The sequence below is a fragment of the Streptomyces sp. NPDC001750 genome, assembly GCF_042892615.1.
In the GTDB taxonomy this organism is placed as follows: Bacteria; Actinomycetota; Actinomycetes; order Streptomycetales; family Streptomycetaceae; genus Streptomyces.
Genome location: NZ_JBIAUE010000009.1, coordinates 73,909 through 131,579, shown reverse-complemented (window position 1 = coordinate 131,579; position 57,671 = coordinate 73,909). Strand labels below are relative to the sequence as shown.

Here is a 57,671-nt window from a genome sequence, read left to right as displayed (position 1 = left end):
CGTCGTCCCGCACCTGACCGGCCACCACCGGCTCGCCGATCTCTGCGCGGGCTTCGGACCGGCCCAGCGGGCGATGGCGGCGGAGCTCGTCAAGACGTTGTACGAGCGGGAGTTCGCCCGTGACGTGCCCGAGCCCGGCACCGGGGCCGAGGCGGTGCCGGACGAGGTCGCGGAGCGGTTCGCCGCGCAGATCGCCTACGTCGACCACTACGCCGACGGCGCCCCCGAACGCTTCGCCCGCTTCCGGGCCACCCGGGTCGCGGTCCTCGGCGACGACGAGATCGCCCGCTGGTGCGCGCTGAGCCTGCTGCGCAACGGGTGCGTACGGATCGGCACGACCACGGAGTTCGCCGACGTGACCGCCGAGGCGGGCCGGGCCGCCGCCCGCGCGGACCGGATCGCCGCCGGGGCGGGGGCCGGCTGGGCGGAGCTCGACGGGTACGACGTCGTGGTGGTGACCGGCGCCGGGGCCGGGCCGCGCACCCACCGGCTGCTGGCCGCAGGGGTGCCCGAGGGCCGGACCCTGGTCCCGGCCTGGCTGTTCGGCGAGCGCCTGGTGGTGGGGCCGCTCGCCACCGCGGCCTCCACCGGCTGCTGGTCCTGCGCCGTGCTGCGACTGGGGGGCAACGTGGCGGCGGGGGAGGCCGCCGAGCTGTGGAGCCAGGCGGCGGGCGCCGCCCCGGAGTCCCGGGACACGCTGTCCGGGCCGGTCGCCGCGATGGTGGGCAACCTCCTCGGCTACGAGGTCTTCCGCCTCACCACCGGAGCCCTGCCCGCCGAGACGGACCGCCAGGTCCTGATCCAGGACCTGGCGTCGCTGGACGTGATGGCCGAGCCGGTCCGCCCGCACCCGCGCTGCGGGCGCTGTGCCGCCCTGGACGACCGCGAGCCCGCCGCCGCCCTGCCCGAGGGGCTGGCGCTGCCGGTCACTCCGACCGTGGAGACCGCCCGTGACGCGGAGGCCATGGTCGACGAGCTGAACCGGTACAGCGCGGCGCTGGTGCGTCCGCACACCGGGATCCTGCGGCGCTGGGACGACGAGGCGCTGACCCAGACCCCGCTGAAGATCAGCCGGGTCGAGGTGGCGCTCGGGGCCGGGGAGCGGCGGCGGATCGCCGCCTTCGACGTGCACCACCTGGCGGGGGCGCGGATGCGGGCCCTGTACGCGGCGGCGACCGCGTACGTGGAACACGTGGTGCCGCTCGGCACGGCCGGGGGCGTGGTGGCGGACCGGGTGCTCGGCCCGGACGCGCTGACCACCGGCGGCGGCACCGGGGCGCTCCCGGACGCCTGGACCGTGGCCACCTCGCTGATCGGCAAGGAGCCGGTCCGGGTGCCCGCCGCGGCCGTACGGACCTTCGGGGCGCACAACCGGGAGCGCGTCCATCTCGCGACGAGGGCCGGTGCGGGCGCGGGCGCGGACGAGCGGGAGGCGGCCGGCACCGGTCTGATGTCCGCGCTGGCGCACGACGCGCTGCTGCGGGCGCTCCGGGGCACGACGGAGGTCCGCCCGGTCGCCGCCGACGGGGACGATCCGGAGCTGGTGTTCCTGCTGAAGTCCGCGGCCAATCTGGACCTCTCGGTGGAACTGCTGGACCTGGGCGAGGGCGGGCGCACCTCCGCGCAGGTGGTGCTGGCCCGGGAGGCCGACGGCGGGAACGGCCGGGGGCGCTGGGCGGCCGGAGCGGGGCTGTCGCGGCGTGCGGCGGCCTGCGCGGCGCTGCGGGACCTGCTCGGGCAGGCCCAACTGGCCGCCGAGGACCCGGAGTCCCCGGTCGACACGGGCGACCCGCTGGTCCGTGACCTGGCGGCCGGATCCATCGCGGTGACCGGCGGCCCGGTCGCGGTCGACGGGCCGGGGACCACGTTCGACGCGATCCTCGACCGGCTCGCGGACGCGGGGCGCGACGCCCTGTACGTGCCGACCACCCCGGCCGATCTCGCCGGGGGCGGCATCAGCACCGCCCGGGTGCTGCTCACGGTCGACGGTATCGCGGCGGCCCAGGGGGCCGCGGGCGCGACGAGCACGGCCGGTGACGGTGCGGCGGACGGCGAGGGCGGGCCCGATGTCCGTTGAGACCCCGGTCCGGCAGGACCCCCCGCCGGTCCGTTCCGCGCGCGCCCTCGCGGCGGCGCTCCGGGACGCGCTGGCCCGGCACGGGACGCCGCCCCCGCTGGACGTGGCGCCGCTCGGCGTGCGCGACGCCTTCGCGGACGGGGCGGCGGACGAGCGGCCCGCCCCGGCCGCCGAAGCCGGCGCGGGCACCGCGGCTGCTCAGGGCGCCCCCGATCCCGCCGTGCCCGTCCGGTTCTACGGCCGGCACGCGGTCGTCGGCCCCTTCGCGCCCCGGGGGAGCGGCGGGCAGCGCGGCGGCCGGACGTGCGTCCACTGCCTGGAGCGGCGCTGGCAGGCGGTCCGTTCCGTCGCGCTGCGCGAGGCGCTGGAGCTGGGCTCGGGCACCCGGGCCGCCGGGGAGTCCCCGTACGTCACCCCGTTCGCCGCGCACGCCCTCGCGGGGCTGATCGCCGCCCGGCTGGCCGGCGACGGGCCGGAAACCGGCGTCCGCCCGGCCGTGCACCTGGTGGACCTGGAGACCCTGACGGTCCGTCACTACCCGCTGGTGCCCGATCCGGAGTGCCCGCGCTGCGCGGTGCCGGAGACCGACACGGCCGAGGCGGCGGCGCTCACCCTGCGCCCCGCGCCCAAGCGCCGCCCCGGCGGCTTCCGGGTGCGGGACATCGGGGCGTACGACCTGCCGATGGAGCCGTACGCCAACCCGGTGTGCGGGTCGCTCGGCCCCTCCGTGGTCCAGGACGTCTCCTCCACCTCCACGTCCGCCACCATCGGCTGCTTCTCCATGCGCTCGGGGGAGTACCTGCGCGAGACGTTCTGGGGCGGCCACGCGGACACGTTCGCCGAGAGCATGCGGATCGGTGTGCTGGAGGGTCTGGAGCGGTACGCGGGCATGCGGTCGCGGGCCAAGCGGGCCGGGATTACGGACTCCCTGGACGCACTGCGGGCCCGCGGCGAGCACGCGCTCGACCCCAGGGTGTGCGGGCTGTACTCGGACGACTTCCACCGGGCCAACCCCCGGGTGGTCCCGTTCGCCCCGGACCGCCCCATCCCCTGGGTGCAGGGCTGGTCCCTGCGCGACCGGCGCACGGTCCTGGTGCCCGAGGTCCTCACGTACTACCACGCGCCCGGTCTGGAGAACCGGTTCGTCCAGGAGAGCTCCAACGGCTGCGCCTCCGGCGGCTGCCTTGAGGAGGCCGTCTACTTCGGGCTGATGGAGGTCGTCGAGCGCGACGCGTTCCTGCTCGCCTGGTACGGCCGGGCCGCGCTGCCGGAGATCGACGCGGCCACCAGCCGCCGCCCCGCCACCCGGCAGATGATCGACCGGCTGGAGATGTACGGCTACGAGGCCCGCTTCTTCGACACCCGGATCTCCTTCCCGATCCCCGTCGTCACGGGCGTGGCCGTGCGCCGGGACGGCGGGCCGGGCCTCATGTGCTTCGGCGCCGGGGCCGGGCTCGACCCGGAGGCGGCGCTGGCGGGCGCGCTGTGCGAGATCGCCACGGACGCGGTGAACCTGCGCCGCCGTACCGAACGCGACCTGGATCGGCTGCGCGCCATGGCCGCCGACTTCGACCGGGTGGAGGCGCTGCACGACCACCCGCTGGTCTACGGACTGCCCGAGATGGGCCACCACGCGCGCTTCCTGCTCGGCGGACCGGGCGAGCCCCGCCCCCCGAAACGGTCCTTCGACGCGCTGTACGGGGACGGTTCGGTGCTGCCGGTCTCCGACGACCTGCGCGAGGACCTGACCCGGTGCGTGGACGCCGTCACCGCCGCCGGGTTCGACGTGGTCGTCGTCGACCAGACCATGCCGGAGCAGCGCGAACTGGGGCTGACCACGGTCGGCGTCCTGGTGCCGGGGCTGCTGCCGATCGACTTCGGTCGGAGCCGTCAGCGGGCGCTCGGCATGGACCGGCTGCGCACCGCCCTGCGCGTGGCCGGGCTGCGCGAGCACGACCTGACCGACGCCGACCTCAACCCGGCCCCGCATCCCTTCCCATGACCGCCGGTCCCGCGCCCCTTCCGACGACCGCCGGTCCCGCACCCGCCCCGGCCGGGGCCGCACCCGGCCCTGTTCCGCACCCCTTCCCGTGACCGAGGAGCCCGCCATGGGGTACGCCCATGAATACGCCGCCGCGATCCTTCAGCGCGGCCGGGTCCCGATGGACCCCGCCGACTTCGTGCCCGACTGGGCGGACGGCCCGCGCAAGACCAAGTTCTACCCCGGCACCGACAGCCTGCCGCTGCCCGACTGCGACTACCCGGCCCATGCGGACCTGGACCGGGGGCTGGCCCAGGACGCCGGCAGGGACGGCGCGTTCGACCTCGCGCTGCTCTCCGGAATGCTCCGCGACTCCTACGGGCTGACCGGCCGCCGCCTCGGCGTCCAGGCCAACACCGACCTGAGCGCCCTGCCCCACTACCCGCTCGCCAACTGGTCCCGGGGCACCGCGTCCGGCGGCGGCCTCTACCCGGTCGCCGTGCACTGGGTCTCCGGGCCGAGCGGTCCCGTACCGCCAGGGGTGCACTACTACTCCACCCGGCACCACGCGATGCGGCGGCTGCTGACCGGCGACGTGACCGGCGAGGTGCGGGCGGCGCTGGGCGAGGGGGCGCCGGGGCCGGACACCGACCAGTACCTGGTCCTGACCATCAAGTACTGGCAGAACGCCTTCAAGTACAACAACTTCTCCTTCCACGCCGTGTCCATGGACCTCGGCGCGTGCGTCCAGACCTGGCGGCTGTGGGCCGGGGCGCGCGGGCTGTCCGTCGAGCCCGCGCTCTGGTTCGACGAGGAACGGCTCGGGCGGCTGCTCGGCGCGGACCCGGAGGCGGAGGGCGTCTTCGCCGTCGTCCCGCTGAGGTGGGCGGGCGCCACCGCCGCCGCACCGTGCCCCTCCCCGGTGTCCGTGCACCACCGCGACCAGGAACGCTCGCGCACCGTCCTCGCCTTCGACGCGCTCCGGCGCATGCAGAACGTCACCGCCGCCGATGCCGCGAAGCGCCCCGCCCCCGAGGCGCTCGACCCCGCCGTCGCGCACCCCGCCGACCCGGACCGGCCCGGGACGCCGCTGCCCGCCTGCCCGCCGCTCGACACGGACGTCCGCACCGCGCTGCGCGCCCGCCGCAGCAGCTTCGGCCGCTTCGAGGCCCAACAGCCCATCACCGCAGAGCAGTTGGCGTCCTGTCTGGCGGCCTCGGTGGCCGGTTCACGGATCGGCGGGGACACCGGCGCGCAACGGCTGGCGAAGCTCTACGCGTTCGTCTGCCACGTCGAGGGCGTCGAGCCCGGCGCGTACGAGTACGACCCGGACGCGCACAGCCTGCGTCTGGTGAAGGCGGGCAACCCGGGCGCCTTCCTCCAGAAGAACTACTTTCTCTCCAACTACAACCTGGAGCAGGCGGCCGCGGTCCTGGTGCCCACCGTCCGCACCGACGCCGTCCTGGACGCCGTCGGGGACCGGGGATACCGCCTGGTCAACGCCGCCGTCGGGGCGATCGCCCAGACCGCCTACACCGCCGCGTCCGCCGTCGGCATCGGCTGCGGGGTCGCGCTCGGCTTCGACAACATCTCGTACATCGAGGAACTCGGTCTCGAAGGGACCGGCGAGGCGCCGCTGCTGATCATGATGATCGGCAACGAGCGGCCCGCCCCGGCCGACTTCCGGTACGAGATCGCCTAGTGCTGCGGCCACCCATGAGGACGACGAGACGACGACCGGAACGAGAAGGGGAGAACCCGACATGACGCCGGACCACCCGGCCCCCGCCCACACGACCGCTCCCGCGGCGGTCACCCGCCCCCGCTTCATGCTGCGGGTCGCCGGGCTGCCGGTCGACAGCGTGCGGGGGCTGCGCTGCCCGGACAGCCGCCGCTGGGCCGACGAGGTCCTGCGCGCCACCGAGCTGCTGCGCGCGGACGGCGAACGGCTCGGGGACCTGCTCCACGACCTCGTCGGCGGCAGCGACGACGAGGCCCTGCGCCGGACCCTGCTCACCCTGCGCCGCGACATCTTCAACAACCGGCTGCCGCGCCCCGACGCCGCCGACCGGGCCCTGGCCCTGGTGCGCGGGCTCGACGAGGCCGCCGGCACCGCGCTCGCGGACTGGCTGACCGAACGGCGCCGCCTGGAGGAGCACCGGGCGGCGGGCGCCGGTCTGCTCGCCGCCGAGACCGTCCGCGCCCGCGAGGCGCTGCGCCGGCTGGCGGGCGAGGAGCGGCTGCGCAAGGGCCTGCTGCTCGCCTCCCCGGCCCTGGACGCCCAGCTCGACGCGTACATCCGGGCCGACTCCGCCGCGCCCCCGGACAAGAAGCAGCGCAAGATCGAGCGCTCGCTGCTCTCCTACCTCTACCGCACGGCGTGCAAGACCAGCCCGTTCTCCACGTTCACCGGGGTCGCCGCGGGCACCTTCGTCGACGGCGACCACGACAGTCACCACGACGACCACGGCGAGGGCCGGCCGGGCCACGGCCTGCGGGCCCGGGTCGACGACGCCTGGCAGGGGCGGCTGCGGCTGAACGTCGCCGCCGTCGGCAGGCTCGCCGAGACCCTGATCGCCGACCCGGTCCGCCGGGCCGACCTGCCGGTCGCCCCCGCCTCCGGGTGGGGGCGCGACGACGACCGGGTCCGCTACGTGCGCCGCTGGGTCACCCAGGGGGACGAGGACACCGCCGTCACCTTCGACGCGGTGAAGGACCGGCTGTTCTTCCTGCGCCGCAGCGGCACCCTGGAACGCCTCCTCGGCCTGTTCGAGAGCAGCGAGACCCTCCGCTACGGGGAACTGGCCGACTGGCTCGCCGAGGACCGGGACGCGGACCCGGAGGAATGCGCCCAGTACCTCCAGGCGCTCCTCGACGTCGGCATGGTGCAGGTGCCGTGCCTGCGCACCGAGGTCCACGACACCGACCCGCTGCGCGCCTTCCAGGAATCGCTGCGCGACCTCGGCCGCCCCTGGGCCGACCGGCTCGCCGACCGCCTCGAAGCTCCCGCCCAGCACATCGAGGGGTTCGCCGCCGCCGACCCGGCCGAACGCCGCTCCCTCATCGGCGAGTTGCGCACCTCGCTGCGTGCCCTGCAGGAGGAGGAGCTCGGCGCGGAGCGGGCGCGCGTCCCGCAGACCCTGCTCTACGAGGACGTGGCGGCCGGGCACCACACCGAACTCTCCGCCCCCGCCTGGGAGCGGCTGGCCGCCGAACCGCTCGGCGCGGTCGAACGCGTCCTGCCCGCCTTCGACCTGACACTGCCCCAGCGCGTCACGTTCAAGGGGTTCTTCCTCGCCCGCCACGGGCAGGGCGGACGCTGCGACGACCTGCTGAAGCTGGTCCACGACTTCCACGAGGACTTCTTCGACCAGTACATGTCGTTCACCGCGAAGCGCACCACGTTCGACGCGGACGGCAACTACGTACCCGAGGAGAACTGGCTCTCCCTGCCGCAGCTCAAGGCCCTCGATACGGCCCGGCAGACCTTCGTGGAGCGGATGCGCGCCCTGTGGGCGGCCTGGGAGGCCGACCCCGCCGCCCCGGAGATCCGGGTGGACGGCGAGCTCCTCGACGAGGTCGCCGCCGAACTGGACACGCTGCGCAGCGAGTTCGCCCCGCTCGCGCACCATGTGCAGATCGCGGACCGGCCCGGCGACCCGCTGGTCGTGCTCAACCGCTCCTACGGCGGGGTGTCCTTCCCGTTCAGCAGGTTCACCCACCTCTTCGACGGCCTCGACGAACAGCTCCTCGCCGCCACCGAGGACCTGCTGCCCGACGACGCCGTCCTCGCCGAGGTCACCGGCGGACCCGTCACCAGCAACCTCAACCTGCACAGCCGGCTCACCGCGTACGAGATCGTCTGCCCCGGCGAGCGCGGCACCCTGCCCGCCACCCACCGGATCCACCTGGACGACCTCCACCTCGTCCACGACCGTGAGGCGGACCGGCTCGTCCTGCGCTCCACCCGGCTCGGCAAGGAGGTGGTGCCCGTCTACCTCGGCTACCTCGTCCCCCTCGCCCTGCCCGAACTGCCCCGCACCCTGCTGCTGCTGTCCCCGACCTCGATGTCCCCGCTGAACGTGTGGGGCGGGGTCCCCGAGGGCGCCCCGGTCGACGGGGTCACCACCCGGCCGCGCGTCCGGCACGGCAGCGTGGTGCTCAGCCGGCGCAGCTGGAGCGCGCCCGCCGCCGTGCTGCCGCTGCGCACGACCGGGGGCGGGGCAGGAGGGGGCGGGGACGATGCCTGGTTCCTGGGCTGGCACGCGTTCCGCCGCGCCCACGGACTGCCCGACCGGGTCTTCGCGACCGTCGCCGACAGCGGGGCGCGCGGTGCGACCGGCGCCAAGCCCGCCTACGTCGACTTCGACAGCCCGCTCTCGCTGGCCGCGTTCGAGGCCCTGATCAAGACGTCCGGGGCGCGGGTCGTGTTCCGGGAGATGCTGCCCGACGAGGACGGACTGCACACCGTCTCCGGCCGGGGCCGCCACGTCGCCGAACTCGCGGTGGAGACCGCCGCCCCCGTCCGAAGGAGCAACGAGTCATGAGTTCAGCCCCACCCACGACGACGGCTGTCGCGCGCACCCGCGAGGCCGGAGCCTGGCAGGCCACGCACATCTTCTACGCCGCCAACCCCCGGCCCATGCTCACCCAGTGCGTCCGCCCGCTGATCGAGGAACTGGAGGCGGACGGCCTGATCGACGGCTACTTCTTCATCAACTACTGGCTGGAGGGACCGCACGTCCGGCTGCGGATCAAGCCCGCCACCCCGGACGCCGAGGCCGAGGTCCGGCGCCGCACGGAGGCAGCCGTCGACGCGTTCCTCACCGAACGGCCCGCCCTGTACGAGGTGGACTCCGGGTTCCTCAACGACTTCTACAACACCCTCTTCGACATCGAGTTCCCCGGCGCCGAACGCGGCCACTACACCGATGAACAGGGCCGGATGCGGCTGCGCCCCAACAACTCGCGCAGCGCCGAACCGTACGAACCGGAGTACGGCAAGTACGGCGGCCCCGCCGGGATCGAGCTGGCCGAATGGCACTTCCGCAAATCCAGCGATCTGGTCATCGACGCGTTCCGTACGAAGAACCTGCATCTGCGGACCGTGCTGCTCGGCACCTCGGCCCAGCTGATGATGGTGATGTCCGCCGCGTTCCTCCCCGACCGTCAAGAACTGGCCGATTACCTGGACAGTTACTACGAGTTCTGGCACCGGGCGTTCCCCGGCACCGGCTTCATCGGCAGCGACGAGTACGACCGCAACTACGCCGCCATGGCCCCCGGCCTGGCCGCCCGTTTCGCCCGGGTCCGCACCGCCGTGGCCGCCGTGGCGGACCGGGCCGGCGAGGGCTTCGGGACCGGCGGCCCGGGCGGGGACGGGAACGGCGGGGACGATGCCGCCCGGCTGCCCGGATTCCTCGCGGGATGGGCCGAGCACTGCGCCGAACTGCGGGACAGAGCCGTCGAACTGACGTTGAACGGCGACCTCGTGTTCCGCTCCTGGGACGGTGAGCGCGACGAACTCGTCACCGATCCGGCGGCCTCGCTGCCGCTGCTGCTCTCCCCGTACATGCATATGACCAACAACCGGCTGCATGTGACGATCCGGGACGAGGCGTACCTCTCGCACGTCCTGGGCCGGGCGCTGCGGGAGACCGGATGAGCGCCGCCCCACCGGGCGCCGTCGAGGGCCTCGCCGAGTACCGGCCCGAGCTGCGCCCCGAGGTGCTGCTGAGCGACGCCATGCTGCACGGCGCGGCGACGGTTCACCTGATCAAGGACACCGCGAGCGGCGGCTCCTTCCGGGTGGGCCCCAAGGAGCACTTCCTCATCGCCCGGATGGACGGGCGGCGCAGCCTGGCGGAGATCGGCGAGGAGTACGCGCGGGAGTACGGGCGCAGGCTGGACGCCGCGCGCTGGCAGCAGATCCTGCGGATGCTCGGTACGCGCGGGCTGCTGGCCGGGGCCCCCGCCCCGCCCGCCACCGCCCCCGGGCCCGGTGCCCGGCCCGGTGCCCGGCCCGGGGACGGGGCCGGGACGGGGGCCTTCGGCGGGGACGGCCGGCCGGCGCGCGGGGTGCTGCGCGGCAGCGTGCGGCTGGTCGCCGACGCGGACGCCACCACGGACCGGCTGCACCGGGCGGTCGGCTTTCTGCTGGCTCCCGGCCTGCTGGTCCCGCTGCTGGCGCTCGTGCTCGCGATGGAGGCCGTCGTCGCCCTCCGTGCGGGTGAACTGCTCATCCACACAAGGGAGTTGTTCACCAACCCGGTGCTGCTGACCGGGGCTGCGACACTGCTCTGGTTCAGCACCGCGCTGCACGAACTGGCCCACGGGGTCGTCGCCCGGCATTACGGCGGCACGGTGGCCGAAATCGGGCTGCGCTGGCGGCTGCCTGTGGTCATCATGTACTGCACGGTCGACAACTACCTCTATCTGGGCTCCCGTTGGCAACGCATTCAGACGGCACTGGCCGGCGCGGTGATGAACCTGCTGTTCCTGCTGCCGTTCTGCGCGCTCTGGCTGTTCGCCCCGCTGGACGCCGCCACGCACCACGCGCTCGGCGCACTGCTGCTCCTGGGCAGTGTGCAGGCGCTGGCCATGCTGGTCCCGCTGCCGCCGCTCGACGGGTACCGGATCGCGAGCCAGCTGTGCGGGGCCACCGAACTGGCCGCATCGACCGGCGCCTACCTGAGACTCGCCGCCCGCCGCGATCCCGCCGCGGGTGACTATCCGCGCCACGCCCGGACCGCGTACCGCGCGTACGCGCTGAGCGCGGTGCTCGCCCTCGCGGGCGTCCTCGCCGCCGCCGTGGCGGCCACCCACCACCTGCTCACCGTCTGACCGCCGTCCGCTCACCGCCCGCCCCCGCCCGGTATGCCCTGCCGACCGTCCCGACCAGTCCGACCCGCCGATCAGCGGCGGACAAGGAGAGAAGTCCCATGAGCCCCACCACCCCCACTCCCTCCCCGGGGAACCGGCCCGGTCCGGACGACGCCGGGTCCACCGCGGCCGTCGTCCTCGACGCCGTGCACAAGAGGTACGGCGAGCGGCACGCCGTCGACGGGGTGTCCCTCACCGTGCCGCGCGGCGAGTTCTTCGGGCTGCTCGGCCCCAACGGGGCGGGCAAGACGACCCTCGTCGAGATCATGGAGGGCCAGCGCAAGGCGGACTCCGGCACGGTCACCGTGCTGGGCGCCAGTCCCTGGCCGCGCAACCCGTCGCTGCTGCCCCGGCTCGGCGTGCAGACCCAGACCTCGGCCTTCTTCGTCCGCCTCACCGCCCGCGAGCACCTGCGCACCATGGCCGCCCTCTACCGCACCGACCACGCGGCGGCGGAGCGGGCGCTGGAATCCGTCGGCCTCACCGAGCAGGGCGACACCCGGGTGGACGACCTGTCCGGCGGTCAGCGCCAGCGCCTCGCCATCGCCTCCGCTCTGGTCCACGAACCCGAGCTGATCTTCCTGGACGAGCCGACCGCCGCCCTCGACCCGCAGGCCCGGCGCGCCCTGTGGCAGGTGCTGCGCGACCTCAAGGGCGAGGGCCGCACCATCATCTACACCACCCACCACCTCGACGAGGCCGAGGCGCTGTGCGACCGGGTCGCCATCATGGTCGAGGGCTGCGTCGTGGCCCTGGACAGCCCGGCCCACCTCATCGCGGCCGCCGCCCCCACCACCCGGCTGGTCGTCCCCGACGACCGGCTCACCCCCGCCCAGGCGCGCGCCATCGAAGGCGTCGACAACGTCACCGAGGAACCCGGCGCCCTCGTGCTGGAGACCCTCGAATCCGGCAAGGTCCTGGCCGCGATCGACGCCCTGGCCGGACTCCGGGGCGTCCAGACGCGCACCGCCGACCTGGAGGACGTCTACCTCGCCCTCACCGGCGCCGCCGAGGCCGCCGGAGCCGACGGCGCCGCGCGCCCGTAGCCCGTTCCGCCCGCGACCCGACCGGACCGCCCCGCCCCCGGCGCGCCCCGCGACGCGCCCGCGCACCCCGCAGCGCGACCCGCACCCCCAGCAGTGATACGGAGAATCCCCGATGAGCGCATACACGGCGCTGAGCCAGGCCGGATACCGGGCCTACACACGCGACAAGACCACGCTCTTCTTCACCTTCGCCTTCCCGCTCATCTTCCTCGTCGTCTTCGGGCTGATCTTCCACGGCCAGACGGTCGAGCAGAGCGGCAAGCCCTACATCAACTACATCGCCCCCGGCGTCCTCTCCTGGGGCGTCGGCAACGCCGCCGTGTTCGGCGTCGGCTTCGTCCTCATGCAGTGGCGGCGCGACGACATCCTGCGCCTCATCCGGATGACGCCCACACCGGTCTCCGCCGTCCTCGCGTCCCGCTACGTCCTGGCGCTCGGCATCGGCGCCGTGCAGTCCGTGCTGTTCGTGTCCGTGGCGCTGCTGCCCTCCTTCGGGCTCCAGCTCGACGGCCGCTGGCCGCTCGCCCTGCCCGTCCTGGTCATCGGCATCACCGCCTTCCTCGCCCTGGGCGTCATCGTCGGCAGCTACGCGAAGACCCCCGAGGCCGTCGCCGCCGTGGCCAACTGCCTGATGATCCCGATGGCGTTCCTCTCCGGCTCGTTCTTCCCGCTGGACGCCATGCCGGACTGGATGCAGAACCTCTCCCGCGTGCTGCCGCTGCGCTACCTCAACGACGGGATCTCCGGCGCCCTCACCGGCGGCGGCACCACGAGCGACATCTGGCTGGCCTGCGCGGTGCTCGCCGGGTTCGCCGTCGTCCTGTGCGCGATCGCGCTCAAGACCTTCCGCTGGAGTGACAAGTCATGACGACGGCCATCGCCCCCGCCCCCGCCGTGCCGCCCGTGCCCGGCGAGACCCCGCTGGAGGCCGCCCGGGCCGGGCTCCACGCCGAACTCGGCCGCCGGCACCGGGAGACGACGGCCACCGAGGGCCTGCCCGCGCCGCTCGTCGTGCCGCTCGGCGCCGCCGACACGCTCGGCCACGGCAGCCCCGACCCGTACGCCGACGTCCGCCCGGCCGCCAACGTCCAACTGACCTCCCGGGCCGTGCTGATCGGCCCCTGGGGCGGCGGACCGGACGCCGGCGCCTGCGGGCAGTGCCTCGCCATGCGCTGGCAGCGGCTGCGCAGCCGTTCGGAGCGCGAGGCCCTGGAACTCGGCCACCGCCCGAACGGCGCCGTCCACTGGCCGGTCCTCACCCCGTACGCGGCCGACGCCGTCTGGGCCGTCTACCGCGCGGTCCTCGGCGGCACCCACGAGCTGACCGACGCCACCGCCGCCGACCGCGTGCTGCCCCGCGTCACCCGGATCGATCTGGTGACCCTCGCCACCGCGACGTTCCCGATCCTGCCCGAACCCCTCTGCCCCTCCTGCGTCCAGGAGGTCCCCGACACCGCCGACGCGGCCCGGATGGACCTCGGCCCGGCCCCGAAGCCGGACCCCGACGGCTACCGGCTGCGGCCCCTGTCCTCGTACCCGCTGCCGACCGCCGCGCTCGTCAACCCGGTGTGCGGCACCCTCGGCTCCGACCTCTGGATCAACCCGACGTCCACCACCACGGCACCGGCCGCCGGAACCCATTTCGTCCGCGGCTACGCCGGTCTCAACGACGTCACCTGGAGCGGCCAGGCCAACGGCTACGACACCAGCCGCCTCCTCGCCCAGCTGGAGGGCCTGGAACGGTACGCGGGCACCAGACGCCGGCGGGGCACCTCGCCCGTGATCGGCAGCTACCACGAACTGGCCGACCGCGCCCTGGACCCCGCCGCCTGCGGCCTCTACGCCCCCGAGACCTACGCGACCGACCCCATGGTCTCCCCGTTCGACCCCGACCGGCCCATCCCCTGGGTGTGGGGCCACTCCCTGCGCGACGACCGCCCCGTCCTGGTGCCCGCCCGGCTCGCCCACTACAGCGCCGGGGTCGAGGCCGACAACTTCGTCTTCGAATGCTCCAACGGCTGCGCCACCGGCGGCAGCCTGGAGGAGGCGATCCTCTACGGGCTGCTGGAGATCGTCGAACGCGACGCCTTCCTGCTCGCCTGGCACGGCCGCACCCCGCTCACCGCGATCGACCTCGGCACCTGCCGCTCCCCGGCCGTCCGCAGCATGATCGACCGGGCCGCGCTGCACGGCTACGACGTCCACGCCTTCGACACCCGGATGGACCTGGCCGTCCCCGTCGTCACCGCCCTCGCGGTACGTCGGGACGGCGGACACGGGACGCTGTCGTTCGCCGCCGCCGCCGGGTTCGACCCCGAGGCCACCGTCGAGTCGGCGCTGTCCGAAGTCCTCACGTACATCCCGCACCTGCCCTACCAGGTCGCCGAGCGGCACACCGAACTCGCCGCCATGGCCGCCGACTTCACGCTCGTGCGGCAGCTCAAGGACCACGCGCAGCTCTACGGGCTGCCGGAGATGGCCGCGCACGCCAAGGAGTACCTGGAACCGGTCGCCGTGCTCCCGTCGGCGGACGCCTTCGCGGACTGGGAGCCCAGGCGCCCCCGCACCGGAGACCTCCTCGACGACCTGAACCTGCTGCGCGACCAGCTCGTCGCCGGCGGGCACGACGTCATCGCCGTCGACCAGACCACCCCCGAACAACGGCGGATGGGCCTGCACACCATCGCCGCCGTCGTCCCCGGCCTGCTGCCGCTCGACTTCGGCTGGACCCGGCAGCGGGCCCTGCTGATGCCCCGGCTGCGGACCGCGCTCCGGGCGGCCGGGCGACGGGCCGACGACGTGCCGGAGTCCGAGATCAAGCGCGTCCCGCACCCCTTCCCGTGACGCCCCTTCACGACGCCCCGCACGAGGCACCTCGTGGCCGCGGCACCAGCCGGGAACGGCCACCGCAGCACGCAGGCCCCCTTCGCGCTCCGGGCGCGAAGAGGGCCTGCGGACGTGCGGAGCGTGCGCGATCGGTGAGTCGATCAGGCGCAGCAGGAGGTGGTGCTGGTGGTGCTGGAGCAGGTCGACGTCGAGGAGCAGGACGTCGAACCGGCCAGCACGACCTCCGCGGCGTCCGAGTAGTCCGAGATCTCGAAGGTCTCCGACTCCAGCTCCAGGATCTCGTCGGCGAGGGTGGCGAGCTCGGTCTTGGGGGCCATGGTCTTCTCCCTTGGTCCACGGGGACGGGCCGGCGGCTCCGGCACCGTTCCCCCGCTCTGACGCCATTGCAGCGGGAGCCGCTGTCAGATCGGCCGCGGTTTCGCTGTCAGATCGCTGGCACCCCATGACAGCGGAACGCGGGAATCCTGAAGACGGGGCGGCGCAGGCTGTCGACGCCGGCCCCACACGTGCCCGGCGGGCCCGGATCACGACCGGCCTGCCCAGCGGAACGAGGTGAGTTGACATGCGGGAGCACCTCCCGTCCCCTCCTGGCGCCCCACCCCCACCTGGTCCTCCCGGCGCCCCGTGCCCACCCGGCACCCGGCCCGCCCCGGCGGACGCGCGGCAGGCACCGCCCCGCCCGCCGGCCCCGGCGGTGCCGCGCGAGGTCCTGCGCCCGGCGCTGGAGCTCTACCTCGACGCGCACGCCCACCCCGAACCGTCCGGGGCCGAGCGGCGCACCGCGGACCTGTTCGCCGCCCGGCTGGCGGCGAGCGGCTGCGAGGTGACCCGGAAGGTCGGCGGCGGCCACGGCCTCGTGGGCGTGCTGCGCAACGGCATCGGCCCGACCGTCATGCTCCGTACCGAGCTCGACGCACTCCCGGTCACCGAACGCACCGGCCTCGCCTACGCGAGCACCGTGCCGGGCGTGATGCACGCCTGCGGCCACGATCTCCATCTCGCCGCGGTCGCCGGGGCGGTGGCCGAACTCGCCCGGACCCGCTCCGCGTGGCGCGGCACGGTCCTGGTCGCGGGCCAGCCGTCCGAGGAGAGCCTGACCGGTGCGCGGGAGATGCTGGCGGACGGCCTGTACGAGCGGTTCGGCACCCCGGACGCGGTCCTCGCCCAGCACACCTCGCCCGCGCCCGCGGGCACCCTCGCGCACGCCGCGGAGTTCCGTACGCCGCTGATGGCGGCAGGCGCGATGGTGGACATCACCCTGTACGGGCGCGGCGGCCACGCCGGCACCCCGCACCTCACCGTCGACCCGGTCCTCACGGCGGCGGCCACGGTGCTGCGGCTGCAGTCCGTCGTCTCGCGGGAGACCGCCCCGGCCGAGCGGGCGGTGCTGACCGTCGGCGCGCTGCGCGCCGGAGGGCCCGGCAACGTGATCCCGGAGACGGCACGACTCTCCCTGTGCGTACGGGCGTCGAGCGAGCACGCGGTCGACCGGATGACGGCCGCCGCACTGCGGATCGTGCGGGCCGAATGCGCGGCGTCCGGCTGCCCGAGGGACCCGGACTTCACCGTCACCGCCCGCTCGCCCGCCCTGCTGACCGATGCGAAGGCCACGGCCGCCGTGCGCCGGGCGCACGAGGAGTCGTTCGGCCCTCACCGGGTCGGCGACTGCGGCACGCTCACCGCCACCGAGGACTTCGCGTGGTTCGGCGCCGAGGGCGTGGCGACGGTGTACTGGCTGCTCGGCGTCACGGGGGCACGGCAGTGGCGCGCGTCCAGGGACGGCGGACCGCCGGTCCCGTCCAACCACGCACCGGAGTTCGCCCCGGACGTCCGTACCGCCCTGCCGGCCGGGATCGCGGCCATGGCGTCGGCGGCCCGGCGGTTACTGGAGCCGGAAAGGGGCACCCCGTGACCCGTCCCACCGGGGAGGCGGCATACGGGACGGGCCGCGACCGCGGCCACATCGACCTGGTGACCGTCCGCCGCGACAGCACCGCCCCGACCGGCGAGACCACCGTCGTACGGCTGCTGAGCCTGCTCCCCGCCCACTGGGCCTGCGCCCCCCGGTCCGTGGGGCCCGACCGGATCGCCCTGCGCATCGCCCTGAGCCGTACCGTCGACGACGGCACGGTCCGGCGGGCCGTCGCCCGTGCCCTCGCCGACCGGGCACTGGACGGCTGGGCGCAGGAAACGTGAGACGGGGACCGCGCGTCAGATCCAGCCGCGCTCCCGGGCCAGCAGGGCGGCGTGGGCGCGGCTGGCGGCACCCAGGGTCTGGAGGAGATCGGCGACGTACCGCCGGTACGTCCGCACCGAGACCCCCAGCTCGCGGGCGCCCGCCTCGTCCTTGCCCACGGTGCACATGGACACCAGGACCCGCCGCTCGATCTCCGACAGGCCGTCGTCCGGAGTCCCGCCGTCCGCACCGCTCGCCCGCGAGAGATCCTCGGCCTGGTCCCAGATCTTCTCGAACAGGGCGATGATGTTGCGCACCAGGCCGCCGCGGTGGGCGAGCAGCGCCCCGCGCGAGGTGTCGTGCGGGTCCAGCGGGACGAGGGCGGCCTTGCGGTCGTAGACCAGCAGCCGCTCGGCGCTGTGTTCCGTCACCCGGATCATGGCCCCGTTCTCGGCCAGCTCCCGCAGATACGCGGCGGTCGCCGGATCGTGCAGCGCCGCCCGGATCACGACGTTCCGGATCTTCACACCGCGCCGCAGGCACCGCAGGTCCAGCGGGCGCGAGCGGGCGATGTTCTCGGCCGACAGCTTCGTGTACGGCTCCACGGAGAGGATCTCGTCCCTGGCGAAGAACGCCAGGTCGTCGATCCGGTCGCGGATCTGGTCGAGGCCCTCCAACTGCTCGATGCCCGGCGGAGGAGGCCTGCGCGCCCCCTGCTCCGCGCGTAGACCGTCGATCACGTGGCGTGACCGGGTGACGCGCTGCAGTTCCTGGTGGAGGGCGTGCAGGCGTAAATCGATGAGCCTGGCCACCGCGACCTCCGGGTCGATCGGGAAGACGCGCAGGTCGGGGCCCTCGGGGTGGAGGAGCCCGAGGGCCTGGAGCCGGTCGACGCAGGTGCGCGCCGCCCGCGGGTCCGTGCGCAGCAGGAGGTGCAGATCGTCGGTGGCGGTGCCGGGGTTGCGGAGGAAGTGCCGGTAGACCTCTTCCTCGGCCTCCGAGACCCCGAATATGGACATCTCGTTCTCGCCCATGCGCGCCCCCGCTGCCTGGTCCCTGTCGGCCGTGCGCTCCCGGCGGTCGCCCGTGAGCGCTGGTCCACGGCTGCCGTACTGACTGCCTGTGCAACTTTTGCGGAATCTTTCGGCCAAAGAGTAGACGCTGAGATCATTTCTGTGAGGGGGCCGGGCACAACTGTGTGCGATGCGGAGATGAACGGTGTGCGTCCCGCGACGAGCGGCCCGGCATACGCGACGGATGGTCCGGACCGGGGATATGAGGTCCCGCCGCGCCCGGCCGGACCGGGATACGGTGCCCCGCCGCGCCCGGCTGGACCGGGATACGGTGCCCCGCCGCGCCCGGCCGGACCGGGATATGGGCCCCGCCGCGCCCGGCCGGACCGGATACGGTGCCGCGCCGTCCGGCCGCCGGAATCGCGCCACCCGCTTCCGTCGCGTCCGTCGCGACGGGCCCGCCCCGCCGCCGACGCGATCAGGCCGCGCACCGGCCACCGGCAGGCCGCGCAGCGCGCCGTCGACGGCGCCCCCGGTCGACGGCGCCCCGGGCGGAGACGATCGCGCTCACTACCGATCGCTCACGACCGACCGCGCTCACGACCGATCGCGGTCCCGGTCGACCACGATCACGAGCGATACCGGGCGCGGTCCCGGGCGGTTGCGGGCGCGGCTGTCACGGGGGAGTCGTAGGCTGGGATCCCCGGCCCGCCGGGGGTGGCTCCCGGATCATGCCGGGCCGGAGGCCGCCCCCCGTACGTGTCGGGTCCTTCGCGTTGCCCCTGACCCGGCAGCAGCCGGTTGCCGGGTCCCCGGCCTCGTTAGACCTCGTTACCTCGTTACCCGGACGGAAGCCTTCATGAGTCTGCACGGTCTGCTGGATGTCGTCGTACGTGACCCGGCACTCTCCGAAGCGGCGAAGGCCGCCGACGACGGCCACCGGATGCACGTCGACCTGGTCGGGCCGCCCGCCGCCCGCCCCTTCGCCGTGGCCGCCCTGGCCCGTGAGTCGGGCCGGACCGTGCTCGCCGTCACCGCGACCGGCCGTGAGGCGGAGGACCTCGCGGCGGCGCTGCGCGGCCTGCTGCCGCCGGACACCGTCGCCGAGTACCCGTCCTGGGAGACCCTGCCGCACGAGCGGCTCTCGCCCCGCTCCGACACCGTGGGCCGCCGCCTGGCGGTGCTGCGGCGCCTCGCGCACCCCAGCGCGGACGACCCGGAGACCGGCCCGGTCAAGGTCGTCGTCGCGCCCATCCGCTCGGTGCTCCAGCCGCAGGTCAAGGGCCTGGGGGACCTGGAACCGGTCTCGCTGCGCACCGGGGGGAGCGCCGATCTAGGCAGTACCGTCGACGCGCTCGCGGCAGCCGCGTACTCCCGGGTCGAACTGGTCGAGAAGCGCGGCGAGTTCGCCGTGCGCGGCGGCATCCTGGACGTCTTCCCCCCGACCGAGGAGCACCCCTTGCGGGTGGAGTTCTGGGGCGACGACGTCGAGGAGATCCGCTACTTCAAGGTCGCCGACCAGCGTTCGCTGGAGGTCGCCGAGCACGGCCTGTGGGCCCCGCCCTGCCGGGAGCTGCTGCTGACCGACGAGGTGCGCGAGCGGGCCGCCGCCCTCGCCGAGAGCCACCCGGAGCTGGGCGAACTGCTCGGCAAGATCGCGGAGGGCATCGCGGTGGAGGGCATGGAGTCCCTCGCGCCGGTCCTCGTCGACGACATGGAACTGCTGCTCGACGTGCTGCCCGCCGGGGCGATGGCGCTGGTCTGCGACCCGGAGCGGGTGCGGACCCGGGCCGCCGACCTCGTCGCCACCAGCCAGGAGTTCCTCCAGGCGTCGTGGGCGGCCACCGCGGGCGGGGGAGAGGCCCCGATCGACGTCGGCGCGGCCTCGCTGTGGGGCATCGCGGACGTCCGGGACCGGGCCCGCGAGCTGGGCATGATGTGGTGGTCGGTCTCCCCGTTCGCCGCCGGCGGAGCCGACGAAGCCGATGAGGACACCGACACGCTCAAGCTCGGCATGCACGCCCCCGAGGCGTACCGGGGCGACACCGCCCGCGCGCTCGCCGACACCAAGGGCTGGCTCGCCGACGGCTGGCGCACGGTCTACGTCACCGAGGGGCAGGGGCTCGCCTCCCGCACCGTCGAGGTGCTGGGCGGGGAGGGCGTCCCGGCCCGGCTCGACCCGGACCTGACCGAGGTCTCGCCGTCCGTCGTGCACGTCTCCTGCGGCGCCCTCGACCACGGCTTCGTCGACCCGGAGCTGCGGCTCGCCGTCCTGACCGAGACCGACCTCACCGGCCAGCGCACCGCCACCAAGGACCTGGGCCGGATGCCGGTCCGCCGCCGCAAGACGATCGACCCGCTGACGCTGGAGACCGGCGACTACATCGTCCACGAACAGCACGGCGTGGGCCGGTACATCGAGATGGTGCAGCGCACGGTGCAGGGTGCCACCCGCGAGTACCTCCTCGTCGAGTACGCCCCCGCCAAGCGCGGCCAGCCCGGCGACCGCCTCTACATCCCCACCGACCAGCTGGAGCAGGTCACCAAGTACGTCGGCGGCGAGGCCCCCACCCTGCACCGGCTCGGCGGCGCCGACTGGACGAAGACCAAGGCGCGCGCCAAGAAGGCCGTCAAGGAGATCGCCGCCGACCTGATCAAGCTGTACTCGGCCCGGATGGCGGCCCCCGGCCACATCTTCGGCCCGGACACCCCCTGGCAGCGCGAACTGGAGGACGCCTTCCCGTATGCGGAGACGCCCGACCAGCTCTCCACCATCGCCGAGGTCAAGGCGGACATGGAGAAGTCCGTCCCGATGGACCGGCTGATCTGCGGAGACGTCGGCTACGGCAAGACGGAGATCGCGGTCCGGGCGGCGTTCAAGGCGGTCCAGGACGGCAAGCAGGTCGCCGTCCTCGTCCCCACGACCCTCCTGGTCCAGCAGCACCACGGCACGTTCACCGAGCGCTACTCCCAGTTCCCGGTCAACGTACGGGCGCTCAGCCGCTTCCAGTCGGAGACCGAGTCCAAGGCCACCCTCGAAGGGCTGCGCGACGGCTCCGTCGACCTGGTCATCGGCACCCACCGCCTGTTCTCCTCCGAGACGAAGTTCAAGGACCTGGGCCTGGTCATCGTCGACGAGGAGCAGCGCTTCGGCGTCGAGCACAAGGAGCAGCTGAAGAAGCTCCGGGCGAACGTGGACGTCCTCACCATGTCCGCGACGCCCATCCCTCGTACGCTCGAAATGGCCGTGACGGGCATCCGCGAGATGTCGACGATCACCACGCCCCCGGAGGAGCGCCACCCGGTCCTCACCTTCGTCGGCCCGTACGAGGAGAAGCAGATCGGCGCCGCCATCCGCCGTGAACTGCTCCGCGAGGGCCAGGCGTTCTATATCCACAACCGCGTCGAGTCGATCGACCGCGCCGCCGCCCGGCTGCGCGAGATCGTCCCCGAGGCGCGGATCGCCACGGCACACGGCCAGATGTCCGAACAGGCCCTGGAGCAGGTGGTGGTGGACTTCTGGGAGAAGAAGTTCGATGTGCTGGTCTCCACGACGATCGTCGAGTCCGGCATCGACATCTCCAACGCCAACACCCTGATCGTGGAGCGCGGCGACAACTTCGGCCTCTCCCAGCTCCACCAGCTGCGCGGCCGGGTCGGCCGGGGCCGCGAGCGCGGCTACGCGTACTTCCTCTACCCGCCGGAGAAGCCGCTCACCGAGACCGCCCACGAACGCCTCGCCACCATCGCCCAGCACACCGAGATGGGCGCGGGCATGTACGTCGCCATGAAGGACCTGGAGATCCGCGGAGCCGGAAACCTCCTGGGCGGCGAACAGTCCGGCCACATCGCGGGCGTCGGCTTCGACCTGTACGTCCGCATGGTCGGCGAGGCGGTCGCCGACTACCGGGCCTCCCTCGAAGGCGGCGTCGAGGAGGAGGCGCCGCCGGAGGTCAAGATCGAGCTCCCGGTCGACGCCCATGTCCCGCACGACTACGCGCCCGGCGAGCGGCTGCGCCTCCAGGCGTACCGGGCCATCGCCTCCGCCTCCACGGAGGACGACATCAGGGCGGTCCGCGAGGAGCTCACCGACCGCTACGGCAAGCTCCCCGAACCCGTCGAGAACCTCCTCCTGGTCGCCGGCCTGCGCATGCTGGCCCGCGCCTGCGGCGTCGGCGAGATCGTGCTCCAGGGCCCGAACATCCGCTTCGCCCCGGTCGAACTGCGCGAGTCCCAGGAGCTGCGCCTGAAGCGCCTCTACCCCAAGACGGTCATCAAGCCGGCCGTCCACCAGATCCTCGTCCCCCGCCCCACCACCGGAAGGATCGGCGGCAAGCCGGTCGTGGGCCGCGAACTGCTGGCGTGGACGGGGGAGTTCCTGACGACGATCCTGGGGTCGTAACCCCGGGGTGCCGGTGCCCGGCCCGCCAAGTACACACGGCGGGCCGGGCGCCGTCATGGCGTGCGGGGTGCGGCGTGGCTCTTGAACGCGGCCCACACGGTCTTGCCGACGATGTGGTGGTCGACGCCGAAATCGTCGGCGACTCCGCTCACGAGATGCAACCCGCGCCCGGAGCAGGCGTCGACGTCCGGAGACTGGACCCTCGGCCGGGCGGGCCCGCTGTCGCGGACCGACAGTCGCACCAGTTCTGTGCCGCGATGGAGGCCGACATGGAATTCGCGTCCTGGCGGCACGCCGTGAAGCAGGGCGTTGGTGGCGAGTTCCGAGACGCAGAGCCTTATGTCCTCGACCAGGGCGTGAAGCCCCCAATCGACGAGGACGCCGGTGACGAAGTCACGTGAGGCCCCAACCGACGTGCGTCTGCGGGGGAAACGGCGCTGTTCCGACAGGTGCACGGTGATTCACCGCCTTGCTCACGGGCTGTAATGTGTCGGTGGCTGTACTGCTATTCATGAAAAGCGGCAAGGTTTACTCTGTGGGGGCGGGCCCGGCTCGCCTACGGTGTGATGCGACAGACCGGTACGGGGCGATGAAGGGAGAGGCGGTATGAGCGGCGGTGAGTGGGTCAGCACCTCGGTGCCATACCTCGCGGGGTCTGCCGGTGCCGGTGGCGACGCGTGGGCCGCGGAGGCCGCGGCGGAGGGCCGTCGGGGCAGCCAGCGCATCGTCCGGGCGGGCGAGACGGAACCGCCGGAGGCGGTCGCGCAGTTGCTGGGAACCCCGGCAGGGCGGCACGTCATCGCCCGTCGCAGGATCATGTACCTCGACGACGAGCCCTGCGAGTTGACGGACACGTACTACCCGCTGGACATCGCGGCCGGCACCGCCCTCGCCGGGACCGCCAAGATCCGGGGCGGGGCGGTCCGGCTGCTGGCGGACCTGGGATACGTCGGCGTCCGCGTGCGCGAGGACGTGACCGCGCGGTTGGCGACTGGGCGCGAACGCGAGGAACTGCGGCTGACGGCCGGTGAACCCGTGCTGCAACTGACCCGGCTCACCCTCGACGGGGCCGACCGGCCCCTTCAGGTCGATGTGATGGCGATGCCGCCACGACGCCAGAAGCTGCGCTACGAGATCAGGATCGGCTGACCGTGCCCGGACCCGAAACGGATGCCACCGACCGCCGTTCGCTGCACGAGCGGATCGCCGCCGATCTCAGGGACCAGATCATGGGTGGGGACCTCGCCCCGGGCGCGGCGCTGCCGTCCACCGCCCAACTGAAGGAACGCTTCGAAGCCTCGAACGCGACCGTGCAGAAGGCTGTCCAACTCCTCAAGGGCGAACACCTGGTGGTCGGCAGGGCGGGTGCCGCGGTGACGGTCCGCGAACACCGACAGCACACCATCCGCCCTGCCTCGTACATGGCCCCGGCGGCCCCGGGTGAGCCGTACCGCTGGCTGACCGAGGTCGCCAAGGACGGTTTCCGCACGCACAGCACGCTCCTTGAGGTCGCGGAGAGCCGCCCGCCCGCGGACGTCGCCGAGGTGCTTGGGCTCCCGGAGTCCGGCACCGCGCTCCTGCGACGGCAACTCCTCACGATCGACGACGAACCCGCCGAACTCGTCGCGTCGTACTACCCGCTGGAAATCGCCCGCGGGACGGCGATGGAGGAGCGCCGGAAGATCCCGGGCGGCACACCGGCACTTCTCGCCGAGCTGGGTTACCCGCCACGGCTCAGCGTGGACCGGGTCTCGGCCCGAATCCCCACGCAGGAGCAGTACCAGGTCCTGAGGCTGCCCGGTGACCTTCCGGTGCTCCGCACGCTGCGCGTGGTCTTCAGCGACGAACGGCGCCCCATCGAGGCGACCGTCATGGTCAAGGCGGGACATCTGTACGAGCTGCAGTACGAGTTCACGGCGGAGTGACCGTCGGCATCGGTGAATGTGGGCGTTCCGTGGGCTGCCTGTTCGCCTCGCACGGCTTCTGCGCCGGGGCGGACCTCACCCGCGCCGCAAGCAGGTCCTTCGGGGCGAGCGTGAGGTCCACGACCACGCCCTCGGCGGTCCCGGCCGGGCGGACCGCCAGCAGCGCGGCCCCGGCCGCTCCGGGGATGACGTCCCGGCCCTCGGCCAGGTGGTTCAGGTCGCGGGCGCAGAACGGCTGAACCGGAAGCGCGGGTAGGGGTCGCAGATCCGGTACCGGCGTAGTTCGCTCGTCGCGCCCGTGCCGACGAGCGTGTCGTGCGGCGCCACGTCCGTCCCCGTCCCGGTGGCGCTCCCTCGGTGCGCCGCGCCGTGAGCTGTGTGATCCAGGCCGCATCCTGGGCGGTGCCGCGTGTGAGTACCTGTCAAACAGAAAGAAATTCGTACGATTTCCTGGTTCGATTTTCTCCCTGTCAGGACGGCTTTGCGTGAGATCTCCTCGTACGTACCGAATGATGCTGCCCGCGCTCGGCGTGGCGGCCGTGTTGGCCTTGGCGGGCTGCGACTTCGAGGCGGGGTCGCCGTCCTCCGGTACCGGCCAGAAGGACGGCGGGGCGGACGGGGGCGGGCGGGCGGTCGGCGGATTCGGCGCCAGCCCGCTGGAGAATCCCGACGGCACGAAGCCCGGCCTCGCCCCGCTCACCTCCGAGGCGGACCGGGCGGCGGGCCGGAAGCTCATCGAGAAGGTGGCGACGAAGGGCCGGGGGCCGAAGACCGGCTACGCGCGCGACAAGTTCGGCTACGCCTGGAAGGACTCGGTCGACGGGATACCGCTGGCCCGCAACGGCTGTGACACCCGCAACGACCTCCTCGCCCGGGACGGCAAGGACCTGAAGTTCCGCTCCGGCTCGGACTGCGTGGTCGTGTCGATGACCCTCAAGGATCCGTACACCGGCTCCACCCTGGACTGGCGCAAGGAGAAGGCCGCCAAGGTCCAGATCGACCACGTCATGCCGCTCTCGTACGACTGGCAGATGGGTGCCTCCCGCTGGAACGACGCCAAGCGGCAGCAGATCGCCAACGACCCGCTCAACCTGCTGCCCGTGGACGGTCCGGCCAACAACGCGAAGCGGGACTCGGGCCCCGCGTCCTGGCTGCCGCCGTACAAGCCGGTCCGCTGTTCGTACGCGGTGCGGTTCGCGCAGGTGTCGCTGAAGTACGAACTGCCCGTCACCGCCGCCGACAAGAAGGCCATGCTGGAGCAGTGCGGAGGCTGACGCGCAGCCGTGCCGCGCGTCGGCCTCCGCACCTCGTGCGTGCCCCGTATCCGGTGTGTGCCCGCCGGTGAGTCCCCCGTGGCCCACCGGCGGGCCGGCCCGGTCGGCCGGGTCAGCCGGTCGGGTTGTTCGGGTCGACGACGTCCTTGGGGGCGGGCGCCTTCACCTCGACGGGCTCGTCGAAGCCGGAAAGCGTCATCTTCGTCGGCTCCTCGCTGCTCCTGACGTCGACCTGGAGGATGTACGGCTCGCCCTCGGCGGCCACCAGCATCGTGTAGGTGTCCTCGCCGTCCTTCTCGACGAGGCGCAGCGCGCGCCTGCCGTCGACGGTGGTCTCGCCGGCCTTCTCGGCCACGTCGTCGTTGGCCTCGAAGTCCTTGAACATCGTGGCCAGGTCGCAGAGTTCGAGCATGTCCTTGCTGTCGGGATCCGAGGCCTTCGACTTCATCCAGCGGCCCGCGAGCATGTCCACCGCGGCGTCGACGTCGGCGGCGGGCTCGCCCTTGGACTGTTCGCGCAGCATCGCCTCGTCGAACTTCGTGTAGACGGTGCCGCCGGTCTTGCGGATCTCGATGGTCCCGGCCGGACCGATGGACATGGTTCCCGCGCAGTCGCCCGGCAGGGCGGCGGTGAGGCGCGCGGAGACCGGGCCCTCATCCGACTTCGTCTCGATGGCCAGGTTCATCGACTTCGCCTTCTTCGTGGTCTCGATGGCCTTGTTGACGACCTCGGGACCTGACATGTCCGCGAAGGGGGCGGGCGTCTTGGACGGGGAGGCGTCGGAGTCGTTCGACGAGGAAGTCCCGGTGCCGCAGGCGGCCAGGCCGAGCAGGGTGAGGGCGCAGAGGGTGTTGACGGTGGTGCGGGCGAGCAGGCGCATGGCGGACTTTCGGGGGAGGGGGAGGGGAGGTCAGAGCTTCAGGTCCCACTGGGTGGCGTCGTAGGTGAACCCGGGGTTGACCTCGACGGTCAGCTTCTTCGCGTCCGCGGGGGCGTCGAAGGCGAACTCGACCGTGGCCTTCTTGCCCGGCAGGACCGTGCCGCTGAAGCCCTTGCCGACCTTGTCGTCGAAGATCTGCTCGGCCTCCACGCCGTCCTCGCCGGCCCGGGCCGCGACATCGACGAGGGTGGCGTCGAACTTCTCCTTGCCGGCGTTCTCGATGACGACGGTGACGCGGTACGCCTTGTTGCCCTTGGTGTGTCCGATGGCGTACTCGTCCGGGGCGTACGTGGTGGCGTCGCCGACCGTGACCGTCAGGTCGTCGTCGTACACGGCCGAGTCACCGGCCCCCAGTGCCTTGCCGGTGTCCTTCTTGCCGTCCTTGCCCGCGCCGCCGTTCTTCGTGTCGCCGCCGGGCTTCGGCTTCGCGGAGGCCGTGGCCCCCGACACCGCCTTGTCGAGTTCGTCCACCGCGTCGCCCACGGCCTTGAACGTGATCACCGCGCCGACCACGGCCAGGATCAGCGAGACCAGGCCGAGCGCGGCGCCGAAGGTAGCCACACCCTTGTTGGTGGCCTCGCCGCGTTTGGCCCGGCCCCGGCCCGACAGGCCCAGGATCAGGCCGATGACGCCCAGGATGCCCGCCAGCCAGAACAGGAGCGGGATCAGGCCCGACACGGCGCCGATGACGCCCAGGACGAGTGCGGCGATGCCCAGCCCGTTGCGCGCCGGGCGCACACCCGGCTGCTGGGCGGGGGCGTACGGCTGCTGAGGCTGCGGGGACTGCGGCGGCTGCGTGAATTCGGACATGGGTGTGCCCTCCGGCGAAAGACGGGACGAAATGCGGGGTGTGAGCGGATCGATGCGTCGCCTTGTGTGGCGGCGGGTCAATAAGAGCAGAGCTTGTGAACCGAGTCAACAAGGTTCACAATGAATGGGTCGATGCACGCTGTGAATCGGTTTCATGTGAACGGCATCGGTATGCTCGCCGTCACCGCACCCACGCCGAGGGCCAGGACCAGGGCCAGGACCAGGAGACAGTCAGTGCCGGAGAACTCGACAGAGGTGACCGCTGCCGGGATCGCCCGACTCGCGGGCGTGGGGCGCGCCGCCGTCAGCAACTGGCGGCGCCGCCACGCGGACTTCCCCAAGCCCGTCGGCGGCACCGAGACGAGTCCGGCCTTCTCGCTGTCCGAGGTCGAGCAGTGGCTGCGCGACCAGGGGAAACTCGCCGAAGTCCCGCTCCGTGAACGGGTCTGGCAGCAGCTCGCCGGGCATCCGCTCGGTCCGGTCCCCGCCCTGGTCCACACCGGCTGCGCCCTGCTGGTGCTGCGGAACGACCCCGCCGCCTGGCGGGAGATCGCCGCCGTGCCCGACGAGGCGATGGCCGGTGTGCTGTCCCTCGTCCTCGACGACGTGCTCGCCGAACGGTTCGGACCCGCCGAGGAACGGGGACGGGTGGTTCACACCCCTGGTCGTGCGGAACTGCTCCCGTCCGTCGCGCTGCTCCGGGGTGTCGCGGAACTTGCCGCCGAGAACGGCGCCCGGGACACGTTCGAGTTTCTGCTGGGACGTCAACTGGACGCGAACCCACGTCAGTACACCCTCACGCCCCCCGGACTCGCCGCGCTCATGGCCGCATTGGCGGACGCCGGGGAACGGCCCGCCCGCACCGTCCTCGACCCTGCGGCGGGCACCGGCGCCCTGCTGTGCGCCGCCGAGCGCCGCGACGCCCTGTACGCGCAGGAGTCCGACCCCGATCTCGCCTCGCTCACGGCGCTCCGCCTCGCCCTCCACGACGACGCCGGTACGGGCCGCACCATCCGCGTCCGCACGGGCGACACCCTCCTCGCCGATGCCTTCCCGCGGCTCTCCGCCGACGCGGTGCTCTGCCACCCGCCGTTCAACGAACGCAACTGGGGCCACGACGAACTCGCCTACGACCCGCGCTGGGAGTACGGCTTCCCGGCCCGTACCGAGTCCGAACTCGCCTGGGTCCAGCACGCCCTGGCCCGTCTGCGAGAGGGCGGCACCGCCGTGCTCCTGATGCCGCCCGCCGCCGCGTCGCGCCGCTCCGGACGCCGTATCCGCGCCGATCTGCTGCGGCGCGGCGCCCTGCGCGCCGTCGTCGCGCTCCCGGCCGGTGCCGCGCCCCCGTACGGCATCCCGCTCCATCTCTGGGTGCTGCGCAAGCCCGGCAGCGGAGTGCGCCCCTCGCCGCACGTGCTGCTCGTCGACACCGCCGAACCGGCCGAACCGGCCGCTCCGGGCCAGTCGGCCACCGCCCCGGCCGGCGGGCGCGACCGGCTCGACTGGCAGGTGGTGCACGCCGTCGTGCTCGATGCCTGGCAGTCGTTCGTGGGCGAGGGGACGGGAGCCGGGAGCGGCGCGGCCGAGGGGCGGGCGGACGACACCCGGGGCCGTGCTCGCGGCGGGGAAGAGGGCCGGAGGGAGGGCCGCCGGGTCGTTCCCGTCATCGAACTCCTCGACGACGACGTCGACCTGGCCCCCGCCCGCCATCTCCCGCCACCGGCGGCCACGAGCGGCCCCGCCGAACTGATCCGCGTACGGGAACGGCTGACCGAGACGCTCGGTCTCACCGGCACGCTCACCCCGCCGCCCGTGGTCGCCTCCGAGCCGGCGTACTGGCCGCTCACCACCGTCGGCGAACTCGCCCGCGCCGGCGCGCTCCGGCTGTACACCGGCGGCTCCGGCGCGGGTCCCGGCTCCGTCCCCGTCCTCACGGAGCACGACGTGCTCGGCTCCACCGCACCCTCGGGCAGCCTCCCGGCCGACGGCCCCTCCGAGGAACCGGTCCTCGTCGAAGCGGGCGACGTCGTGGTGCCCGTGCTCGGGGGCGGTTCCGTCGTCCGTGTCATCGACGACGCCACCGCCGGGGCGGCCCTGGGCCGCAACCTCCAGCTGCTGCGCCCGGACCCGGCCGCCCTCGACCCCTGGTTCCTCGCCGGGTTCCTGCGCGGCACCGCCAACACCCGCCAGGCCAGCAGCTACGCCTCCACCGCCACCCGGCTCGACGCCCGCCGCCTCCAGCTGCCCCGCCTGCCGCTCGTGGAACAGCGCGGGTACGGGGAACGCTTCCGCGCGCTGGCCGACTTCGAGGAGGCGCTCAGACTGATCGGCCGCCTCGGCGGCCGACTGGTCCAGGGAATGTACGACGGGCTGGCGGACGGCACGGTCGCGCCGAAGTGAACGGCTGTGCGGGAGCGCACGGCCGTGCGGGAGTGAAGGGGTGCGCGGGAGTGAAACAGGAGTGGGAGTGTGGGGGCGTGCGGGAGTGGACGGTCGTGGGGAGCGGGCGGGCGTGCCGGGGTGAAAAGCCGCGCCGAGTGACCGGCCGTGCGGAAGTGATCGGAACCACAACGGTTCCATACAACCCGGGGCCGATTTTCGGTGTCGCCCTTTACGCTCGGATCCGCGTACACGCAGGAGTGTGCGCGGACGTTCCACGACCAGGTCTCCAGGAGCAGCCATGTACGCCCCGGGTCATCCCCCGGCGCCGCCGCGTCGGGTCCCCAGCAGGGCCTGGATCGTCTCGATGCGTGTGCTGTTCGTCGCGCTCGCGGTGTGTTCGCTCGGCCTGCTGCTGTGGACCCCGCTGCTCCGGCTCGCGATCGTGCGCCGCCGGAAGACCGACTGGTGGCTGACCGGAGCGGGCTTCCTGTTCGTCTGCGTGCTCCTGCCGATCCTCGGCAGGGACGGAAGCGACGATCCCACCGGCATCGACTACGTCCTCATACCGCTGCTGCTGCTGGTGCTGGCGGCAGCGGTCGGGTACTACCTGGCCGAGGACATCCGCCACTACGAGCGGCTCAGGCGGCCGGCGCCCGTGATCGGGTACGGGGACCCGACGGTGCCGGGGCACGGATACCCGCTCATGGCGCCGATGGGCGTACCGCCCGTCGCTCCCGTACTGCCCGCCGCTCCTGCTTCCGGCGCCGCCGCGCCACCCGTGCCCGCTCCCGCTCCCTTCCCCACCCCCGTGCACCCACCGCGGTACCAGCCGCAGCCGCCCACCGCATCGCAGCCGCCCGTCGCGCCGCATCCGCATATCGCCTCCGCCCCTCCTCCTTCCCCTGCCCCCGGCCCCGCCCCGCGTCCGTCACATCCCTCGCAGGCATCGGATCCGTCAGCCCCGCAGCAGCAGCCACAACGCATCGATCAGGTCCGTGCCGAGCTGGACGAGCTGAGTGCCTACCTCCGCAAGGAGGACGGCCGGTGAGCGGACGTGTCGTCGCCGGGCGGTACCAACTCGCGACCGTCATCGGCCAGGGCGGCATGGGCCAGGTCTGGACGGCCTACGACCAGCGCCTGGACCGCCGGGTCGCGGTGAAGCTGCTCCGCCCCGACCGGGTCACCGGCCCCGTCGACAGCCAGGCGGCGGACGAACTGCGCCGCCGCTTCGTCCGCGAGTGCCGGATCACCGCGCAGGTCGACCACCCCGGACTGGTCACGGTCCACGACGCGGGCAGCGACGGCGAGGACCTGTACCTGGTCATGCAGTACGTCGAGGGCGCCGACCTCGCCGACCATCTTGCCGAGCACGACCCGTACCCCTGGCAGTGGGCCGTGTCCGTCGCCGCCCAGTTGTGCGCCGTCCTGTGCGCCGTGCACGCGGTCCCGATCGTCCACCGCGACCTGAAACCCCGCAACGTGATCGTGCGACCGGACGGCGCCGTCACCGTCCTGGACCTCGGCGTCGCCTCGGTGCTGGACACCGACACCACCCGTCTCACCCACACCGGCTCGCCGATCGGCTCCCCTGCCTACATGGCGCCCGAGCAGGCGATGGGCGGTGCCGTCGGCCCGTACACCGATCTGTATGCGCTGGGCGTGCTCCTCCACGAACTCCTCAGCGGGGACGTGCCGTTCGCCGGGTCCACCGCGCTGGGCGTGCTCCACCGCCACCTCCACGAACCGCCGCTCCCGGTCCGCCGGGTGCGGCCGGACATTCCCGGGCAGCTCGAAGCGCTGGTGTTGCGCCTGCTCGCCAAGGACCCGCAGCACCGCCCGGCCGACGCCCAGGAGGTGTACGAACACCTCGCCCCGCTGCTTCCCGCCCGGGGCGCCGGGCTGCCCACCGGCCCGCTCGACCCGACCCGCCCCTTCCTGCGCCCGCACGCCCCGTGGCCCGACCGGGGTGCTGCCTCGTCCCCGTCGCCGGTGTCCGCGACCCCGTTCCCGCCTCCGTCGGCCGCCCCGGCGGGTACGGCGACGGGCGCGGCGGCCCGGCCCGATGTCGCCACCGCCGTCGACGAGGTCAAGCGACTGCTCGGCGAGGGCCGTATCACCCAGGCCGTGGACATCCTCGGGTCACTCCTCCCCGTCGCGGCCGAACAGCACGGCGAGAACTCCGCCGTGGTCCGCATCCTGCGCAAGCAGTACGCGGCGACGCTGATGGACGACGGCCAGTACCGCCGCGCCCTGCCCGAGCTGCGTCGCCTCGCCGACGAGCGCGCGGCGCAGGCCGGACCGGCCGACGCCCAACTGCTCCAGTTCCGCCAGGACGCGGCCCAGTGCCTGGAGCAGCTCGGTGAACCGGCCGCCGCGCTCGCCGAGTATCGCGCGGTGCTCCCGTACTGCGAGAACCACCGGGCCACCGGCGGCGATCCCGCCCGCGCCTTCGAGATCCGCAACCGCATCGGGCATCTGCTGCTCGCGCTCGGCGACCACGCGGGCGCACGCGTACAACTCCAGGCGCTGCTGTACGACGCGGAACGGGCCTACGGGCCGCACCACCCGCTGCCGGTGGAACTGCGCCGACGGCTCGACCGTCAGGCGGAGGTCCAGGGCGGCTGAGGACCTGCCCCCTTCGGCAGGAGCTCCATCGGGGCCTCCACCGAGGCCCTGTGGGTAATGACCATGCCAAACTTCCGCAAACGGAATGTCACGGACCGCCCCTGTGGCCCACGTGGCGTGAGATCGTGTGCTGCCGCCGGGGCGGCTGACGACCCCGCCTGCCCCGTCGGCCTCATCCTTCTTCTCCCTCGCGTTCACCGCCTCCCGGGTGACGTCCGTCAGCGTCATCGGCCGGAAGCCGGTCCCGCTGCACGTGCGATCGACCGGAACGCCTGGGGTGCCCCGGTCGCGACCGCGACCGGTTGGACCCAGGCATCCACGGCGGGGCGACCGATTCGGCCCGCTCTCGCTCCCGCGGGGCGCCGCGCACCTGAAACGCCTGAAACGCTGTGCAGAACAGGGCAATTCACTTGATGGGCATCCGCGTGTCATCGAACAGGGCTGTTTCGCCGGGGACATGGAGCCCGGCAAGCCGCGCGATCCGTGGAGTCGAGGAACCCGTGGAGGAGCCGCACGCGGGCCCCACATCTCCAACTCCGCCCGAATCGTTGGTCGAACCAGTGGCCCCAATCACATCCACTGCCTACCATCGATCAGCGCAAGGTCTTGTGCACTGATGCACAAAGTCTCCCCGGGAGGTTCCTTTGCACCGCCGCCGTCGCACCGCGCTCACCGTCTCCGCCTCCGCCGCCCTGCTGGTCGGTGCCCCGTTCCTGACCGCATGCGGCAGCCAGGCCCATCCGGGTGCCGCGGCCCTCGTCGGCGGCGACCGGATCGAGGTGTCCACCGTGCAGGGCCAGGTGGCGGCGGTGCGCGAGGCCCAGCGCCAGTCCCGGGACGTCGACCAGCTCATCGACAAGTCCGGCCAGCTCGGCCGGGCCAAGCTGCACGGTCTGATCTTCGACCGGGTCCTCGACCGGGCCGCGCGGGACGCGGGCGTGACCGTCGAGCGCAGCGAGGTCCAGGAGATGAGGAAGGCGGCGGTCGCCCAGTCCGGGGGAGAGGAGCGGCTGCGGGCGGCGATGCTCCAGCAGAGCTGGGTCGCGCCGGACCAGATCGACGCCGTCCTGCGGGAGCAGGTCCAACTGTCGAAGCTGGCCGAGGCGCTCGGCGCCGACCTGCGACAGCCCGAGGGGCAGAAGATCGTCGGTGACGCCCTCAGCAAGGCGTCGAAGGCTCTGAAGGTCGACGTGAACCCGCGCTACGGCACCTGGAACGATCAGCAGACCCAGCTCGCCGACTACAAAGCTCCCTGGATCAGCCAGGTCACCAAGCCCGCCGGAGCGCTCCCGGAGTCCGGCGCATAGGAGCGCGACCCGTCGGCAGGGCGCGGGCGGCGCGGAAGCGACGTGCACGGCGCGTCGTTACGCGAACGGTGTGCACAGCGGCGCTCGTTACGCGAACGGTGTGCACGACGGTGCCCGGGGCCCACCAGGGAGGGGGCCGGTCGAGGAGGGATCCGGCCGGAGAGGGAATCGACCCGGTGGCGGACCCGACCGGTGGCGGATTCGACCGGAGGTAGATTCGAACGGTGAACGCTGAAGCCCCCGGCCGCGCCGAAGCCCCCGGCCGTATCGTCCTGCTCACCGCCAGCCACCGCGTGGCGCCCGGACTCCTGTCCTGGCCCGCCTGGCAGGCGTTGCGCGCCGCCGACCGGGTGCTCTGCGCCGAGCCGGACAACCCGCAGCTGCCGTATCTGCGCGAGGCGGACGTCACCGTCGAGCACACCGTGCCCACCGCGCACGAGCTCGTCGACGCCTGCGCGGGTGGCCGGACCGTCGTCGTCCTCACCGGCGGCGAGGGGAACCAGCCGCTGACCGACGGGCTCGCGCGGCTCGCCGGTTCGGGGCGGGTGAGCATGCCGGACCTGGAGCTGCTGCCCGGCTCCTACGATCTGCCCGGCGCGCGGCTCCTCGACCTGGTCCAGATCATGGACCGGATCCGCAACGAATGCCCGTGGACGTCGCAGAAGACCCACAAGGGGCTCGCCAAGTACGCCATCGAGGAGGCGTACGAACTCGTCGAGGCGATCGAGGACGGCGACCGCGACGAACTGCGCGAGGAACTGGGGGACGTACTTCTCCAGGTCGTCTTCCACGCACGGATCGCCGAGGAGGGCGGTCCCGGGGAGGGGGAGGAGCCCTTCTCCGTCGACGACGTGGCCGCGACCATCGTCGAGAAGCTCATCCACCGCCACCCGCACGTCTTCGGTGACGAGACCGCCGAGACCCCCGAGGACGTGCACGCGCACTGGCTGCGGACCAAGGCCGTCGAGAAGCGGCGCGAGTCCGTCACCGACGGGGTGCCGCTCGGCCAGCCCGGGCTGGCGCTGGTGGCGAAGCTGGCCTCCCGGGTCCGTACCGCCGGCCTCGACGTGCCGCTGCCCACGGGCCGGGGCATCGGCTACGAACTCCTCGATCTCGCCGTGCGCGCCGAAAAGGACGGCGTGGACCCCGAGGCGGCGCTGAGGGCCGCGGGCCGTGCCTACCGGGACGCCATCCGGGCGGCCGAGGGCAACGCCTGACCCCGCTGGACGTCGGCGGGCGCCTCCGGGGCGCCGGGGTCGCCCCCGAAGGACGGGGATAACGTCAAAGGGTGAACCACAGCCCCGCCGACCGACCCGCCGATCAGACCGTGGGCCGCCCCGCCGACCACGTCGCGGAGGACCTCGCCGACCGCCCTGCGGAGAACCCCGTCGACCAGGCCGCGGCGGCCCCGGCCACCTGCCCCGCGGGCGCTCCCGAACTCTTCACGTGGGAGTTCGCCACCGACCCGTACCCCGCCTACGCCTGGCTGCGCGAGCACAGCCCCGTGCACCGCACCTCGCTGCCCAGCGGCGTCGAGGCGTGGCTGGTGACCCGGTACGCGGACGCCCGGCAGGCGCTCGCCGACGCGCGGCTCTCCAAGAACCCGGCACACCACGCCGAGCCCGCGCACGCCAAGGGGAAGACCGGCATCCCCGGCGAGCGCAAGGCGGAGCTGATGACGCATCTGCTGAACATCGACCCGCCCGACCACACCCGGCTGCGCCGTCTGGTCTCCAAGGCGTTCACCCCACGCCGGGTCGCCGCGTTCGCGCCGCGCGTGCAGGAGCTGACGGACGGGCTCATCGACCGCTTCGCCGCCGAGGGCCGGGCGGACCTCATCCACGACTTCGCCTTCCCGCTCCCCATCTACGCGATCTGCGACCTGCTCGGCGTCCCGCGCGAGGACCAGGACGACTTCCGGGACTGGGCGGGCATGATGATCCGGCACGGCGGCGGCCCGCGTGGCGGCGTCGCCCGGTCGGTGAAGAAGATGCGCGGCTATCTCGCCGAGCTCATCCACCGCAAGCGGGAGAACCCCGGGGACGACCTGATCTCCGGGCTGATCCGGGCCGGCGACCACGGCGAGCACCTCACCGAGAACGAGGCCGCGGCCATGGCCTTCATCCTGCTCTTCGCCGGTTTCGAGACGACCGTCAACCTGATCGGGAACGGGATGTACGCGCTGCTGCGCAATCCCGCCCAGCGCGAACGGCTGCAACGCTCCCTGGACGCGGGGGAGAGCGGACTGCTGGAGACCGGGATCGAGGAACTGCTGCGGTACGACGGCCCGGTGGAGCTGGCGACCTGGCGGTTCGCCACCGAGCCGCTGACGCTCGGCGGCCGGGACATCGCGGTCGGCGACCCCGTCCTGGTCGTGCTCGCCGCCGCCGACCGCGACCCGACGCGCTTCGAGGACCCCGACACGCTCGACCTCGCCCGACGTGACAATCAGCACCTCGGATACGGGCACGGCATCCACTACTGCCTCGGCGCGCCGCTCGCCCGACTGGAGGGACAGACCGCGCTCGCCACCCTGCTCAGGCGCCTTCCCGACCTGCGGCTCGCGGTGGAACCCGCCGATCTGCGGTGGCGCGGCGGGCTCATCATGCGCGGACTGCGCACGCTTCCCGTGGAGTTCGGGCCCCGGCCCGTCCGACTGGTTTCTGACGGGACGTCACATCTGTGATGTTCGCGTGATCGGCGCTGCATCGACTTGTGACACGCGTTCGAGTCCGGTTAGGTTCACCGTTCGGCCCCACCGGGTCGCTCGACCGAACTCGTCCGTCACACGGAAGGCAACCTCATGGGCTCCGCGAACGGCAGACACCGTCGCCCTCGTCAGGCACCCGCCATCGTCGTCGCGGCGGGCGTGACCGGATCCGCCATCGCCATCCCGCTGCTCGGCGCGGGCGCCGCGCAGGCGGCCGACTCCGGGACCTGGGACCGGGTCGCCGAGTGCGAGAGCGGCGGCTCCTGGAGCGCCGATTTCGGCAACGGCTCCTACGGCGGCCTTCAGCTCACCCCGGAGGTCTGGAAGGCGTACGGCGGTGAGGCGTACGCCCCGCGCGCCGACCTCGCCAGCCGCGCCCAGCAGATCGCGGTGGCCGAGGAGATCCTGGGCGACCGGGGTCCGCAGGCGTGGCCGAGCTGTGCGCCCCTCTCCGGCCTCGCGACGGGTGGGGGGCTGCCGGGGGTCGATCCGGGGGAGACCTCCTCCGGGAAGCCCGCGGGCGGCACCGGGGCGGAGGAGGGCGCGAAGAAGACGGGCGGCGCCGGGGCGGAGGAGGGCGCGAAGCCGGCTGACAAGTCGTCGCAGTCCCCGTCCGGCGAGGACGTCACGCCTTCGGGCCGTGCCGGGAAGCCGGATGCCGGGACCGGGACCGGGCCCGGGTCCGAGGTCACGCCCTCGCCCACCGGGTCCGCCACTTCATCCGCCGATACGCACCGTTCGCCCGAATCGGTAGATATGGGTGATTCGAACGCTTCTGTCGCTCCGTCAGGGTCGCCCGGCTCGGAAGGATCCGGGGCGTCGGGCGGTGTGGGCGGCAAGCATCGCGGCGCGCCGGCCGCCGAGGAGGGGTGGGGCGCCGACGGGGATGCCGGCCGCGAGTCGGGCCGTCACGCCTCGCGCGACGGCGGCGGGCGCGACGCGGCCTCCCCGGTCGCCGACGACACGTACACCGTCCGTCCTGGTGACAATCTCTGGGCGATCGCCGACGAGCAGAACGTCCCCGGTGGCTGGTCCGCGCTCTATGAGGCCAACAAGGAGGTCGTGGGCTCCGATCCGGACCTCATCCTTCCTGGCCAGAGCCTTGAGGTCGACGCGGAGGCCCGTTGAGGCCGGAGCCGGTGACCGGCTGACGGAGCCTCAAGAACCGGGACGCCTTCGGAGGCCCGTGTCCACTCCCATGCGAGTGAGACATGGGTCTCTTTGCGTCAATTGGCGTGTTGGGCCTGGAGGTCCCGTCCATATCGCGCCCCACCTGCGAAAACGACGGTTCCTCAGATGCAAGTAAGGGATGATTGCCCGATGTGTCCGTCTTTGAATGTGGGGCTTATATGTGTTTACGGTCGTAACCGCTCGCACCGCGGGCCCCGTCGACCGTCACGCCGAATCCTGCCGTCGGTCGGAGGGAACAGACGCGTTCAAGCGCCGTAGGCAGGAGCGGGGGACCCAGGTAGGCGCCGGCCCCGATCGTCGCGAGACGCATCAGGACCGGCTTGGGGTGAAGTCGCGTGCTAGGACGTGCGACCGGGCAACTCACTCGGCCCGAACCCGACAGCTCACCTCGTAGGCGTCGGTGAGGAGACCTCCATGCTGTTTTCCGGCAAGGGCAAGCACCGCCGCCCGTCCAAGGCCGTCCGCGTCGCCACGCTCGCCGGAGTCGCCGGCTCCGCCGTCGCCGTCCCGCTGATGGGCGCGACCGGCGCTTCCGCCGCCTCCGTCGCCACCTGGGACGCCGTCGCCCAGTGCGAGTCCGGTGGCAACTGGTCCATCAACACCGGCAACGGCTACTACGGCGGTCTGCAGTTCTCGCAGTCCAGCTGGGCCGCCGCCGGCGGTCTGAAGTACGCGCCGCGCGCCGACCTGGCCACCAAGGCCCAGCAGATCGCCACCGCCGAGCGGCTCCTCGACATGCAGGGTCCGGGTGCCTGGGGCTGCGCCTCCGCCGGCAACCTGCGCAACGACGGTGTCGACCCGGGCGTCGATACCTCCTCGAAGAGCTCCGGCACCGCTCAGAAGCAGAGCACCCAGGCGGCCCCCGAGCAGCAGGCCCAGCCGAAGCAGACCGAGCGCGCCGAGGTCCCCGCCTCCCGCTCCGACCGTCCCGCCGCCCCGCGGACCGAGTCGAAGAAGACCGTCACCACCCCGACCGGCAAGAAGGTCAAGAAGGGTGACGGCGAGTACAAGGTCGTCTCCGGTGACTCCCTCAGCAAGATCGCCGCCGCCCACGGCGTCGAAGGCGGCTGGCAGCGGCTGTTCGAGCTGAACAAGGGCATCGTCGAGAACGCCGACCTGATCTACCCGGGTCAGCAGCTGCACCTGACGAAGTAGTCCGGTCCCTCTCCTCTCCGGATGCCCGGCCCGGCGCGCTCCCCCGCGCGCCGGGCCGGGGCGTCTGCTCGGAGCGCGCGCCGCGCGCCGACGCGGCACCGCGCGTCCCGCACCCGGGCGTGCGCCGCTCGTGTGCGGCGCAGTTCGTTCAACTGTTGTAGTTACTGATCCGTAATATTCTGGCCATTTGCCCGGGATCGTGCACTCCCGGGTCCTTTTTCGTCCCAGGGGGCGGGCGGTCGTCGGGCTGAACGGGCGGGGCCGGTTAGGCTCTTGTCGCAAGGCCAAAGTGACCCTGCAGAACCAGTGTCATATCCCAGAAGGAGATGCCTCGTGCCGTCCATCGACGTCGTCGTAGCCCGGGAAATCCTCGACTCCCGGGGGAACCCCACGGTCGAGGTCGAGGTCGGCCTCGACGACGGCAGCACGGGTCGTGCTGCCGTGCCGTCCGGCGCCTCCACCGGTGCCTTCGAGGCCATTGAGCTTCGCGACGGCGACCCCAACCGCTACCAGGGCAAGGGTGTCGAGAAGGCCGTGCTCGCCGTCATCGAGCAGATCGGCCCGGAGCTCGTCGGCTACGACGCGACCGAGCAGCGGCTGATCGACCAGGCGATGTTCGACCTGGACGCCACCGAGAACAAGGGCTCGCTCGGAGCCAACGCCATCCTGGGTGTCTCACTGGCCGTCGCGCACGCCGCCTCCGAGGCGTCGGACCTGCCGCTGTTCCGCTACCTCGGCGGTCCGAACGCGCACCTGCTGCCCGTCCCGATGATGAACATCCTCAACGGTGGGTCGCACGCCGACTCCAACGTGGACATCCAGGAGTTCATGATCGCCCCGATCGGCGCCGAGTCCTTCTCCGAGGCCCTGCGCTGGGGCGCCGAGATCTACCACACGCTGAAGAAGGTCCTGAAGGGCAAGGGCCTGTCGACCGGCCTCGGCGACGAGGGCGGCTTCGCGCCGAACCTGGAGTCGAACCGCGCCGCCCTCGACCTCATCATCGAGGCCATCAAGGAAGCCGGCTACGTCCCGGGCAAGGACATCGCGCTCGCGCTCGACGTCGCCGCGTCCGAGTTCTACAAGGACGGCACGTACGAGTTCGAGGGCAAGTCCCGCTCGGCCGCCGAGATGACCGAGTACTACGAGGAGCTCGTCTCCGCGTACCCGCTGGTCTCCATCGAGGACCCGCTGTACGAGGACGACTGGGCCGGCTGGAAGATCATCACCGACAAGCTCGGCAGCAAGGTGCAGATCGTCGGTGACGACCTGTTCGTCACCAACCCGGAGCGCCTGGCCCGGGGCATCGAGGAGGGCACCGCCAACGCGCTGCTCGTCAAGGTCAACCAGATCGGTTCGCTGACCGAGACCCTGGACGCCGTCGAGCTCGCCCAGCGCAACGGCTTCAAGTGCATGATGTCGCACCGTTCCGGCGAGACCGAGGACGTCACCATCGCCGACCTCGCCGTCGCGGTGAACTGCGGTCAGATCAAGACCGGCGCCCCGGCCCGCTCGGACCGCGTCGCCAAGTACAACCAGCTGCTGCGCATCGAGGAGATCCTCGACGACGCCGCGGTGTACGCCGGCCGCTCGGCGTTCCCCCGTTTCAAGGGCTGAGCCCCCGAGGACGTCGTGGGGGCCGGTCCCCGCGGACCGGGCCTTCGGGCTCCCACGGCCGATCCCGGCCCGCAGGGGCCCGAAGGCCCGGGCCTCCGTCCGTCCCCGCACACGGTCCCGTACCGTGTGCGGGGACGGACGTGTGTGAAGGGGAGGCGGAGACATGGCCGCGAAGGACCGGGACCGGTTCTCCACCGCGACCCGGCTGCGACTGCTGGGCGAGCAGACCGCGGCCCGTGTCTACCGGTCGCAGACCCGTCGCCAGGACCGCCGCTCCCGGCTCACCGGCCGGGCCGCCTTTCTGGCCCTCGTCGTCTGTTCCCTCGTGGTCGCGCTCGCGTACCCGATACGGCAGTACGTTTCGCAGCGGGACGAGATCGCCGACCAGGAGCGGCTGGCGCGGGAGGCCCGGGCCCGTACCGAGGAGCTGCGCGACGAGAAGGCGCGGCTCCAGGACGACGCGTACGTCAGGCAGCTGGCCCGCAAGCATCTGCACTATCTTCTTCCCGGGGAGACGGGCTACACGGTGATCGACCCGGACGCGGCCAAGGAACGCGACGGTGAGACGGACGGGTCCGGCCGGCCGTGGCACGCGAACCTCTGGGACGGGGTCGACAGCGCCGATCGCGGCTGACCGCGTCCATCCGCCCGTCCCAGGGAAGGCCAGCCCCTCGGACTTCCAGCCCCGCAGACGCCCAGACCCCCGGACGCCCAGCCCCCGGACGCTCAGACCCCCGGACTTCCGGTTCCTCGAATCCCCGGCCCCCGGCCCCGGATGCCCGGCCCCCTCCGAACCGTCAGAACCCCAGAACCTAGGCAGGCATGGAAACCCCCCCTCCGCAGACCGAGCCCACCGAGCCCACCGAGGCGGACATCGCCGCGTTCCAGCAGCAGCTGGGCCGCCCGCCGCGCGGGCTGCGCACGATCGCGCACCGCTGCCCGTGCGGCAACCCGGACGTGGTCGAGACGCAGCCCCGGCTGGAGGACGGCACGCCGTTCCCGACGACGTACTACCTGACGTGCCCGCGCGCCGCGTCCGCGATCGGCACGCTGGAGGCGAACGGGGTCATGAAGGAGATGACCGAGCGCCTCGGCACCGACCCCGAGCTGGCCGCCGCCTACCGGGCAGCGCACGAGGACTACATCGCCCGGCGCGACGCCATCGAGGTGCTGGAGGGCTTCCCCAGCGCGGGCGGCATGCCGGACCGGGTGAAGTGCCTGCACGTGCTGGTCGCGCACTCGCTGGCGGCGGGCCCCGGTGTGAACCCGCTGGGTGACGAGGCGATCGCGATGCTGCCGGAGTGGTGGCGCAAGGGGCCGTGCGTGACGCCCTGCGCCCCTGAGAGCCTGTCGGGTGACCTCTGATCGGGCGGACGCGGCGTGGCACGCACGCTTCCGGCGTTGCCGAAACGCCCTAGTAGCTCCGCTACAAGGACCTTCCGGCGCCTTGGAATCGCACGCACCACGCCGCGTCCGCTCTCCGGTCGAAGGTCACCCGACAGGCTCTGACGACGAGGGCTGACCGTTCCCACGGGGGCTCCGCCCCCGACCCGCGCCCCTCGGCCGCCGCCGGGGCGGGCCCGAGGGCCGTGCCCCGGACCACGTCCCCCGGCGGGGCCCGGAGGGGCCCGACTCACCACAGGAGCACCCATGACCCGCGTGGCCGCGATCGACTGCGGTACCAATTCCATCCGTCTGCTCGTCGCCGACGCCGACCCGTCCACCGGCGAGTTCGTCGAGCTCGACCGCCGGATGGAGATCGTCCGCCTCGGCCAGGGCGTCGACCGCACCGGCCGGCTCGCCCCGGAGGCGCTGGAGCGGACGTTCGACGCCTGCCGCCGGTACGCGGAGGTGATCGAGAAGCACGGGGCGCGGCGGATCCGTTTCGTCGCCACCTCCGCCTCCCGGGACGCGGAGAACCGCGACGAATTCGTCCGCGGTGTGCTGGACATCCTGGGTGTCGAGCCCGAGGTGATCAGCGGTGACCAGGAGGCGGAGTTCTCCTTCACCGGCGCCACCAAGGAGCTCGTGGGCCGCGACCACCTCGCCAAGCCGTACCTCGTCGTGGACATCGGCGGCGGCTCCACCGAGTTCGTCGTCGGAGACGACCACGTGCGGGCGGCGTGCTCGGTCGACATGGGCTGTGTCCGCATGACCGAGCGCCACCTCGTGCACGACGGCGCCGTGACCGATCCGCCGACCCCCGGTCAGATCGCCGCGATCGGCGCCGATGTCGAAGCGGCCCTGGACCTCGCCGAGGAGACCGTTCCGCTCACCGGGGCCGCCACCCTCGTCGGCCTGGCCGGGACGGTCACCACGGTCGCCGCGATCGCCCTCGGACTCGACACGTACGACTCCGAGGCGATCCACCACTCCCGGATCTCCCTGGAGCAGGTCGAGGCGATCACCGCGCGCCTCGCCGCCTCCACGCACGCCGAGCGCGCGGCGATCGGCGCCATGCACCCGGGGCGGGTCGACGTGATCACCTCGGGGGCGCTGATCCTGCTCGCCGTGATGCGGCGGGCCGGGGTGCGCGAGGTCGTCGTCAGCGAGCACGACATCCTCGACGGGATCGCGTGGTACGCGGCGGGAGACAACTGACCGCCGCCGACGAGCGGCGACGACGGTGCCGGGGCCGGGCGTCAGGGATTGCGGTGGACGTCCCGCCGGTCGCGTTCCCGCTCGCACTTCCGAGCTGCCGTTTCTGAGCTGCCGTGAGCTGTTCGGGAAGGGCTCGGAGGGGCATCCCCCGACAAAGTTCGTGAACTTCTTCACAAGTAATTGGGCCTCGTGAAGGGCGGTTCTCGTCCGTACGGGCGCCCGGAGCCGTTCGGGGCGTCGTTCCGCGCCGGTTCGGGACTGTTCCGGTTGTGTTTCCGCGCCGTGGACCAGGGCGGTGGTCCGCCGCCTTTTCGGGCACAAGAGCCAGCTCACAGGCGGTGTTCAACGTCCGTCCGCGCCCTCTGGTTCCCTGTTGGGATCATGACCTCGGTCACGTGGGCGGGGCAGTGTAGCAGAGGGTGGAGACAACCTTGTGAAGGGGCTCACGAGGGGGTCCGCGGAGAGGGGTGGATACTCGATGGCATGAGCACCACGGAGCGTCCCAGGATCCTCGTAGTAGGCGGTGGGTACGTAGGCCTGTACGCAGCTCGACGCATCCTGAAGAAGATGCGCTACGGAGAGGCGACCGTCACGGTCGTCGACCCGCGCTCGTACATGACGTACCAGCCCTTCCTTCCCGAAACCGCCGCCGGCAGCATCTCGCCCCGGCACGTCGTCGTCCCGCTGCGGCGCGTCCTGCCGAAGGCCGAGGTCCTCACCGGCCGGGTCACCACCATCGACCAGGACCGCAAGGTCGCCACGATCGCGCCGCTCGTCGGCGAGGCGTACGAGCTGCCCTTCGACTACCTGGTCGTCGCGCTGGGCGCGGTCTCCCGCACCTTCCCGATCCCCGGCCTCGCCGAGCAGGGCATCGGCATGAAGGGCGTCGAGGAGGCCATCGGCCTGCGCAACCACGTCCTGGAGCAGCTGGACAAGGCCGACTCGACGACCGATGAGGACGTCCGCCGCAAGGCGCTCACGTTCGTCTTCGTGGGTGGCGGTTTCGCCGGTGCGGAGACCATCGGCGAGGTCGAGGACATGGCCCGCGACGCGGCGAAGTACTACACGAACGTGAAGCGCGAGGACATGCGCTTCATCCTCGTCGACGCCGCCGACAAGATCCTGCCCGAGGTCGGCCCGAAGCTGGGTGTCTGGGGCCGCGAGCACCTGGAGTCCCGCGGCATCGAGGTCTTCCTCGGAACCTCCATGGACTCCTGCGTCGACGGTCACGTGGTGCTGAAGAACGGCCTGGAGGTCGACTCCGGCACCATCGTGTGGACCGCCGGTGTGAAGCCGAACCCGGCGCTCGCCCGGTTCGGTCTGCCACTCGGCCCGCGTGGTCACGTGGACACCTCCGAGAAGCTCCAGGTGCAGGGCACCGACTACATCTGGGCCGCGGGCGACAACGCCCAGGTGCCGGACATGGTCGGCCGCCGGGCCGGCAACCCGAACGCCTGGTGCCCGCCGAACGCCCAGCACGCGCTGCGTCAGGCCAAGGTCCTCGGCGACAACGTCATCGCCGGGATGCGCGGCTTCCCGCAGAAGGAGTACAGCCACGCCAACAAGGGTGCCGTCGCCGGTCTGGGGCTGCACAAGGGCGTCGCGATGATCTACCTGGGCAAGATCAAGATCAAGCTCAAGGGACGGCTCGCCTGGTACATGCACCGTGGCTACCACGGCATGTCGGTGCCGACCTGGAACCGCAAGATCCGCGTCTTCGCCGACTGGACCCTCGGCATGTTCCTCAAGCGCGAGGTCGTCTCGCTCGGCGCCATCGAGTCGCCGCGCGAGGAGTTCTACGAGGCGGCCAAGCCCGCCCCGGCACCGGCCGCCGCCAAGCCCGAGGGCGAGAAGGCCAAGGCCTCCTGACGCCCCGTCGCGGGTCCACTCGCCCGCACAGAACGCCGTAGTACGCGCACGACGCCCGAAGGGGCCGCCCGCCATCCGTGGTGCGGGCGGCCCCTTCGGCGTGCCCGGGGTGGGAGGCTCTCCACGCGCTCCGCGGCGGGTGGCGCGGGCTCGTGCCGGCCGTGGGGCCGGGCGGCACGCCACCAAATGTGTGTGACGTGCAGGTATTTTGCCGTTTCGTTGCGCTGTAGCGGGATGGGGCGCGTTCGGCGGACTGTTGAAGGCGATGCACCTCGCCGCGGCGCCGTGTGCGCCCGGCGTGGTTCCAGGCGTGTCCGACCCCTGTCGGGCATGTTTGGGCATGTTTGGGCGTATTGGGAACACCATCAACGGAGGTGTGCACCATGGCTGACGCCGCGTTGCGGCTGACCGCTCTCGTCGAGGAGTTTCTGGGGGAGAGGCTGCCGGTCCGGATCCGGGCCTGGGACGGCAGCGAGTCCGGACCGCCCGGTGCCCCCGTCCTCGCCGTCCGCAACCGGCGCGCACTGCGCAGGCTGCTCTGGAAGCCGGGCGAACTGGGCCTGGCCCGCGCCTGGGTGGCGGGCGACATCGACATCGAGGGCGACCTGTACGAGGCCCTGGACCGGCTGGCCTCGCTGATCTGGGAGCGGGACGTGGCGGCCGAGGGCGCCGTCCACCCGGTCCGCGACCCGAGGGTGAGAGCCTTCGCGAAGGGGCTGCTGCGCCTCGCCGGCCCCGGACTCCCGCCGACGCCGCCGCCCGAGGAGGTGCGCAGCCGCTTCGGCACCCTGCACACCAGGCGCCGCGACAAGGCGGCCATCAGCCACCACTACGACGTCGGCAACGACTTCTACGAACTGTTCCTCGGCCCGTCCATGGTCTACTCCTGCGGCTACTGGGAGGACGGCGGGACCCTGGAGGAGGCCCAGCGCGACAAGCTCGACCTGGTGTGCCGCAAGCTCGCGCTGAAGGAGGGCGACCGCCTCCTCGACATCGGCTGCGGCTGGGGCTCGATGGCCATCCACGCGGCCCGTGAGTACGGTGCCCGGGTCACCGGGGTGACGCTCTCCGCCGAACAGGCCGCGTACGCCAGGAAGCGCGTCGCGGAGGAGGGTCTGACCGACCGGGTCGAGATCCGGGTCCAGGACTACCGGGACGTCCGGGACGGCCCGTACGACGCCGTCTCGTCCATCGGCATGGCGGAACACGTCGGTGCGGTCCGCTTCCGCGACTACGCCGACGACGTCCACGCACTCCTCAAGCCCGGCGGCCGGCTGCTCAACCACCAGATCGCCCGTCGCCCCGAGAAGGACGAGTCCGCGTACCACGTGGACGAGTTCATCGACGCGTACGTCTTCCCGGACGGTGAACTGGCCCCGGTGGGACGGACCGTGGCCATCCTCGAAGAGGCCGGCTTCGAGGCCCGGGACGTCGAGTCGATCCGCGAGCACTACGCGCTGACGCTGCGCGGCTGGGTCGCCAACCTGGAGAAGCACTGGGACCGCGCGGTCCGGCTGACCTCGGCCGGGCGAGCCAGGGTCTGGCGCCTCTACATGGCCGCCTCCGCGCTCTCCTTCGAGCACAACAGGATCGGTGTCAACCAGATCCTCGCGGTGCGTCCGGCCGAGGGAGGGGCCTCCCGGATGCCGCTGCGGGCCCGTCGGTGGACGGAGACGGCCACCGCCTGACCGGGACCGAAGGAGGGTCCCGCCGGGACGCACCGAGGTGCCGGCCGGGACGCGCGAAGGCCTGACCGGAACGCGCCGAGGGCCGGTACCCGCAGCACCGGGCTGCGGGTACCGGCCCTCGGCCGTTGATCGTCTCGGTGGGGAGCCGTCCGGCCGGGAACCGTTCGGCTCCGGACTATTCCGTCTTGATCGCCGTCAGCATGTTCAGCTTCGCGGCGCTGCGGGCCGGCCAGAGCGAGGCCAGCACCCCCACGAGGCCGGCGAGGACCAGGAAGATCCCGATCCGGTCCCACGGGACGACCAGGGCGTAGCCCGGGACGGAGGACTTCAGGGTCTGCCCGATCGCCCAGCCGAGGAACGTACCGAGCGCGACACCGATCACCGCTCCGAAGAGCGAGATGACCACGGCCTCCAGCCGGATCATGCGCTTCACCCGGCGCCGGTCCAGGCCGATCGCGCGCAGCATCCCGATCTCCTGCTGGCGCTCGAAGACCGACATGGCCAGCGTGTTGACGACGCCGAGCACCGCGATGATCAGGGCCATCGCCAGCAGGCCGTACATGATGTTCAGGGCGGTGTTCACGAAGCCGCCGAACATGTCCCGGATGCCCTGACGGTCGATGATGCTCATCGCCGGGTTGTCACCGAGCGCCTTGATCACAGCCTTCTCGTTGGCGGCGGACTCGCCGCCGTCCATCTTCAGCCAGACCTCGCGGATGTACGGGTGGTCGGCGTGCCGGTTCAGGATGTCCTTCGACATCAGAACGGTGGAGAGGAACTCGTTGCCCTCGTAGACCGCCCCGATCTTCAGCTTCTCCTTCTTGTCGTCCTCGTACACGACCGGGATCGTGTCTCCGGTCTTCCAGCCGTTCGACTTGGCGGCCTTCTCGGCGACGGCGATCTCGCCGTCGCGCAGCGAGTCGATCGAGCCGGAGACCGTCTTGATGGCGAAGAGCTCGGACACGTCGCCGGGGGCGACCCCGGAAGCCGGCAGGTGCTCGCCGCCGAACTCCGGCCAGGCGTACTGGTGCGGCGTGATGGCCTCGACGCCGTCCGCCTTCTCCAGGGCGGCGAGCGCCGACGGGTCGAGCGTGTCCCCGTTCGCCATCGAGACCATGTAGTCGGCCTTGACGTTGTCCGTCGTCATCCGGTCGACCGCCTGGCCGAGGGTGACGCCGAGGACCGAGATGCCGGTGACCAGGGTGAGTCCGATCGCCAGGGCGGAGGCGGTGGCGCCGGTGCGGCGCGGGTTGCGGACCGCGTTCTGCGCGGCCAGCTTGCCGGAGACCCCGAACAGCTTCTTCAGCAGCGGGCGGACCAGCGCGACGACCGGCCGCGACAGCAGCGGGATCAGCACGATGACACCGATCAGCGCGAAGAACGCGCCGGCCCCGATGGCCGTCCGGCCGTCCGAGCCCATGGCCGCACCGGCCACGATGCCCACGCCGCCGAGCGCGGTGAGGAAGCCGCCGATCGAGTTGCGCAGCACCAGGGACTTGACCGTCGCGGTCGCGTGCACGCTGTTCATCGCCGCCACCGGCGGGATCTTCGCGGCCCGGCGGGCGGGCAGCCAGGCGGCCAGCACGGTGATCAGCACGCCGACCGCCAGCGCCGCGACGACCGCGGTGGGCGAGACGACGAGCGGTCCGGCCGGGATCTTCCCGCCCGTCAGGCTCATCGCGGAGCGCAGGCCGACGGCGAGTCCGAGGCCGAGCACGAAGCCGATGACCGACGCGAGCGCGCCGACCACGGCGGCCTCCAGCAGCACCGAGCGCTTGACCTGGCGGCGGGAGGCGCCGACGGCGCGCATCAGGGCCAGTTCCTTGGTGCGCTGGGCGACCAGCATGGTGAAGGTGTTGGCGATCAGGAAGATCCCGACGAAGAGCGCGATCGCGGCGAAGGCGAGCAGCATCGTGTTGAGGCTGCTCAGTCCGTCCTCGATGTTCTTGGCCTGCTCGTCGGCGAGGTCCTGGCCGGTCCGGGCGTCGGCGCCCTTCGGCAGCAGCGGCTTCACCTCGGCCAGCAGCTTGTCGGCGGAGGCGCCGGACGCGGCGGAGATGTCGACGCTCATGAACTCGCCGGGCCGCAGGTACAGCTTCTGGGCGACCGGGGTCTCGAAGAGGACCAGGCTGCCGCCCGCGTTGACGGCGCCGTCCTCGGTGGTGAAGACACCGGAGAGGGTGTACTCCTTCACCGGACCGTTGGTGGCGACCCGGACCCGGTCGCCGACCTGGTACTCGCCCTTCTTCGCGGTCTGCTCGTCGAGCGCGATCCGGTCGGCCCCGTCCGGGCCCTTGCCGTCGACGAAGGTGTACGCGGCGTCCTTGCCGTCCTTGCCGGGGAAGAAGTTGGCGCCGGTGTTGGACCAGCCGTTGCCGATCAGCTTGCCGTCGGGGTCGGCGACCCCGGCGAAGCCGTTGACGCGGCCGGTGGCGGTGTCGACGCCGTCCAGGCCCTGGATCTTCGCCAGGCCGGCGGTGGTGACGCCGCCGGGCGCCTTCGGGTCGCGCTGGTCGGCCCGGGTGGTGACGGCGACGGCGATGTCGTCGTAGCTCTTCGCCGACTGGTTGCGGAAGGCATTGCCGAGGGTGTCGGTGAAGACCAGGGTGCCGGATACGAAGGCCACGCCGAGCATCACGGCGAGGACGGTCATCAGCAGCCTGGCCTTGTGCGCGAGCACATTGCGCAGGGCAGTACGGAACATGTCTGTCAGTCCTGGGAAGGGGAGGGGGTCCGGCAAAGAGCGCGTGCGCGGGCGGGCCCCGGGCGCGCGGAAGGAAGGGATCCGGCCGCGCGGCGGGGGCGGGCTCCGGGCTGGTGCGGGAGGAGCGGGACTCGGGCGTGCGGGAGGGCGGGGCTCAGCTGGTGCGGCCCTTGCCGTCGAACGCCTTCATCCGGTCGAGGACCCCGTCCGCGGTGGGGTGCATCATCTGGTCGACGATCCGGCCGTCCGCGAGGAAGATCACCCGGTCCGCGTAGGAGGCCGCCGCCGGGTCGTGGGTCACCATCACCACGGTCTGCTCCATCTCGCGCACCGAGTTGCGCAGGAAGCCGAGGACCTCGGCGCCGGAACGGGAGTCCAGGTTCCCGGTCGGCTCGTCACCGAAGATGATCTCCGGCTTGGAGGCCAGGGCGCGGGCCACCGCCACGCGCTGCTGCTGACCGCCGGAGAGCTGGGTCGGCCGGTGGGACAGCCGCTCGGAGAGCCCGACCATGTCGATGACCCGGCGCAGCCACGCCTCGTCGGGCTTGCGGCCCGCGATGTCCATGGGGAGCGTGATGTTCTCCAGCGCCGTCAGGGTCGGCAGCAGGTTGAACGCCTGGAAGATGAAGCCGATCTTGTCCCGTCGGAGCTGGGTGAGCTGCTTGTCCTTGAGGGACCCCAGCTCCGTGTCCCCGATGCGCACCGAGCCGCTGCTGAAGCTGTCGAGACCGGCCACGCAGTGCATCAGCGTGGACTTGCCGGAACCGGACGGGCCCATGATCGCGGTGAACTCGCCGCGCGGGAAGTCGACGGAGACCCGGTCCAGGGCGGTGACCCTGGTCTCGCCCTCGCCGTAGACCTTGGACAGATCCGTGGCGCGGGCAGCCACCGTGGTGACGCGGTGTGCGGTGGAAGTGGTGGTCACGGGAATCTCCTGATCCGGGGCTCCGGACGAGGGTTTCGTCCGGGGTCGTGTGCCTGAGGTGCGTTCGAGGTGTCCGATCGTTTTCGGACCTCTTCATCCTCACCGCCGTCCTGCCGCGTTTCGTCAGTCCCCGTGCCCGTTCCCGGGGTCGTCTTGAGTCGCATCGGCGGAGCGCGATGTCCTCCTCCGGTATGACATCGACCCCGAGACGGTCCGCCGGGCCGGGTGGCACCCGGGCGTCAACCCGCTGCCCCGGGAGCACCGTGTTCCGTGTCGTGGACGCGGGGGCCGGGCGCCGGTACGGCCCGGCGGCGGTCCTCTTACGGGGGACGCCGAGGGGCCGGAGACTGACGCCCTCACCGGGCCGGGACTCGCCCGCCGCGGCCCCGTGCCTCGCCGTGCGACGCACGGCACGGGACCCCGCCCACCCGTCCGTCCCGACCCGCGCTGAGGGCCCGTCCGGCCGGTGCGGTGGCGCGGCCGTGGCGGCCACTGGCGCGCACCTGGCGAAAGCGCCCGTCCGGGTGCGGCGACTTTACGTCAATCCGGATTGCCGTCCGCCGTACCCACTACCCCGCCCAGGCATGTGACGATGCATGCCCCGAAGTGCTGACGCACCCTCAAACGGTCAATAAAATAAGACAACATCGCGCCACTCATCCGCTGATCGGAGGAAGCCCCCGGATAGGGTCATGTGCCAACGCGGAGCCGCGCGCCAGGCCCGGATGGTGGAATGCAGACACGGCGAGCTTAAACCTCGCTGCCCCTCGGGGGCGTACCGGTTCGAGTCCGGTTCCGGGCACCACTTCGCGCTTGGCGGCCGAGAGGCGGATCGCCCGGTGGCATGTCTCCCACGGCCTCGGTCTCCGGCCCCTGTCGCACCGCCGCCGTCACCGCCTCGGGTCGCTGCTTCCGGCCTCTCCTCCTCCGTCCTGTGCCGCCCCTTGTCCCCGAGTCCTGCGGCGCCCTCTGCCCCGGAATCGCCGTCTTCTTCCGCCGTCGCCGCTCGCCCTCTCCGGGGTCCGTTCGCCGTGTCGATGATGCGGGAGGTGCCGGCCACCGGCGTGCTCGTGCAGGGACGGTCCGCGGTCGGCCGGGTTCCCGCCGAACCCGAAGGGGACCTGTCGGCGCCGCCCCGGGCACGAGGGCGACGTGGCCCTGCTCCTCGCCCGGCTCGCCGACGGCGGTCGGAGGGCGCGGCGGGACGTGTGCGGCGCGGTGGCCGAACCGTACCGTGGCCATATTAGTGAATTGCAAAATTATGCAATTCACTACATGCTGTCTTTATTGTATTCGCAAGTGATCGCGGCGCGTGGCCGCGCGGATGCGAGGCGACCCGTGAGCGCGGCTGTGCCGAGCGACGCCCCGGACCACGCACCGACGGACGCCCCGGGGCACGGGCCGGGACACCGACATCCGACAGGCCGACATCCCGGCAGCAGGCCGACGGCCGACAGTTTTCGACAGGGGGTTCGCGGACGTGCCGGTTCCGCTGTACCAGGCGAAAGCCGAGTTCTTCCGGATGCCGGGGCATCCGGCACGTATCCGGGCGCTCGAAGTGCTGCGGCGCGGCCGGACGCCGGTGCGCGCTCCGCTCGCGGCGATCGGGGTGGCCCCCTCGGCGCCGTCGCGACGGCCGACGGTTCCGCGCCGCTCCTGGGCCGTGACGTCCACGCGGGAGGGCGCGACCGCGGTGCACATACCCGTGGGCAGGGACGACGCGGAGCCGACGCGGGCCGCGCGGCGGAGTCCGACCGGGGCGCCGGCCGGGCGCGGCGAACCGCCGGCCGAACCGCGGGAAGCCGAGGTCGCCGCGTCGTGAGCACACTCAGCACGGTTCTCGAACGATCACTGGGCCGGGTACGCGCGCTGCTGCCCGTCCGCGCCGACCTCGTGGCCATGCGCCGCAACCCGCGCCGCGATCTGCTCGCCGGTCTCACGGTCGCCATCGTGGCGCTGCCGCTCGCACTCGGCTTCGGGGTCTCCTCCGGACTCGGCGCCGAGGCGGGGCTCGCCACCGCGGTGGTGGCCGGGGCCCTGGCCGCGGTGTTCGGCGGTTCGAACCTCCAGGTGTCCGGGCCGACCGGGGCCATGACCGTCGTCCTCGTCCCGATCGTCGCCCAGTACGGGCCCGGCGGCGTGCTGACCGTGGGGCTGCTGGCAGGGGTGCTGCTGATGGCCCTGGCCCTGCTCAGGGCCGGTCAGTACATGCGGTACGTCCCGGCACCGGTGGTCGAGGGATTCACCCTGGGCATCGCCTGCGTCATCGGGCTCCAGCAGGTGCCCGCCGCGCTCGGCGTGGCCAAGCCCGAGGGCGAGAAGGTCCTGGTGGTGGCCTGGCGGGCGGTCGAGGATTTCGTGAAGGCGCCGAACTGGACCGCCGTCGCCCTCTCGGTCGGCGTGGCGGCCGTGATGCTGCTCGGCGCGCGCCTGCGGCCCGCCGTCCCGTTCTCCGTCGTCGCGGTGATCGCCGCGACGCTGGCCGCCCAGCTGCTCGACCTGGACGGGGCGACGCCGATCGGTGACCTGCCGTCCGGGCTGCCCGCCCCCTCCCTGGACTTCCTGGACGTGTCGGCGCTCGGTTCGCTGCTCGCGCCAGCCGTGGCCGTGGCCGCCCTCGCGGCACTGGAGTCGCTGCTGTCGGCCACGGTCGCGGACGGCATGACCGTGGGCCAGCGGCACGACCCGGACCGGGAACTCTTCGGGCAGGGCGTCGCCAACCTGGCCGCCCCGCTGTTCGGCGGTGTCCCGGCGACGGCCGCCATCGCCCGTACCGCGGTCAACGTCCGTACGGGAGCGGGCTCCCGGCTCGCCGCCCTCACCCACGCCGCCGTCCTGGCCGTCATCGTGTTCGCGGCGGCACCGCTCGTCTCGAAGATCCCGCTGGCCGCGCTGGCGGGCGTGCTGCTGGCCACCGCGATCCGCATGGTCGAGGTCGGCTCGCTGCGCGCGATGGCCCGCGCCACCCGTTCCGACGCCGTGGTCCTCTGCCTGACGGCCGCAGCCACGCTTGTCCTGGACCTCGTCCAGGCGGTGATCATCGGCCTGGTGGTGGCCGGTGCGCTCGCGCTGCGGGCGGTGGCCCGCCAGACGCGGATGGACCAGGTCGACTTCCGCCCCGACCTGCCGGGCGAGCACAGCGACGAGGAACACGAGCTGCTGACCGAGCACATCGTCGCCTACCGGATGGACGGGCCCCTGTTCTTCGCCGGTGCACACCGCTTCCTCCTCGAACTCTCCGAGGTCGCCGACGTCCGCGTCGTCATCCTGCGCATGTCGCGGATCACCACCATGGACGCCACCGGCGCACTGGTCCTCAAGGACGCCGTGGAGAAGCTGCACCGGCGCGGCATCACCGTGCTGGCCTCCGGGATACGTCCGGGGCAGCGGCGCGCGCTCGACGCCGTCGGTGCCCTCGACCTGCTCCGGCCCGACGGCCGGGACTACGTCACCACCCCTGAGGCCATCGTGGCGGCCCGCGCCCGGCTCCAGCACGCCGGTCTCGTACCGGCCCGGCCCGCCGCCGCCCCCACCGCCCCGGCTCCCGCCGCCGTCCCCGAGGAAGCCCCATGACGGCCCGGCCCGACGCCCTGCCCCTGCGTCACGTCCTGACCCTGCCCACCATGGGCGCCGCCGTACGGACGGCCCGCGAGACGACCGAGCAGGTGCTGGCCGAGTGGGGCGTCGGGCCGCGCCACCCCGGCGTCGATCCGGTGCTGCTGATCCTCAGCGAACTGGTCACCAACAGCGTCCGGCACGCCGCCGTGCTCTCCCCGACGGTGACGGTGTACTTCGCGGCCGGAATGGACACGTTCGCCTTCGGCGTGCACGACCGCCACCCGTACCGGCCCGCGCTGCACGGACCGGCCGTCGGAACGGTCGGCGGGCTGGCCATGGTCAGCGAGCTCACCCGGGGCCTGTCGGGCACCGCGGTCGTTCGCGAGGACCCGGACGGCCAGGGCAAATGTGTCTGGGTCACCGTTCCTCTGCGGGGCGTGGGAGCCCCGTGACGCCGCTCCCCGCGGCGGCCCGTCAGAATGTTCCGGGTCTCCGGGCTTCCGGGCCGCCGGTTCGGGGGCTCCGGTTCCGTTTTCGGGCCTCCGGTTCCGGGTTTCGATAATTCACGAGGTCAGCACGTCCAGGTGGACGCGCGAGGATGACTCCATGGCGAAGAGTTGTGAGTGGACGCGATGCAGGGCACACACATGGCCGCGGTGGGTCGGCCGGACGGCCGGGGCCGAGGGCACGAGGCCGGTTCGATGAGCGCGCCGTTGTACCAACTGAAGGCCGAGTTCTTCAAGACGCTCGGACACCCCGTGCGCATCCGGGTGCTCGAACTGCTCAGTGAACGGGAGCACGCGGTGTCCGAGATGCTGGCCGGGATCGGCGTCGAGCCCGCCCATCTCTCGCAGCAGCTGGCCGTGTTGCGGCGGGCCAATCTCGTCGTCGCGCGCCGGGAGGGTTCGGGCGTCTACTACTCCCTGGCCAACCCCCAGGTGGCGGAGCTCCTGCGGGTCGCGCGCACCATTCTGTCCGGGGTCCTGGCCGGCCAGGCCGAACTGCTGGCCGACCTGCGCGCCACCGAGCCGGACAGGCCGCAGGACTGACCGGGTTCCGGCGGCCTTGGACACGGTGCGGAAAAGAGCTGCGCGTCGTCCTTCGGTTCGGTAAAGATCCTCCTCAGGCACTAGTCTGAATCCTTTGCCTACCCATTACTCTTGTGGGAAGGCCACGCAGGGTGGCCATGGAGGAGTGAGATGAGGAGCAGCAACCCGGTCTTCTCGCGACGGGGCTTCAGCCGCGACAACGGATATGCGGGCTTCAACGCGGCGCCGCAGGCCGGGGCCCCCGTCACGGGTGCCGACCCGTACGCCCAGGGCACCGCCGCCAACCCGTACGCCACCAACCCCTACGCCCAGCCGGACGCCCAGTACGGCGCTCCGCAGGCGCCCGCGCGCTCGGGCGCGATGACGATCGACGACGTCGTCACGCGAACGGCGATCACGCTGGGCACCGTGGTGCTCGGTGCCGTTCTCGCCTGGGCCCTGCTGCCGGTCGATCCGGCCAACCTCGGCAAGTCGTACGGAATCGCGATCGGCGCCGCCCTGGTGGCGTTCGTCCTCTCGCTCATCCAGTCCTTCAAGAGCAAGCCGGTCCCGGCGCTGATCGTGGCGTACGCGGGCTTCGAGGGCGTCTTCCTCGGAGTGATCTCCAGCGCGGTCAGCACGTACATCAGCCCCGGCGTCGTGATGCAGGCGGTGCTGGGCACCATGTGCGTCTTCGCCGGTGTGCTCCTGGCGTACAAGATGCGCTGGATCCGTGTCACCCGCCGCTTCTACGGCTTCGTCATGGCCGCGGCCATGGGCTTCATGCTGCTGATGGTGGTCAACCTGCTGTTCGCCGTCTTCGGCGGCGGTGACGGTCTCGGCCTCCGCTCCGGTGGCCTCGGCATCCTGTTCGGCATCATCGGGGTCGTCCTCGGTGCGTGCTTCCTGGCCCTGGACTTCAAGCAGGTCGAGGACGGCATCGCCTACGGCGCGCCCCGCGAGGAGTCCTGGCTGGCGGCCTTCGGCCTCACCATGACCCTGGTGTGGATCTACCTGGAGCTGCTGCGTCTGCTGTCGATCCTCAGCGGCGACGACTGACGCACGGGACGACCGACGCACGGAGACCCACCGACCCGTGACGGGTACGGGAACGGCCCGCAGGCACCGCGCCTGCGGGCCGTTCCCGTACCTGCGTCCCTGTCCTGTACCGCGTCCCTGCTCCCGGTTCCGTTCCTGTATCCGCTTCTTCCTTTCCGCGTCTTCGTTTCCCGGTACCTGCGCCTCCATTTCCCGGTATCCGCGTCTTCGTTTCCCGGTATCCGCGTCTTCGTTCCTCCGCCGTCCGTGTTGGCAGCCGGAACGGGAGGGCGCGTAGGGTCGCGGGGTGCTCGATACGACTGCGCTGATCACCGCCGTGGACCGATTCGCCGACCGACTCCGTGCCGCCCCGCAGAGCCGTCTGCAGCGCGGCGCTGCTGCCGAGGGGCTCGCCACGGCCAGGGAACTCGCGTCGAGGGCCCAGCGCGCCGAGGCACCGGGCAGGGAGCCGCGGCTCATGCCTGACGCCGGGATCTTCGCCGTCGGTGACCAACTCGCCGTGGCGGGGCACGACCTGGCGGCGGCATTGGAAACGGCCTCGTCGACCGAGCTGGACGAGGCCGTGCGATTCGTCGAGGAGGCGGCCGAGCGGGCGTTCGCGTAGCGCGGCGGGTCCGCGTGGCCCGGGCGGCCGCAGAGGCGACGGCCTGGGCCGGAAGGCCGGGGCGGAGGGCTGGGGCCGGAGGTCGTTGGTCGGGCGGTCCGGTGGTCCGGCGGGGCAGTGGTCCGGCTAGAACGAGGCGATGACGCGATCGGCCAGCATGTAGACGTTCTCCTCGCCGCACGAGAAGGTCAGGGCGTACGCGCCGGAGACACCGGAACCACCCAGCAGCACCGGGCGTTCACCGGCGAGCAGCGACGCGGCCAGGCGCTCGGCCGTCTCCCGGTGACCGGGCGTCATGCAGAGCGTGGTGCCGTCGGCGAAGACGTACACGTCGAGGGTGCCGAGCGGGCCGGGACGCACATCGGCGAGTTCCGTACGGCTGTCGGCGAGCTGTTCGAGGCGGTTCACGGTGCGCTCGTGGTCGGCTCCCACCGGGGTCCGCACCGGTACGAAGTCGGGGTGCGAGGGGTGACGGCGGCGGGCCGCGGCCAGCTCGGGGGAATCCTCGGCGAACTCCGTGGTCTCCGCCACCTCGGCCACCTCTGCGAGTTCGGCCACCTCGGCCAGTTCCGGCAGCTCCTCGAACGCCTCGGCGGAGTCGAAGTCCATCGCCTCCAGGCCCGCGAAGTCCGCCTGGCGCGGCATGTACAGCGACGTCTCCTCGCCGATCCCGGACAGCCCACCCAGCAGTGACGGGGCGTCGGCGGCGTCCCGCGCTTCCTGGGAGGCCCAGAAGGCGCGTGCCTCGGCCAGCTCACGCTCCCGTTCCTCGGCGAGCGCCTCGGCGACCGCCGCGCGTATCTGAGGGGGTACCGCGGCGCCGTCGGCGCGGGTCGTGGCCAGCTCTGTACGGAGGGCGGTGATCTGCTTGCGCAGCCCGTGAGCGGCGTACAGAGCAGCGGCGCCCACAGCCGTGGCGGCGGCGGTCGTCAGCAACAAGGCAAGAGACATGGCGCTCACTGACATACTCCCGGTTCCGATGGATTCCCCGACTTCCTACCTCAGCTTGTCCTGTGCCCGCGCCTGGTGTCAGTGCATTACGTCACGAATCGGACAGGTCTTTCGGCCCGGCGTTTAAGGTCACACCGGTGCGACCTGCGAGAATGGCTCTCCCCCGGGACGTAGGTCACATCCTGGGGGAGATTCGGTCACGGCTGGGGCTCGGAAACCGGCCATTCTTGGAGGCCCTGCCGAGGCGGGCCCATGCGCACCCGTGTCGGCGCTCCGTTTTCGCCCTTGGTCCGAGTCCCGTTCCAGCTCAGCTCATCCGCTTGTGTT

43 protein-coding genes, 1 tRNA gene and 1 riboswitch (1 of these 45 running past the window's edge) are annotated in these 57,671 nt (G+C 72.5%); of the genes, 36 read left to right on the top strand and 8 right to left on the bottom strand.

The annotated features are described in order from the left end of the window. From ACFYY6_RS16670 to ACFYY6_RS16630, 9 genes are all read left to right on the top strand, one after another. Positions 1-2,077, top strand: the 3' portion of a protein-coding gene (locus ACFYY6_RS16670; protein WP_389193712.1) for a TOMM precursor leader peptide-binding protein. It extends 257 nt beyond the left edge of the window; the window shows 2,077 of its 2,334 coding nt (coding positions 258-2,334); its start codon lies off the left edge, out of view; it ends in the stop codon at positions 2,075-2,077. Next, a complete protein-coding gene (locus ACFYY6_RS16665) occupies positions 2,067-4,079 on the top strand; it encodes a TOMM precursor leader peptide-binding protein (RefSeq protein WP_389193709.1) in 2,013 nt (670 codons plus the stop codon). Before ACFYY6_RS16670 ends, ACFYY6_RS16665 begins: the two co-directional genes overlap by 11 nt. Before the next feature lie 106 nt (positions 4,080-4,185). Further along, positions 4,186-5,760 (top strand): nitroreductase family protein, encoded by a 1,575-nt coding sequence (locus ACFYY6_RS16660; RefSeq protein ID WP_386606878.1) that lies wholly within the window; start codon positions 4,186-4,188, stop codon positions 5,758-5,760. A 61-nt stretch (positions 5,761-5,821) separates the two neighbouring features. Further along, a complete protein-coding gene (locus ACFYY6_RS16655) occupies positions 5,822-8,605 on the top strand; it encodes a lantibiotic dehydratase (protein ID WP_389193705.1) in 2,784 nt (927 codons plus the stop codon). Next, positions 8,602-9,723, top strand: coding sequence for a lantibiotic dehydratase C-terminal domain-containing protein (locus ACFYY6_RS16650; protein WP_389193702.1), 1,122 nt, complete (start codon positions 8,602-8,604; stop codon positions 9,721-9,723). The genes ACFYY6_RS16655 and ACFYY6_RS16650 overlap by 4 nt, the downstream gene beginning before the upstream one ends. Then, positions 9,720-10,901 carry a M50 family metallopeptidase gene (locus ACFYY6_RS16645; RefSeq protein WP_389193699.1) on the top strand — a complete coding sequence of 394 codons (1,182 nt, stop codon included), beginning with the start codon at positions 9,720-9,722 and terminating at the stop codon, positions 10,899-10,901. Before ACFYY6_RS16650 ends, ACFYY6_RS16645 begins: the two co-directional genes overlap by 4 nt. A gap of 98 nt (positions 10,902-10,999) precedes the next feature. Then, complete coding sequence (locus ACFYY6_RS16640; protein WP_351518462.1) at positions 11,000-11,986, top strand: ABC transporter ATP-binding protein; 987 nt, start codon at positions 11,000-11,002, stop codon at positions 11,984-11,986. A gap of 112 nt (positions 11,987-12,098) precedes the next feature. Beyond that, positions 12,099-12,854, top strand: coding sequence for an ABC transporter permease (locus ACFYY6_RS16635; protein ID WP_351518464.1), 756 nt, complete (start codon positions 12,099-12,101; stop codon positions 12,852-12,854). Then, a complete protein-coding gene (locus ACFYY6_RS16630) occupies positions 12,851-14,830 on the top strand; it encodes a TOMM precursor leader peptide-binding protein (RefSeq protein ID WP_386606886.1) in 1,980 nt (659 codons plus the stop codon). Before ACFYY6_RS16635 ends, ACFYY6_RS16630 begins: the two co-directional genes overlap by 4 nt. A 143-nt stretch (positions 14,831-14,973) precedes the next feature. On the opposite strand, the gene ACFYY6_RS16625 is transcribed toward ACFYY6_RS16630, so the two are convergent. Beyond that, positions 14,974-15,150 carry a thiazolylpeptide-type bacteriocin gene (locus ACFYY6_RS16625; protein ID WP_073790073.1) on the bottom strand — a complete coding sequence of 59 codons (177 nt, stop codon included), beginning with the start codon at positions 15,148-15,150 and terminating at the stop codon, positions 14,974-14,976. Between the two features lie 245 nt (positions 15,151-15,395). Here ACFYY6_RS16625 and ACFYY6_RS16620 point away from each other — a divergent pair, with 245 nt between their 5' ends. Further along, positions 15,396-16,745, top strand: coding sequence for an amidohydrolase (locus ACFYY6_RS16620; RefSeq protein WP_389193696.1), 1,350 nt, complete (start codon positions 15,396-15,398; stop codon positions 16,743-16,745). Continuing rightward, complete coding sequence (locus ACFYY6_RS16615; RefSeq protein WP_351518470.1) at positions 16,742-17,029, top strand: hypothetical protein; 288 nt, start codon at positions 16,742-16,744, stop codon at positions 17,027-17,029. Before ACFYY6_RS16620 ends, ACFYY6_RS16615 begins: the two co-directional genes overlap by 4 nt. Before the next feature lie 15 nt (positions 17,030-17,044). On the opposite strand, the gene ACFYY6_RS16610 is transcribed toward ACFYY6_RS16615, so the two are convergent. Further along, positions 17,045-18,043 (bottom strand): helix-turn-helix transcriptional regulator, encoded by a 999-nt coding sequence (locus ACFYY6_RS16610; protein WP_351518472.1) that lies wholly within the window; start codon positions 18,041-18,043, stop codon positions 17,045-17,047. An 838-nt stretch (positions 18,044-18,881) separates the two neighbouring features. Here ACFYY6_RS16610 and mfd point away from each other — a divergent pair. Further along, positions 18,882-22,424 carry a transcription-repair coupling factor gene (gene mfd / locus ACFYY6_RS16605; protein WP_351518474.1) on the top strand — a complete coding sequence of 1,181 codons (3,543 nt, stop codon included), beginning with the start codon at positions 18,882-18,884 and terminating at the stop codon, positions 22,422-22,424. 53 nt (positions 22,425-22,477) lie between these two features. Here the strand turns inward: mfd and ACFYY6_RS16600 are convergent, their stop codons facing one another. After that, positions 22,478-22,879, bottom strand: a complete 402-nt coding sequence (locus ACFYY6_RS16600; RefSeq protein ID WP_389193692.1) for an ATP-binding protein — start codon at positions 22,877-22,879, stop codon at positions 22,478-22,480. A 151-nt stretch (positions 22,880-23,030) separates the two neighbouring features. On the opposite strand from ACFYY6_RS16600, the gene ACFYY6_RS16595 reads away from it, so the two are divergent. From ACFYY6_RS16595 to ACFYY6_RS16585, 3 genes are all read left to right on the top strand, one after another. Beyond that, a complete protein-coding gene (locus tag ACFYY6_RS16595; protein ID WP_351624150.1) occupies positions 23,031-23,573 on the top strand; it encodes a UTRA domain-containing protein in 543 nt (180 codons plus the stop codon). Further along, positions 23,570-24,349 (top strand): GntR family transcriptional regulator, encoded by a 780-nt coding sequence (locus ACFYY6_RS16590; RefSeq protein WP_351518484.1) that lies wholly within the window; start codon positions 23,570-23,572, stop codon positions 24,347-24,349. Before ACFYY6_RS16595 ends, ACFYY6_RS16590 begins: the two co-directional genes overlap by 4 nt. 509 nt (positions 24,350-24,858) lie before the next feature. Beyond that, positions 24,859-25,623, top strand: coding sequence for an HNH endonuclease family protein (locus tag ACFYY6_RS16585; protein ID WP_386606995.1), 765 nt, complete (start codon positions 24,859-24,861; stop codon positions 25,621-25,623). 112 nt (positions 25,624-25,735) lie between these two features. Here ACFYY6_RS16585 and ACFYY6_RS16580 read toward each other — a convergent pair whose 3' ends face one another. After that, positions 25,736-26,503, bottom strand: coding sequence for a hypothetical protein (locus tag ACFYY6_RS16580; protein WP_351524909.1), 768 nt, complete (start codon positions 26,501-26,503; stop codon positions 25,736-25,738). A gap of 30 nt (positions 26,504-26,533) precedes the next feature. Continuing rightward, positions 26,534-27,373, bottom strand: a complete 840-nt coding sequence (locus tag ACFYY6_RS16575) for a DUF4190 domain-containing protein (RefSeq protein WP_351624152.1) — start codon at positions 27,371-27,373, stop codon at positions 26,534-26,536. 234 nt (positions 27,374-27,607) lie between these two features. On the opposite strand from ACFYY6_RS16575, the gene ACFYY6_RS16570 reads away from it, so the two are divergent. The 14 genes from ACFYY6_RS16570 to ACFYY6_RS16505 all read left to right on the top strand — a co-directional run bounded on the left by ACFYY6_RS16570 (position 27,608) and on the right by ACFYY6_RS16505 (position 46,515). Beyond that, positions 27,608-29,773, top strand: a complete 2,166-nt coding sequence (locus ACFYY6_RS16570) for an N-6 DNA methylase (protein WP_388650323.1) — start codon at positions 27,608-27,610, stop codon at positions 29,771-29,773. 280 nt (positions 29,774-30,053) lie between these two features. Then, positions 30,054-30,803 (top strand): hypothetical protein, encoded by a 750-nt coding sequence (locus ACFYY6_RS16565; RefSeq protein WP_388650321.1) that lies wholly within the window; start codon positions 30,054-30,056, stop codon positions 30,801-30,803. Continuing rightward, the gene (locus ACFYY6_RS16560) at positions 30,800-32,380 is read left to right on the top strand and encodes a serine/threonine-protein kinase (protein WP_351524905.1); all 1,581 of its coding nucleotides are present in this window, start codon (positions 30,800-30,802) and stop codon (positions 32,378-32,380) included. Before ACFYY6_RS16565 ends, ACFYY6_RS16560 begins: the two co-directional genes overlap by 4 nt. 644 nt (positions 32,381-33,024) lie before the next feature. Beyond that, the gene (locus ACFYY6_RS16555; protein ID WP_351524904.1) at positions 33,025-33,687 is read left to right on the top strand and encodes a SurA N-terminal domain-containing protein; all 663 of its coding nucleotides are present in this window, start codon (positions 33,025-33,027) and stop codon (positions 33,685-33,687) included. A gap of 224 nt (positions 33,688-33,911) precedes the next feature. Then, positions 33,912-34,904, top strand: a complete 993-nt coding sequence (locus ACFYY6_RS16550) for a nucleoside triphosphate pyrophosphohydrolase (protein WP_351524903.1) — start codon at positions 33,912-33,914, stop codon at positions 34,902-34,904. Between the two features lie 110 nt (positions 34,905-35,014). Next, positions 35,015-36,373 carry a cytochrome P450 gene (locus tag ACFYY6_RS16545; protein WP_389193924.1) on the top strand — a complete coding sequence of 453 codons (1,359 nt, stop codon included), beginning with the start codon at positions 35,015-35,017 and terminating at the stop codon, positions 36,371-36,373. A 117-nt stretch (positions 36,374-36,490) separates the two neighbouring features. Beyond that, complete coding sequence (locus tag ACFYY6_RS16540) at positions 36,491-37,525, top strand: transglycosylase family protein (protein WP_386606898.1); 1,035 nt, start codon at positions 36,491-36,493, stop codon at positions 37,523-37,525. A gap of 303 nt (positions 37,526-37,828) precedes the next feature. Beyond that, positions 37,829-38,000, top strand: a riboswitch (cyclic di-AMP (ydaO/yuaA leader). A 2-nt stretch (positions 38,001-38,002) separates the two neighbouring features. After that, positions 38,003-38,743, top strand: a complete 741-nt coding sequence (locus ACFYY6_RS16535; protein ID WP_351524901.1) for a transglycosylase family protein — start codon at positions 38,003-38,005, stop codon at positions 38,741-38,743. Positions 38,744-39,076: 333 nt separating this feature from the next. Beyond that, complete coding sequence (eno, locus tag ACFYY6_RS16530) at positions 39,077-40,357, top strand: phosphopyruvate hydratase (RefSeq protein WP_351524900.1); 1,281 nt, start codon at positions 39,077-39,079, stop codon at positions 40,355-40,357. A 163-nt stretch (positions 40,358-40,520) separates the two neighbouring features. Further along, entirely contained in the window at positions 40,521-40,991 is a 471-nt protein-coding gene (locus tag ACFYY6_RS16525; RefSeq protein WP_351524899.1) for a septum formation initiator family protein, read from the top strand. A 188-nt stretch (positions 40,992-41,179) separates the two neighbouring features. After that, positions 41,180-41,722: a DUF501 domain-containing protein gene (locus ACFYY6_RS16520; RefSeq protein WP_351524898.1), complete on the top strand. Its 543-nt coding sequence runs from the start codon at positions 41,180-41,182 to the stop codon at positions 41,720-41,722. A gap of 285 nt (positions 41,723-42,007) precedes the next feature. Continuing rightward, the gene (locus tag ACFYY6_RS16515) at positions 42,008-42,958 is read left to right on the top strand and encodes a Ppx/GppA phosphatase family protein (RefSeq protein WP_351517198.1); all 951 of its coding nucleotides are present in this window, start codon (positions 42,008-42,010) and stop codon (positions 42,956-42,958) included. 483 nt (positions 42,959-43,441) lie between these two features. Then, positions 43,442-44,827: an NAD(P)/FAD-dependent oxidoreductase gene (locus tag ACFYY6_RS16510; RefSeq protein WP_351517199.1), complete on the top strand. Its 1,386-nt coding sequence runs from the start codon at positions 43,442-43,444 to the stop codon at positions 44,825-44,827. Between the two features lie 383 nt (positions 44,828-45,210). Then, entirely contained in the window at positions 45,211-46,515 is a 1,305-nt protein-coding gene (locus ACFYY6_RS16505) for a class I SAM-dependent methyltransferase (protein WP_389193688.1), read from the top strand. A gap of 175 nt (positions 46,516-46,690) precedes the next feature. On the opposite strand, the gene ACFYY6_RS16500 is transcribed toward ACFYY6_RS16505, so the two are convergent. Beyond that, entirely contained in the window at positions 46,691-49,219 is a 2,529-nt protein-coding gene (locus tag ACFYY6_RS16500) for an FtsX-like permease family protein (RefSeq protein ID WP_351624167.1), read from the bottom strand. Positions 49,220-49,373: 154 nt separating this feature from the next. Continuing rightward, positions 49,374-50,144 carry an ABC transporter ATP-binding protein gene (locus tag ACFYY6_RS16495; RefSeq protein ID WP_351517204.1) on the bottom strand — a complete coding sequence of 257 codons (771 nt, stop codon included), beginning with the start codon at positions 50,142-50,144 and terminating at the stop codon, positions 49,374-49,376. 719 nt (positions 50,145-50,863) lie between these two features. Between ACFYY6_RS16495 and ACFYY6_RS16490 the strand changes: the two genes are divergently transcribed. The 7 genes from ACFYY6_RS16490 (at position 50,864) to ACFYY6_RS16460 (ending at position 56,393) form a co-directional block, all read left to right on the top strand. Then, positions 50,864-50,949: transfer RNA gene (locus ACFYY6_RS16490), tRNA-Leu, on the top strand. A gap of 675 nt (positions 50,950-51,624) precedes the next feature. Next, positions 51,625-51,966: a transcriptional regulator gene (locus tag ACFYY6_RS16485; RefSeq protein WP_386606903.1), complete on the top strand. Its 342-nt coding sequence runs from the start codon at positions 51,625-51,627 to the stop codon at positions 51,964-51,966. Between the two features lie 77 nt (positions 51,967-52,043). Continuing rightward, positions 52,044-53,717, top strand: coding sequence for a SulP family inorganic anion transporter (locus tag ACFYY6_RS16480; protein ID WP_389193921.1), 1,674 nt, complete (start codon positions 52,044-52,046; stop codon positions 53,715-53,717). Continuing rightward, entirely contained in the window at positions 53,714-54,154 is a 441-nt protein-coding gene (locus tag ACFYY6_RS16475) for an ATP-binding protein (RefSeq protein ID WP_389193685.1), read from the top strand. The genes ACFYY6_RS16480 and ACFYY6_RS16475 overlap by 4 nt, the downstream gene beginning before the upstream one ends. A gap of 249 nt (positions 54,155-54,403) precedes the next feature. Continuing rightward, complete coding sequence (locus tag ACFYY6_RS16470) at positions 54,404-54,751, top strand: metalloregulator ArsR/SmtB family transcription factor (protein ID WP_073790138.1); 348 nt, start codon at positions 54,404-54,406, stop codon at positions 54,749-54,751. A gap of 150 nt (positions 54,752-54,901) precedes the next feature. Then, positions 54,902-55,789 (top strand): Bax inhibitor-1/YccA family protein, encoded by an 888-nt coding sequence (locus tag ACFYY6_RS16465; protein ID WP_351517209.1) that lies wholly within the window; start codon positions 54,902-54,904, stop codon positions 55,787-55,789. 286 nt (positions 55,790-56,075) lie between these two features. Further along, the gene (locus ACFYY6_RS16460; protein ID WP_351517210.1) at positions 56,076-56,393 is read left to right on the top strand and encodes a hypothetical protein; all 318 of its coding nucleotides are present in this window, start codon (positions 56,076-56,078) and stop codon (positions 56,391-56,393) included. A gap of 126 nt (positions 56,394-56,519) precedes the next feature. Here ACFYY6_RS16460 and ACFYY6_RS16455 read toward each other — a convergent pair whose 3' ends face one another. Then, the gene (locus tag ACFYY6_RS16455) at positions 56,520-57,359 is read right to left on the bottom strand and encodes a hypothetical protein (protein ID WP_388650318.1); all 840 of its coding nucleotides are present in this window, start codon (positions 57,357-57,359) and stop codon (positions 56,520-56,522) included. Positions 57,360-57,671: the final 312 nt, after the last annotated feature.

Bases quoted from the DNA above. Each gene is read 5' to 3' on its own strand.
- ACFYY6_RS16665 (WP_389193709.1), top strand. From the start codon at position 2,067: ATGTCCGTTGAGACCCCGGTCCGGCAGGACCCCCCGCCGGTCCGTTCC.
- ACFYY6_RS16660 (WP_386606878.1), top strand. From the start codon at position 4,186: ATGGGGTACGCCCATGAATACGCCGCCGCGATCCTTCAGCGCGGCCGG.
- ACFYY6_RS16630 (WP_386606886.1), top strand. From the start codon at position 12,851: ATGACGACGGCCATCGCCCCCGCCCCCGCCGTGCCGCCCGTGCCCGGC.
- ACFYY6_RS16620 (WP_389193696.1), top strand. From the start codon at position 15,396: ATGCGGGAGCACCTCCCGTCCCCTCCTGGCGCCCCACCCCCACCTGGT.
- ACFYY6_RS16520 (WP_351524898.1), top strand. From the start codon at position 41,180: ATGGAAACCCCCCCTCCGCAGACCGAGCCCACCGAGCCCACCGAGGCG.
- ACFYY6_RS16635 (WP_351518464.1), top strand. From the start codon at position 12,099: ATGAGCGCATACACGGCGCTGAGCCAGGCCGGATACCGGGCCTACACA.
- ACFYY6_RS16480 (WP_389193921.1), top strand. From the start codon at position 52,044: ATGCGCCGCAACCCGCGCCGCGATCTGCTCGCCGGTCTCACGGTCGCC.
- ACFYY6_RS16640 (WP_351518462.1), top strand. From the start codon at position 11,000: ATGAGCCCCACCACCCCCACTCCCTCCCCGGGGAACCGGCCCGGTCCG.
- ACFYY6_RS16470 (WP_073790138.1), top strand. From the start codon at position 54,404: ATGAGCGCGCCGTTGTACCAACTGAAGGCCGAGTTCTTCAAGACGCTC.
- ACFYY6_RS16455 (WP_388650318.1), bottom strand. From the start codon at position 57,359: ATGTCAGTGAGCGCCATGTCTCTTGCCTTGTTGCTGACGACCGCCGCC.
- ACFYY6_RS16510 (WP_351517199.1), top strand. From the start codon at position 43,442: ATGAGCACCACGGAGCGTCCCAGGATCCTCGTAGTAGGCGGTGGGTAC.
- ACFYY6_RS16525 (WP_351524899.1), top strand. From the start codon at position 40,521: ATGGCCGCGAAGGACCGGGACCGGTTCTCCACCGCGACCCGGCTGCGA.
- ACFYY6_RS16585 (WP_386606995.1), top strand. From the start codon at position 24,859: ATGATGCTGCCCGCGCTCGGCGTGGCGGCCGTGTTGGCCTTGGCGGGC.
- ACFYY6_RS16505 (WP_389193688.1), top strand. From the start codon at position 45,211: ATGGCTGACGCCGCGTTGCGGCTGACCGCTCTCGTCGAGGAGTTTCTG.
- mfd (WP_351518474.1), top strand. From the start codon at position 18,882: ATGAGTCTGCACGGTCTGCTGGATGTCGTCGTACGTGACCCGGCACTC.
- ACFYY6_RS16650 (WP_389193702.1), top strand. From the start codon at position 8,602: ATGAGTTCAGCCCCACCCACGACGACGGCTGTCGCGCGCACCCGCGAG.
- ACFYY6_RS16595 (WP_351624150.1), top strand. From the start codon at position 23,031: ATGAGCGGCGGTGAGTGGGTCAGCACCTCGGTGCCATACCTCGCGGGG.
- ACFYY6_RS16475 (WP_389193685.1), top strand. From the start codon at position 53,714: ATGACGGCCCGGCCCGACGCCCTGCCCCTGCGTCACGTCCTGACCCTG.
- ACFYY6_RS16515 (WP_351517198.1), top strand. From the start codon at position 42,008: ATGACCCGCGTGGCCGCGATCGACTGCGGTACCAATTCCATCCGTCTG.
- ACFYY6_RS16625 (WP_073790073.1), bottom strand. From the start codon at position 15,150: ATGGCCCCCAAGACCGAGCTCGCCACCCTCGCCGACGAGATCCTGGAG.
- ACFYY6_RS16535 (WP_351524901.1), top strand. From the start codon at position 38,003: ATGCTGTTTTCCGGCAAGGGCAAGCACCGCCGCCCGTCCAAGGCCGTC.
- ACFYY6_RS16565 (WP_388650321.1), top strand. From the start codon at position 30,054: ATGTACGCCCCGGGTCATCCCCCGGCGCCGCCGCGTCGGGTCCCCAGC.
- ACFYY6_RS16655 (WP_389193705.1), top strand. From the start codon at position 5,822: ATGACGCCGGACCACCCGGCCCCCGCCCACACGACCGCTCCCGCGGCG.
- ACFYY6_RS16580 (WP_351524909.1), bottom strand. From the start codon at position 26,503: ATGCGCCTGCTCGCCCGCACCACCGTCAACACCCTCTGCGCCCTCACC.
- ACFYY6_RS16540 (WP_386606898.1), top strand. From the start codon at position 36,491: ATGGGCTCCGCGAACGGCAGACACCGTCGCCCTCGTCAGGCACCCGCC.
- ACFYY6_RS16500 (WP_351624167.1), bottom strand. From the start codon at position 49,219: ATGTTCCGTACTGCCCTGCGCAATGTGCTCGCGCACAAGGCCAGGCTG.
- ACFYY6_RS16645 (WP_389193699.1), top strand. From the start codon at position 9,720: ATGAGCGCCGCCCCACCGGGCGCCGTCGAGGGCCTCGCCGAGTACCGG.
- ACFYY6_RS16575 (WP_351624152.1), bottom strand. From the start codon at position 27,373: ATGTCCGAATTCACGCAGCCGCCGCAGTCCCCGCAGCCTCAGCAGCCG.
- ACFYY6_RS16465 (WP_351517209.1), top strand. From the start codon at position 54,902: ATGAGGAGCAGCAACCCGGTCTTCTCGCGACGGGGCTTCAGCCGCGAC.
- ACFYY6_RS16610 (WP_351518472.1), bottom strand. From the start codon at position 18,043: ATGGGCGAGAACGAGATGTCCATATTCGGGGTCTCGGAGGCCGAGGAA.